Raw genomic sequence first — 57,671 nt, 5'->3', positions numbered from 1 at the left:
AAGGGTTTGACGATGCCCTGGCGGCGGCCCAGCAAACCGCGGGCTCGGTGGCGGAGGTAGCGGCGGCCTGTGATGTCGACCCCGAGCGCCTGGAAACCTTCTATTACTGGTTTGCCAGCCAGCTGCATGTGGTCACGCTTTACTCCCAGGGCGTCAACCAGTCTTCAAGCGGCACCGATAAGTGCAACGCGATTATTAACTGTCATCTAGCGGGTGGCAAAATTGGCTTGCCGGGGGCAGGGCCATTCTCGATTACCGGCCAGCCCAATGCCATGGGAGGGCGCGAAGTAGGTGGGTTGGCCAACCAGCTAGCCGCGCATATGGATTACCACACTCCAGGCGCCCTCGATCTGGTCAGCCGCTTCTGGACTACCGATAGCTTGACGCCGATCCTGCCGCAAGGGCCCGGCTATAAAGCAGTAGAACTATTTGAGGCTATTGAGCGTGGCGAGATAAAAGTGCTGTGGGTGATGGCCACCAATCCTGCTATCAGCCTGCCCGATGCTGCGCGGGTGCGCGCTGCGTTGGAAAAGTGCCCACTGGTGATTGTTTCCGAGTGCGCTGCCCATACCGACCTGCTGCCTTATGCCGACATTGTGCTGCCTGCCTCGGGGTGGTCGGAAAAAGATGGCACCGTGACTAACTCCGAGCGGCGCATTTCTCGCCAGCGGGGCATGCTGCCGCCCCCAGGTGAAGCCCGCCACGACTGGTGGATAATGTGTGAGGTGGCGAAACGGTTGGGGTTTGCCGAGGCGTTTAGCTATGCGCACCCTTGGGAGATTTTCGACGAGCACGCTCGCCTCTCAGGGTTTGAAAACGGTTCGGTGCCTGATAGCCCGCAGCGGTTGTTTGATATCTCAGGCTTAATAGGGCTGGGCCGGGAGGGTTACGACGCCTTAGCACCCATTCAATGGCCGGTCACAAAAGCCGCACCCCATGGCACTGCTCGGCTGTTTGAGGATGGCGAATTTGCCACCGCCAATGGTCGCGCCAAGTTGCTGGCGATTCATCCCCAAGGGCCTGAACAGGCGCTGAGTGCCGCTTATCCGCTGCGTCTGAACACCGGCCGGATTCGTGATCAGTGGCACACCATGACCCGCACTGCACGCTCACCTCGGTTAATGAATCACCGTGCTGAACCCTTTATGGATGTGCATCCAGAGGATGCCCGCACCGCCGGTGTTATGGATCAAGGGCTGGCGGTGTTAACCGCCGCGAAAGGTGAATTTCGTGCTCGGGTGCGGGTCTCCAATGCCCAGCGCCGCGGTGAGGTCTTCGTACCCATCCATTGGACTGACTGCTTTACCCAGCAGGCCAGAAGCAGCGTGCTGATTGACAGCATTACCGATCCGCTCTCTGGGCAGCCGGAATCGAAACACGGCGCCGTAGCGCTGGCGCCGCTTGCTACTGATTGGCAGGCCACCCTATTGGTTGCCGAAGGGGCAGCGCAGTCAACACCTTGGTGCACCAGTGCCTACTGGACACGTATTCCCATGCGCGGCTGCCAGCGCTGGCAGCTTGCCAATACGCAGTCGGTTAGTGACTGGTTGGCGCTGTTGAAAACGTGGCTGCCCGGCGATGTATCGGTCGTCAGCCAAGACCCCACTAACGGGCGACTGCGCGCCGCCTGCGTGGAAAACGGTCAGTTGCGCTGGTGGCTGATGGTCGGCCCGCCCAACGAGTTGCCAGGGTTAGCGTGGCTGGAAGCGCGCTTTAACGAAGCGGCACTGACCGATACCCACCGCCGCCGCCTATTAGCTGGCTGCGACGACGGCGCCACGGATACCGGCCCGGTGGTCTGCAGCTGCCATCAAGTAGGCCAAACCACCATCGTCCATGCCATCCGTGAGGGCGACATCAGCGTAGAAGCGTTGGGCGCTAGGCTTGCCTGCGGCACCCAGTGCGGTAGCTGTATTCCCGAATTGAAATCACTGATTGAAGAGGAGCGGCCCAATGCCCGCACTAAGCAACCCCTTGCTACTGAAGTGGTTTAACGCCGTGATACGGTTGTCACACCGCGTGCTAACGCCGTGGGTTCAGCAGGCTGCGGACAGACGTTTGCCATTGTGTGGGGAGTGCCGCGCCGGGCAGGTTACTTGGGCGGCGCAACATAGGCTTGCTTACCAATCGGCGCTAAGCGAAAATCGTCAGTTACCCGCTTGGGTGGATGAAGTGCCCAACAAGGTTCTGCATCCTAACTCTCACTACCGTTATCTGGCGCTTTCGGCGTTTGTCTTTGAGCTTCGCTCGCCAAGCCCTGGGATACTCAATCGCGCTAGACAGCCTCTACTGAGCGTGAATCATTACTCATCACTGAGAGGAGCGTCCACATGCGTGCGCTAAGCAAACAACTGACCCAGAAATGGCTTGAGGCCTTTATGCGCCTCAGTCAGCGGGTATTAGCGCCCTTTGGTCGCGAGTCAGCCGAGCGCTTACGCCTCCCTCTAAGCGGTGAGTGCCGTTCTGGAACGGTGTATTTAGTCGGTGCAGGAAGCGGCGATATGGAGCTGCTCACTCTGAAAGCGGCGCGACTGTTAATGCAGGCTGATGCGGTGGTCTATGACCGTTTAGTGGGCGATGATGTGCTGGGGCTGATACCGCCAGGTACTGAACGCTATTACGTGGGGAAAGCAAGCGGGCATCACAGCGTGCCTCAGGATGAGATAGGTGCATTGATCGTCTCGCTTGCTCAGGCGGGTAAGTCGGTTGTACGTTTGAAAGGTGGCGACCCAGGCGTATTTGGGCGTATGGGCGAAGAACTGGGGGCGCTAGCGAATGCCTCAATATCTGCTGAAATAGTGCCAGGTATTACCGCTGCCTCGGCGGCCGCTGCGGGGATGGGGATCCCACTAACAGATCGTGGCCATGCCCAGCAGTTGCGCTTTATTACGGCGCAACTGTGCCGGGAAGGCGGTACGCCGGACTGGGCAACCCTTGCCCGTCAGGATGAAACCCTAGTGTTCTATATGGGGCTTTCCAAAGTAGATGCTATCTGCCACGGCCTTCGCCAAGCGGGCCTGCCCGATACGTGGCCCATTATGTTGGTAGCAAACGCTAGCCAGCCTGAACAGCAATCCTTAGTGGGCACGTTGGCGGACATGCCCGCGCGACTCGCTGCTCAACCGTTACCCTCACCGTGCCTGATTATGGTGGGCAGCGTGGTGAGCATGGTGGCGGAAAGTCCTGCCGCGAGCACGTTAACCACCCATAGTGATTAAGCGTCGGCGTAAGCATCTTGGGAACTTGGCCGATCTCACTGGGTCATACAAGCGGCAGGAACCAATAGGACGGCGGCCACAGTGGGACTAGGTAAACTACTGCGCCGCCCGAGGCGCATTTGTTAATGTCTATTTTATAAAGGCTATTTTTAAAACTGTTTTTCAAATACTGTTTTTTCAAAGACTGAGGTGTACACCGTGAAAAAAGGCAAGATACGCGATAACGCATTGAAAGCGCAGCTGCGAACGCCTATGTTCAAAATGCAGCAGCAAACACCGAAAAAAGGTAAGGGTAGTTACTCCCGTAAAAGTAAGGGTGACGGGCGAGGGTATCGCCAAGCCGCTTGAGCAGGCGTTTTGGCGATGCCTTCCCCAGGCATCTTATTGCTCGGCCTGTTTACCGAGCAACTCTCATCAGCTTCGCCGACCTATTGGGTCGGCTTTTTTAATGGGATTTGATGGGCGCGCATTAAAACGCCCCGGCCACTTCCTGTGACCGGGGCGTTGGCTATGTCAGGCTGCTCCCGCAGCGTGGACACGTTTCATAGGCATCGCGGGTTTCGGCCTGGTGGCGTTGGTTGCGCTGACTTGGTTCCTCTACACCGTGAATAGATACCAGTTGGCCCTGCTCCCAACGTAAGCCAATATCTTTTAACAGGTGCGAGTTGTGGAGACGTGGGTCTTCGTAAAGACGCCGCTGGGTACGATAGTGCTTAACAGCGTTGAGTAGTTTGCGGGTAATTGTTGCTACTGCCATGGGGGCGGTCTCCTGGGTTAGGAGGCCGGGCAACATCGCGATCAGGGAGTATCAAAGGTAACGATAAAACACATGGCCGCGACATCTGCCGCGGCCAATTTTCTCACTACATTTCTGGCGCGCGACAACAATAAGCCGATACCGAATTATTAATAACTCGGTGCAGCTTATTCATTCGAGTCGCGGGGATTTGCCAGCGCATGAGAAGGTCTCTGAGAAAGTCTCGTTAATAAAAATAAAGCTACTTTTTAAAAGCAGTCTTTATCTTTTAACCGATGCTTATAGGAGCGTCAACTGTTCAGTTAACGATAACCCTTGGCTTGAAGCCGAAACAGTTTTGCATACCGACCATTATAAGTAAGCAGTTCTTCATGGGTGCCGCGTTCAGTAATACTCCCTTGGTCAATCACAATGATCTGGTCTGCGCTGCGCACTGTCGAAAAACGGTGGGAAATTAAGATCGTCATTTTATCGTGGCTATGCTCGCGAAAGCGGGCGAATACTTCGGCTTCCGCTGCGGCATCCATCGCTGCGGTAGGCTCATCCAATACTAAAATATCGGCATTGTGACGCATATAAGCGCGTGAAAGCGCTACTTTCTGCCACTGACCACCCGAGAGTTCCTGGCCATTTTTAAACCAACGTCCTAGCTGAGTTTGGTAGCCATGTGGCATGCGGTCGATAAAGCTATCCGCCATGCCATCGTGAGCGGCTTGCTGCCAGCGTTGTTGGTCATCAAAGACTTGGGTGTCGCCAACTCCAAGGTTTTCGCCAACAGAGAGTTGGTAACGCACAAAATCCTGGAAAATAACTCCAACCCGCGTCCGTAATGCCTGGGTATCCCAGTGCTTTAGGTCACTACCGTCCAGCAAAATTCGCCCTTTGGTCGGGTGGTAGAGCCGCGTTAATAGCTTAATCAGCGTGGTTTTGCCCGAGCCGTTTTCCCCGACTAATGCAATACTTTTGCCCGGCGCTAAATGTAGCGAAATATTGTGCAGTACGTCGCTGCCACCGGGGTAGGCAAAGCTGACATGTTCGAAGCGTAACCCATCACCTGGCGTTACACCTTTGGTGAGGTGGCCTTCTTCACCTTCGGTGGGTTGCTCGAGGTATTCGTAAAGATTGGAAAGATAGAGGTTGTCTTCGTACATACCGCTAATAGCAGTCAAACTTGCCGAAAGGGCGCTTTGGCCTTGTTTAAATACCATCAAATACATGGTCATTTGGCCAAGGGTAAGTGCTCCCGCGACAGTTTCAATCACTACCCAGGCGTAGGCAGCGTAAAATGTCAGCGTGCCTAACAGGCCAAGGATAAATCCCCAGCCTTCACGACGTAACGTTAGGCGGCGATCTTCGGCAAATAGTTTGGTAAAGATATCCCGGTAACGCTGGAGAAACAGACCTTCTAAGCCAAAGAGCTTTACCTCTTTGATACTGTCTTCCCGAGCAAGAACCGTTTCTAAATAGATCTGCATACGGGTTTGCGGTGAGCGCCAGCGAAATAGCCGAAAGGCATCGCCGGAAAACTTCGCTTCTGAGAGAAACACGGGCAATGCTCCCACCACCAAGATGAGTAACGCCCAGGGGGAGAACTGCACCAGTAGAAACCCAAAACTAGCTAGTGAAATAGCATTTTGTAGCAACCCAAAGGTTTTATTCACCAGCGCGAGCGGGCGCGTAGACGCTTCCCTCCGTGCCCGAGTGAGCTGGTCGTACAATTCTGAATCTTCAAACTGGCTGAGTGACAGCGTGCCCGCTTTCTCTAGAATCATCACATTAACTTTCTGGCCCAGCAGCGCACGCAGTAGCGATTGCTGGGCCGAAAGGCCACGTTGTGCCAGGGCAATAAACGCAATAATCAGCCCTTCCAAGGCGACTAAGCCTAATACAGGCGTTAGTGTTTCCCAGAGGTTGGGCGAACTCGCCGCCTGGTAGCTTTCCATCGCCGCCACGACGCCATCTACAATCAGTTGGCCGACCCAAGCGGCCACGGCAGGTAGAACCCCTGCCACTAAGGTACATAGCGCTAAGCCCAGCATCATCCAGCGTGAGGTTTCCCACACGAGTGCAAGCGCTCGCCGACTATAGCGGAACACACTAAAGAAACCGCTCAGCGGTGAAGTAGAGGCAGTATCGGACGGTAATGGTGGCATAGTGAGACAGGCAAGTACCTAGCAAGAAAAAGAGTGCCATGATGCGACGCTTTGGCGTTGATAGCCAGCCCACTGCTGTGCAGTGCGTAAACTGCACAGCAGTAGGTGGAGATTGGGCAGTCTTGCAAGGTGGATATTGAAAGGTCGTGGTGAACGTTGGGTGAACGAAAATTTAAAGAGGCAGTACCGCGCCATCGGTGCGCGGCTCGGTACCGCCTTGGAGCACACCGCTGTCAGAGTCGCGTAGAATGATTTGACCCCGGCCAAAAGTAATCGAGTCGGCGACTTTAACGATGTGATGCCCGCGGCGGGCTAGGGCAAGTGCTAAGTGGTTGGGGAAATCGGCTTCGACCTCAATTGTTTTGCCGTTGGTCCACTTCCAGCGCGGCATATCCAGTGCTGCCTGTGGGTTTAAGTGATCCTCTAGCATCGCTGTTACTACCTGCACATGACCTTGAGGCTGCATGTAGCCACCCATCACGCCAAAGGGCCCAACAGCTTGGTTATCTTTGGTAATAAAGCCGGGGATGATAGTGTGGTAAGTGCGTTTGCCGGGGGCTAACGCGTTGGGATGTTGTGGATCAAGGGAGAATGACCAACCACGGTTTTGCAGGCTGATACCGGTGCCAGGCACGACCATTCCAGAACCAAAACCTTCAAAATTGCTTTGAATGAATGACACCATATTACCGTCATCATCCGCTGTTGCTAGGTAGACGGTGCCGCCCTTTAGCGGATTGCCATGGGCCGGGTTAATGGCGTCTTGGCCAATAAGGCCTGCGCGTTGCGAGAGGTACTCGCTCGATAGCATTTGCTCAACGCTGGGTTGCATTGCACAGCGTTCAGTAATGTAGCGTAAGCCATCTACGTAACCCAGTTTTGTTGCTTCGATACGGCGGTGAAGGGTTTCCACCGGATCTTTCGATTGGTCATCTAGTGACTCAAGTATCCCCAGCGCTTGGAGCACAATTAACCCGCTGCCGTTGGGGGGGATTTCCCAAATATCATGGCCCCGATACCGGACACTGATGGGTTTGACCCACTCCGGCTTGAATGCTTGTAAATCTTCTTTGCGTAAGAAGCCGCCATGCTGACGTGAAAAGGCATCCATCGCATCTGCTAGGCTTCCTTGATAAAACGCATCTGCATGGCTGTTGGCAATTTCACGCAGCGTTTTTGCCATATCTGGAGAGCGCCAAACATCACCCGCTTTGGGGGCGTGCCCGTTGGACGTAAAGTGCGTAAACCAGGGGGTAAACTCTGCTGCTTGGTATTGACCATAGCGCTTTACGGCGCGTTCCCATAGCTGACTCGCTACTGGAGATATAGCAAAACCTTCTTCGGCTAATTCTATTGCTGGTGCTAACAACTGCTCAAACGGCAGTTTACCAAAACGCTCTGAAAGCGCAGCCCAAGCGCCAGGCGCACCCGGCACGGTGACCGGGACTAATCCATGGGCAGGCATTTCCTCATGGCCCAAGGCCTTAACGGCATCACATGAAATACTCTTAGGAGCAGGGCCGCTAGCATTGAGGCCATGTAGCTCACCTTTTACCCATACCAGAGCAAAGGCATCGCTACCGATACCGTTCGAGGTAGGCTCAACAACGGTTAACGTAGCGGCTGTCGCAATGGCAGCATCAATGGCATTGCCGCCTTTGCGTAAAATATCAACACCTATCTGTGCCGCAAGCGATTGAGATGTCGCAACCATCCCGCGTTTGCCAAAGGTAACCATGCGACGTGAAGCGGAAGGGTAATAGTGTGGATCAGTGTGCATGCCAGTCCTCGCATTTTTTGTTAGCTAATAAAAAGAGCGCCATAAGCTAAAGCACCCATAACCACAAAGGCGGGATGCATGTTGAAGCGTAACAAGGCGATAGCAGCCGCTATGCCGATAATCAGCGTATGGATAGCCCCGCTGGTGTTAAGGCTTTCGAGTAGAAAGCCCAAGGTTAACCACGCCATCATGATGGCGATGACTGGGCGTACCCACTGGCTCATACGCTTGACACGGGGAGAGTCACGGTGACGGTAAAGTAGCCCCAGTGCTCCTAGCATCAACAGTAAAGAGGGAATAACCGTCGCGGAAACAGCTACAAATGCGCCGCCAACGCCTGCGATGTCATAGCCAATATAGCCCGCCATTTTAGTTGCAATAGGGCTGGGGAGGGCGTTGCCCAAGGCGAGTGTTTCGGCGAACTCCTGAGAGGTCATCCAGCCATAACGGCCAACCACCTCGGCTTCAACAAGAGGAATAATCGCGGGGCCACCGCCATAGCCAATAATGTTAGGAATAAAAAACGCTAAGAAAAGCTCCCAATAAATCATGCTGAGCCCTCGACGCGTTTTTTAGCCGTTGGACGCAGTAAGGCTGTTAATAGGATGGCACCAATGACCCAGCCAGGATGCACACCCAGCCAATAAATTAATCCACCTGCAATAACTGCCATTAGTGCGCTTGCAAGCCAGCCAAGAGCTGCTTGAGATTTGTCGAAAAAATCCCAGGTTAATTGCCCCATCATGATCATAACGACAGGGATGACTGCCTGCCCCATGCCGCGTATCCAGGCAACGTCGCGATAGCGACTAAAAATACCGAGCATGACAATCATTGCCACAATCATAGGCACAATCACGGCAATAACCGCCGCAATACAGCCGCTGATGCCGCCAACCCGGTAGCCGATATAGCCAGGCATCTTAGTCGCGATAGGGCCGGGCAGCGTGTTGCCAATGGCAAGTACGTCGGCAAACTCCTCATCGGTTAGCCACTTGTGCCGGGTCACAACTTCAGCACGTACTAGCGGTATCATGGCCGGCCCCCCGCCGAAGCCGAGGAGGCCAACACGCAAGAAAGCCCAAAAGAGTGCCGACTGTTTCATATGCGCTGTGCCATTAGCAGCATCTCAGTTAAAAGCATCCATTCCGCCTCTTAATCGTTTATTTTGTTGAAAATCGATTTTTATGAATAAAATAGAATATAGGCTAGGCTATTGTGAGACGTCAACACCTAGCCCTAGAATCTCCGTTAACAGACGCGTTCGCGAAGATGCGCAAAAGGATCACGGAATGAACAAGCACATCCCTCCTGCTGCTGATACAGCCTCCAGCCCTATTTACGATGCGTTGCGCAGAGATTTAGTCGGTGGCCGCTTTGCGGCGGGAGAAAAATTAGCCATTAATGCGCTGAAAGAGCACTACCAGGTAGGGCTAAGCCCGCTGCGTGAAGCATTAAATAAACTGGCGGCGTACGGTTTATTAATCCAAGAAAACCAACGTGGCTTCAGGGTTCCGAAGCTGTCGAGGGAAGAGCTGGATGATATTGCACGCTTGCGCACTGAACTAGAAGGCATGGCGTTTGAGCGTGCCATTGCCCACGGCGATGCGGTCTGGGAAGCCGATCTTTTGGCGGCGGCTCATCGCTTAAAACGTGCGGATGTATCACTCGATAAAGGGGAGGAGTGGGAGCGTTTACATACTCAGTTCCATCGCACTCTGGTGGCGCCTTGTGGGTCGGTGTGGTTACTGCGATTTATAGAGCAGCTGCACGACCAGTTTGATCGCTATCGCCGCTTGGGGCCCAAAATGCCCTCTATTCGACAAGAGTTGGACGAACAACACCATCAATTGGTGGAGCTGGCGTTAAACAGAGATGGAAAAGCGGCTCGGGCTCTAATGGATGATCATATTCATAAGTCTTATGAAGTGGCGTTGGCACGGTTTCAGGAACACGTCTGAAGCATTTACTGGTTCTTGCAGGTACACTCTTTCTTACCGGTACACGAGCAGGTTCTAACCGTGGTAACAGCCACTCTAATGTAAGGTAGTAGGCGTGATGCAAGAGGCGGATAATCAGATAGCAGAGCAAACGTTAGCGTGGGTACGCAGCTTTATTGTGGCGCACAATATATGCCCGTTTGCTAAGCGCGAGCTTGATGGCGGTAGCGTTCGGGTCGAGGTGGTACGCTCGAAAAAAGTCGACGTGGCATTGGAAGAACTAATAGCCGAAGTAGAGTGGCTGAACGAGCATCCGGAAACGGAAACCACACTGCTGGTATTTCCTACGCTGTTTAAAAGCTTCGATCACTATCTGGATTATGTCGAGCTTGCCGAAAGCTTGCTGGTCGACCTGGGATATGAAGGTGTCTATCAGCTAGCAACCTTCCATCCTGATTACTGTTTTGCCGATGCTGAGCCTGAAGACGCAGCGAATTACACTAACCGCTCGCCCTACGCGATGGTTCATCTATTGCGCGAGGCCAGCGTCGAAAAAGCGATTACTTTTTACGGTGATACGGAACAAATCCCAGAACGCAATATTGCTCACTTAACCGAGTTAGGCAGCGCCGCCGCTGAAGAGCTTCTGCAGCGCTGCCTTAAATAACCCGGTGATCTCTCTATGATGTCCTACCAATAAAGCGTGCCTGGTTATCAAGTGGTCACTACAGCGCTTTATACATCACGTAGCTATCGACTAACCCCTGGGATGCGTGCCGATAGGCGTTAGGAATCGTGCCGACAATTGTGAACCCTAGCCGTTGCCACAGGGCGACGGCCACTTGGTTTGTGGCCACCACGGCATTAAATTGCATCGCTTCAAAGCCATGTTGACGTGCTACCTGCTGCGAGTGTTCGCACACCTGGCGGGCGACACCTTTCCCCCTAGCAGCAGGCGTTACCATATAGCCGCAGTTGCAAATGTGTTGGCCAGGGCCTGCAGCGTTGGCTTTTAGATAGTAAGAACCCAGTAACTCGCCTTGAGTATCTTTTACCGCAAATGACGCTTTGGGCTGCTGGCACCACAATCTATAAGCTGCTGCAAAGGTAATGTCAGGATCTATAGCGTACGTTTCTTGAGCACTAACGATGGACTGAAAAGTAGGCCAGAAGACCGTGAAGTCCTCTTGCGTCATAGGTGTAAAGCTAAGTGTGGTCATAGTTTTGGCGTTTCATTAATAAGTTATCGAGCGACGTCAGCCACGATTTCATAGCTACGCAAGCGGTCGGCGTGATCATAAAAGTCGCTATTGATCATTAACTCGTCAGCGCCAGTACGCGCTTGAAAGGCCTCTAGCTCAGCTTTGACCGTATCGGGCCCGCCAATGATGGCGGCACCTAGGAACTGGCTTACTTGGGAGCGCTCCATCGGCGACCAGTCCATCTGCTCAACCGGGGGCAGCGACTGGGTCGGCTTACCTCGAATAAGGCTAAGAAATTTCTGCTGGGAGGTCGTTGCTAAGTAATGCGCCATGGTATCATTTTCAGCAGCGATAACGGGTAACCCTACCATGGCATGGGGTTTATCTAAGTGCTCCGACGGCCGGAAGTTATCACGATAAAGCCGCAACGCTTCGAATAAGTATCCCGGCGCAAACTGGGCCGCAAACGCAAAGGGGAGCCCGAGTTTTGCGGCTAGTTGCGCACTATAGCCACTAGAACCGAGTAGCCAGATAGGTACGTGGGTGCCTTGTCCAGGGACGGCTTTCACACGCTGCTGAGGGTCTGCATCCGTTAAGTAGCTTTGCAGCTCATTTAGCAGCTGCGGAAAGTCATCGACGCCCGCCTGTGCATTGCGGCGCATCGCCTGCATGGTGGCGCCATCTGAGCCGGGCGCACGGCCCAGTCCTAGATCAATCCGGCCTGGGTAAAGTGTTTCTAAGGTGCCGAACTGCTCGGCAATCACCAAGGGCGGATGGTTAGGTAGCATAATGCCGCCGCTGCCCACGCGTATCGTGGAGGTTTGCCCAGCAACATGACCAATTAATACGGCCGTTGCTGCGCTAGCGATGCCGGCAATGTTGTGGTGTTCAGCCAGCCAGTAACGCGTATAGCCGAGCTGTTCTGTCCGTTGCGCTAGGGACACGCTGTTGCGAAATGTTTCTTCAGCGCTACCACCTTGACGAATCGGTGCTAAGTCGAGCACGGAAAGGGCGGTATTAGCGAGTTGGCTCATGGGGCACCTGCATTAAAAAGCGTATGGGCGGCTAAATTTACGGCGTGATTTATTAGCACGCTAGGTATTCCAGTGTTATGTGGGCAGGTAAGAAGAAATGCAAGGTGCCATTATTGCCCGTTCGTAGCGTCGCTTAATCAGTGGGTGGCGTTGGCCGAATTAAAATCTCGTTCACATCGACGTGTGGTGGTTGAGAAAGTGCATAAATCACGGCGTTGGCAATATCGCGATCTTCAAGCGCATGCTCTGGTGACTTATCAAAGAAAGGTGTATCCACCATGCCCGGTTCAATCAAGGTGACGCGCATGCCCGTTCCGCGTAGCTCTTCACGCAAGTTATAACCTATACCGGTCACTGCCCATTTTGTGGCGCTGTACATCGAGCCTGGAATCGTCGTTCGTCCAGCAGCTGAGCCGGTTAATAGTACATGTCCTTTGCTTCGCTTTAGCGCGGGAAGGCATGCCTGAAGCGTTAGCCCTACACCGTAAATATTGGTCAGGATCATCTCACGCCAAGCGTTGTGATCTGCACCGCTAAAACCGCCGGGAGAACCACCGCGCCCCGCGTTGGCAAAGACTGCATCGATGCGCCCAAATGTTTCAATCGCTTGATCGACCATTGCTTGCTGTTGCGCCATGTCGGTGACATCCAGCGCACACGCCAGCACGTTTTCTGGGCCAAGCTCCTGGGCCAGTGCAGTGAGTTTTTCGGTAGAGCGGGCGGCAAGTATCAGTTTATAACCTTCACGTGAGGCTGCTCGCGCGGTGGCGGCACCAATTCCACTTGAGGCGCCAGTGATCATTAGGACACGGTGCTGCATAGCGTGTGCTCCTAGCTCATTCAGGAAGGGGAGATATTAGAATGGCTAATTGCCCGCAGTGTTGCAAATAGCTGTTTCAGCTTGGGTGCGTGTGTTCGTCTTTGCGTTTGAGCATAGAGGAAAGATCGAGTATCGACTGCGCCATATCGGCCATGCTTTTACTGTGATCCATCGAGGTTTTACGTAAAAAACGGTAAGCCTCTTCTTCGGTCATTTCCTGGTGAGCCATGATAAGACCTTTGGCACGTTCGATGAGCTTACGTTCACGCAGGGCTTTGCGGGTATTTTCCAGCTCATCACTGAGCCCTTGAAGGTGGCTCGACTGGGCATGGGCAAGCTCAATCAGTGAACGTCCTAATGGAGAGGTTAAAGCACTAGCTGTCAGCTCACCTAATGGCTGTGTATCGCTTAAGGCAAGAAGCTGTTCACAGGGAGCAAGAGTAGGCTGGTTAAGAGGTGTTTTAGCTTGTTCTAACGTCGCATGCACTTGAGCAATTTTTTGATGACATAACGCCGTTAATTGGTGGTTTAGGGTGTCTTCAACGGCTTTGATGCTATCAATGCGTAATGTGGTTAGGTCGTACCATGTTTCACTAAGTGTTTTGTTTACGCGGCCTTCTTGATGAGAGTGTTGGCAGGCATGTTGGTAAGCAATATTGCGAAGCTGCTGAATCCCATCGAGTGTTCGCGGCGAAAGAGTCTGCAGCCAAATAAGCTCAGCCTCGGATGAGGCAAACTCTTCAAAGGTATCGAAGCAGCGTTGCTGATCGCGTACTAATTGGTGAATCAATTCGCGATGGGCATCGTCGAAATGCCCATGAGTAAAGCCAAAGGCACCACAGGCACGCTCTTGCCCAGCGAGTTCTTTGCCTTGCATAAGGTGGAAAATAGCCACTAGTGCGCGAGTGATATCCGGGTCTACTGAGGTATCTGCTGCTTCAAATACAATGGCGAGGAGTCCACTAATTAAGTGGTTAAAGGCTTGGGTTGCCGCATCGGGAGAGATCGCAAACGAATGTATGGCTTGTCGTAACGCGTTTAGGTCATCTAGGGCAAGCCACACCGCCGCGATCCGCCTGAGTAAGCGTGCTGCTGCCTGTGGTCGTGCTTCTTCGGCAAGTGCTTCTAGCCGCTGGCGCATAACGGCCTCGGCTTCTTGGCTATGCTGTACAAATTCCTTCCGCCGAGAGGCAAACCGTTTACCTTGCGAGACAAGGTAAATCGTCGAAGCACCTCGTTCACGTTGGAGCGCATGGATAAAACCGCTAATGTCGCCAACGATCTCTGAGGTGGTGGCTAAATGGTGCAGGCTATCGATATCGCACCGAAGGGCGGTTAAGAGTAGTTGTTGGGCTGTAGACATAGTGGTTTCCTTTTACTCCCCGCCTGAGATGAATTCCCCTCTGTTGCGATATGTGCCGCGAAAACATGTCGTAAAACATCATCGCGGATAAAGCATCCAGAGGGGGAAGTGAGTGCTAACGCAGCGAGAGTGCGCCTGCGTTCGTATCGTTGCCAACCGCATCACGATAGGCAGTTGCTTCTTCAGCTTCTGTGGCATCGCTGAAACGTACTACCAGTACACAAGAAGCAAGCACTAATACGGTAATGCCCAGGTAAAAAAGCCCTTGCTGATAACCAAGACTTTCACTCCGGAACAGAAAGGCGGCGGATACGGCACCGACATTTCCACCCGCCCCCACGATACCGGCAACAGCACCGAGTGCTTTTTTATTGATAAAGGGCACCACGCCAAATGTTGCTCCTTCGGCCATTTGAACAAACAGGCTAAAGACCAGCATGATGCCGATTGCGAGGCTTAAGACGTGCATTTGTGAGAAGGCAATGAGCGCTATTCCTTCACATACTAAGGCGATAAACAGCCAGCGGACTCGACCTTTTAAACCACCTTGTTTGGCGAACAGGTCTGAAAAGACGCCGCCAAGGGTACGGGCAAAAATATTCATTAGGCCAAATAAACCAGCGATTAAACCAGCGGTCGCCAGGGTCAGATCAAATTTGTCGAAGAAGTAAATAGCGGCAATATTATTGATGGTTAGTTCGACGCCAAAGCAGAGCCCGTAAACAATAAACAGCGCCCATACGCGAATATCTTTTGCTGCGGTCAGAAAGCTGTGTACAGCGCTATTTTCACCTGTGGCTTCGGGTAGTTCGCCGCGGGCGCGCAGGTCGCTAAAGTTGCCATCGGGAGCATCTTGGGTAAACAGCCAATAGCCAATCCCAGTAAAAAACAGTACGACACCAGGCACCACCATTGCCAAGCGCCACCCTAGCGTTTCACTAACGCCAAGCATTAGTAGACCTGAGAAGATCAACGGCATCAGGATTTGCGTCGTACCGCCGCCCAAGTTTCCCCAGCCAGCACTGGTCGCATTGGCGGTGCCAACGACATTCGGCGCAAACATCATCGTGGTGTGATATTGGGTGATCACAAAGGATGCACCGATGGCGCCGATGGCCAGCCGAGCGAGTAAGAAGGTCTCAAAGCTATTGGCAAAACCTATGCCCATAACGGGCACAGCGCCCAGCATTAACAAACCGGTATAGGTTTTACGAGGCCCAATTTTATCGCACAGTACGCCAATGAGCAGGCGGACAATAACGGTAATAGCAACCGAGGCAATAATGGTATTGCCGATTTGCGTTTGGGTGAGTGATAAGTCTTCACGGACCACCGCCATCAGTGGCGCGATGCCAAACCAACCAAAAAAACAGATATGGAACGCGAACCAGGAGAAGTGGAACGCGCGCATTTGAGGGGTAGAGAAGTTTAATAGCCGAATGCGGTTAGCTTTATTGCGAATGTCCATGGATGGCCTCACAGAGCACGATACGAGTGGGTCAAAACATGGCGCTTGGAAAGGCGCTATGTTGTTAACGAGAACATGCCTTCGCCATTGAAGGGCAGGTTCGACGCACTCGTACCCGTTGGGCCTGGTCCACGCCTACCATCATTCAGTAAGAGTTAAGCAAGTAGTTCGCCATAAGATTGTTTTAATTTTAAAATCAGTTTCTTATGTTTATTTTTTTGATAGGTGGAGCGTTGCGGCAAGCGGGTAATGCACCAAGGTGGCGCATCTGCAGCAAAGGCGTGCGGCACGTCAGTGCTGATTATTCGTGCAAATAAACAGCGTCAATATCCAGTGTTGAGCGTTCACCTATCGACTCAAAGTGAGTTTCTAGCCAGCGCTCGGCGGCATCGCGCCCTTGTTCAAACAGGTAACATAGAAATGCCCACTCTGAGTTCATTTTGCTCGATACCGAGAGGTCCTCTAGCGCCTGTTCGCCACTGATACGGTGGAACAGAGCTTGCTGATAGCAGTTTTCGATACCCTGTTCATCCAGTGTGCGCTTAAGCACTGCAATCATGCGTATTTCTTTAATCAGGGCGGAATTAAAGGTAATTTCGTTTAGTCGATTCATTATGGCTGAGGCAGATGTGGGTATTTCTTCTCTGCTGATGGGGTTAATCTGCACCAATAGAATGTCGCGGGCGCTGCACTCTTCCATTAAAGGGAACAGTGCTGGGTTACCCATATAACCGCCATCCCAGTACGCTTCACCCTCTATCTCAACGGCTTGAAATACAAATGGCAGGCAAGCAGAGGCCATCACCGCATCCACACTCATCTCTTCGCGGCGAAAAACGCGCTGCTTTCCGGTGCGAACGTTAGTGGCGGTCACAAATAGCTTAAGCTGCTCACAACGTCTTACACGTTCGAAATCAATATGTTCAGCGACAATGTCACGCAATGGATTAATATTGAGAGGGTTCAGTTGGTAGGGGGATACCAGGCGGCTTAAAAGGTCCATAGCCACATAGCCCGGTGAATGATCGAGAGACCAGTTTCCGGTAAGCACATCAAGTGGTGAGCGGCGAATTGGGCTCGCCATCCCTGCTCGACTAACCGCTTTCCAAAACTGGTGTAACGCTTGGCGAGCTGTCTCTTTATTACCGCGGGTGAGGGCATCTGCCATGACCACGCCATTCATTGCGCCAGCGCTTGTGCCGCTGATGCCCTCTATGTCGATACGGTCATCTTCAAGTAGGCGATCGATGACTCCCCATGTATAAGCACCGTGGGCTCCACCGCCCTGTAAAGCGAGATCTAGCTTTTTGATCTGCGACATTGCTTTCCCTGCTGAGTGAGTGATTAAAAGCGCAGTAACCCACTCAGCATGGCATAAAAGAGCGTGATATGTGTACGCCTGCTAGGCAGGCGTACAGCACGCTATCAAGGTGAATCTGCTAATGGTGAAGGGCGCCCATTTGAAAGGGGAACCTCATAAACAGCATGTTCCATCAATTTATCAAGCTGGAGCGCTAGCTGGCTGCTGGCTTCTTCCATCATAGCCAGCGCCGCAAGCTGGCCATTGTGATCACCTTGGCGGGCAAACTTAAGAGCTTCTAAACCGCTTTCATGAAAACGCTTATGGGGTGCCGCCAGCGCTTTGTAAGCCTCGGTATGCTTATAGCGATGACCGTCACCCATAAAGTACCAATGCCCAAGCGTGCAGTGCTGGTGATCTTCTAAGCTCTCTTCCAGATGAGCAGAGAGTAGTTGACTATAAAGGCGGCTTTTCCATACCGCATGCTCGAGTTTGGCGGCGTGTAAATAAGCCGTGGTTGTACTGTGGTGTATGACCTTATACATATGGCGTGACTGATCTATCAACTGCTCAATGACCTGTTCTGCTGCTTGGGCAGCGCTGGTGAGTGCCTTTATTTCCTGCTGCTGATAATCTCGGATCTTTGCATCTTCATTGACTTGCAATGCAGTGCGCTCGACCCACTGCGCTAGCTGGTGTGCTAATTGCCGAGAGTGTTCTGATAACTCCTGCAGGTCCTGCACAATCGCTGGCATGCCTGCCGGTTGTTCATGAAAGTGGGCAACTTCCAAAGCCGCAGTAATCGCTAGCGCTTGTGTATGGCCTGCATTGTGTCCTAATTCGACACTCAGCTGGCGTATATCGTGGAAGGCTTGCTCTGTCACTAAAGGGGACGATAAATACGTGTCTGTTTGCTGGCAGCGTTGGCGATGTTGTTGCAATGTTTGTGCGCTTTGCTCGGCTTTATGGAGACGCTCGAAGGTGTCTGTGAGTGTCGATTGCTCGGCAGCAAGGTGCTGAGCATGCACTTCTACGCCCTTGCTCAATGAGCAAAGCATGTCCGCGCCCCTGGCCTGAAGCATGCTGAGTGACTCAACTGGCGTCATCAAGCTGATCGCGCGACAGCTGTGACGCTTTTTTTCAGCATCCAGTTGGGCATTCAATGTTGCCACTTCCTGCTCTAGGCGATGGATAGTTTGATACGGGTGCATAAAAGCAAACATGGCCAGTACCTGCAAAATAGTAAATAGTTTTGTGATGTTTTGTCACAAAGTATTGCAGGTAGTTGCTGTGCTTGCCGGAGTTACCTTATATTAATGATAAAAACCAGCCTCTTGTGTTTTATGAGTCTATGTTTCTTAATGTATTTGGATCAGTCTTAAAGACCAGCCTAAAGGCTGGTCTTACACAGTGAGCAGCTTCGCCGCTCGGCAATTTTGCTAGAAAGATGATCAGCGTTGGGCTAGATGGCGAGCATTGTCGTTTGGGCAGCGCAGAAACTGCGATGTTGCTAACCACTCTTCATCCGGATAGTAGGCAAAGACATACTGGTTCTCTTTTAAACTGTCGATAAGCGGATACGTGATGTCTTCGCGTACGGCAGGGCAGCCGTGGCTACGTCCGAGTCTACCGGTCTGGGCGATAAAGTCGTCGCTAACATAGTCAGCGCCATGAATCACAATTGCTCGCTCAAACGCGAGGTCGTTCACCTCTGGCTCTAAGCCATCCAGGCGCAATGAATAGCCATTACGACCATAATAACTATTCATTGTGCGAAAGAGCCCGATGCTGGATTGATGGCTTTCGGGGGTATTGGAGAAGACCTCTGCCAATGCATCGCCTGAACCCTGCCCATGGGAAACCAGCTCTTCGAACAGCAGCTTATGTCGATGTAGGTCAAAGACCCAAAGCCGTGGCTCGGTAGACGGAAGTGAGTAATCAATGACGGCTAAGCGCTCAGCGGTTGGGTCAGCACAGCTAAGTGACTGAGCGGCGAGCCGCAGTGCCTCTGGCGTTGCCGATGGCGCTAGTTGGAGTAATTGATGATGCAAGGGCGAAATGCCGGGTGGCGCAGTAGAAGCGACCTGAGAAAAAAAGCTGGCGGCTTGTAAGGGAAGGCTCAATAACAGCAGTGGAAGCGAAACAATGACGGTAGAAGCACGTAGGTAAAAAAGCATAGAGTGCAATCCTGCAATAGATATCGACGAAGTAGACAGGTAAACGGCTATGATAAATAGATGTAGCGCAATAATGATGAATCGCAATCATAAATAGCGACGATGAATAGTAACGCAAGGAGGAGCGATGAACGAGACAACGTTAATAAGACGATGGGCGATAGGGATGGCCCTGTGTCTGACGCTGGTCCAAGCGCCTCAGTTGGTTACCAGCGCGCAAGCTGATACAGGCGCTCTTGAGCAGGCACTTGCTCAGCGTTTAGCGACTCAATCTAGTGAGTTACTGCCTGTTGAAGACTTTTATCAGCAGCTAAACCAGCGACTCGTCTGGCAAGATAGCAGTCGTGTTGAAGCACTGGTGCAGGCGTTAAATAGCCTTGAAGATGATGGTCTAACGCCTAGTGATTATGACGCAGATATCCTGCTGACTGCATTTCAGGCTAGCCAGCAAGCAGGTGCGTTGGCCCAAGCTGATTTTGATGTTCAGGCAACGACAGCACTTTTGCTTGCACTTGAGCACCTCTCGCGGGGCAAGGTGAACCCAAACGAGGTCGAGCCTAAATGGGATATCCCTAGGCCAGAGCGCCGCTACTCTTTGCTGCGCATTGTTCATGCGGTGGAAAATGGCGATATTCAGGGCGCGCTTGACTATGTAAGGCCCTCGTCAACGGAGTACGCTCAGCTACGCGATGCGCTACGCCAATACCGTACGCTGGCTGAAAAAGGCAGTGTTCTCTATCTGGCAAGTCGAGATGAGGCGTTACGCCCAGGCGATACTAATGAGGATGTACTGGTATTGCGCCAGCGCTTGGCCTATTGGGGAGAAACCAACTTGCTGGGGGCAGATAGCAGTGCCTACCCAATGATTGAGGCGCAGTCAGCGGTTAGCAACCAGCGTACTTATGATGCTGAGTTAGAAAGAGCCGTTAAGCAATTTCAACGTCGTCATCAGTTGCAAGAAGATGGTGTGGTGGGTCAGCGCACACGGCTTGCATTGAACACGCCGGTCACGTCGCGTATTGATCAGCTTCGTGTCAACTTGGAGCGGGCGCGTTGGCTCAAGCCTACCCAAACCGATGAGCCGCGTGTGTGGGTCGACATTGCGGGGTATCGACTGCACTACACTCGGCCCAATGGTGAGCACTGGGATGCCAGGGTGGTAGTCGGCACACCGCGGCGCGAAACGCCTATTATTCATTCGGCGATTAGCCACTTAACTATCAACCCGTCATGGACGATTCCACCGACCATTATGCGTGAGGATGTTTTACCTCAGGTTAGACGAGATCCAGGCTATTTGGCCCGGCGCAATATCCAAGTGATAAGTCACTCCGGCGAGCGGTTAGACGCTGCTGCTATTGACTGGCAGCGGCCAGGCGCAGTGATGCTGCGTCAAGTGTCAGGTGGCGGTAACCCGTTAGGTCGCGTGGTGGTACGTTTTCCTAACAATGAGATGATCTATCTTCATGATACACCTGCCAGGGGAGTGTTTCAGCGCGATCAGCGAGCGCTCAGTTCTGGCTGTGTGCGCGTTGAAGGCGTAACGGAGTTTGCACAGTTACTGCTTCAAGATAGTGGCAGTCGCTACCAATTGTCTTCGTTGCTTAACAGTGGTGGGAGTGATCGTAATGTTAATCTGCCGCAGCGTATTCCTGTCGCGCTGCACTACTTAACGGCCTGGCCAAATGCGCAAGGAGAAGTGGAGTTTCGCGATGATATTTATCGCCGTGACGCCGATCTATTGGCTGCATTGTCACGAGCGGTATAACGTGATGGGAGGATTGATGGCTAGATATTTTGTAAGGATGGCTTATCGGCAAGGTTGGTAACTCAGGCTTACTTCAAAGCAATAACGCCGCCCTATAAGGGCGGCGTTACTGTTTGATGCAAAGAGAGTCAGAAAGTTACTGCTCTTCTTCTTGACGCTCGTAGTTAGCAACACTGATAGTGCCTGTCTCACCGCTATCCAATGCCGCCATCATGGGCTCAGCCTGGCGCTGGAACGCAATCAAAGTATCGCCACTAAGGCTGGTGTTTTCAGGCAGCTCTACGTTCATCGCGTTGACAGGCGTGTTGTTGACGATGACCTCATAGTGCAGATGAGGCCCCGTACTCCGTCCGGTGTTGCCTGAAAGTGCAATGCGTTCACCCATTTCGATACGCGCACCTTCGCTGACCAGCGGGCGAGAAAGGTGAAGATAACGGGTTTGATAGCCATTATCATGGCGAACCACAATGTAACGCCCTGCAGCATGATGGTTACCCACTTTTTCCACCCGACCATTGGCGGGAGCAATAACAGGTGTGCCAATAGGCATCGCAAAATCGGTGCCATTATGCGGGCTTATGCGGCCAGTTACCGGGTGTTTGCGGCGTGGGTTAAAGTTAGAACTTAGACGGTAATTGCCTTCAAACGGATAGCGCGAGAAAGCAGGATCTAAGCTACTTCCTTCAGGCGTATAAAAGTTGCTATCAATGGCATTACGCAGAAGCGTCAAGTCCATGCGTTCGCCATCGTACTTAACAGCGAGCACGCGAGAGTCAAACGCTTCCCCATCAATCATGTCGGACTCAACTAGCACTTGAAAGCGATCCCCACGACGGCTGTCGCGTCGAAAGTCGAGTTTTTGCTCAAGTAGGTGGGTGAGTTCAGTAACGGCGCTGCTGCTTAGACCCGTTGCCTGGGCCGAGCGTGCAAAACTACCGCTTACGCTGCCCGCGTAGAGACGCTGTACTGCTTCACCCTGACGCTCAATAACCGTGGCGGCAAAGTGTTCTTCATCACGCTCTAGCAAGATACCGTCGCGGGTGTTTTTCATCATACGCAACGACAGCAAACGACCATTTTCATCTAACTTGTAATCAAAACTGTGGCCAGCACGCCAATGCGTAAGCATACGAGGGTCTGGAAGATCCTCTAGCAGCGCCATTACTTCGCTGTAGCCAAGGCCTAGCTTGTTCTGTGCCAGCAATGCGAAGGTCTCACCCGACTCAACAATATGTGTTTTCCATCTAGGAACGTAGGGCTCGTCCGTAGCAAGCTCCAGCTCGAGAAAAGAAATATCACCAAATAGCTCATTGCCATAATCTTCATATGAAGTGGCATCGGCAATTTCCACGGAAGCCGTGTTATCCACATCGCCAGAAGCAGTTTTATCAACTTCGAGCATACCGCTGGAGAGGGTTCCTAGCACCACGGCGATATGGAGCGCGCTGTCATCCAGTTGGGCGCTAATGTGAGGTTGCGTCGTGTCGCTAGCCATTGAGGCTTCGGCGCTAGGAATGACATCCAGATCGACAATTTCTTTAGCAGCAAGGTCGTGCAGCGGAATATTCTCCCGCGTGGCATCAATCGCGCGGGAAGCGCGATCAATGGCTTCAGCAACAGGGGTGCGTTCTTGGCGCAGTGAGGGGACCCCAGGAGCAGAGTCGCTGGGAAGCGGTACAAGCACGCTTTCCAGTGGTGTATGAGCGTGGTTTAAATCGTGGTAGGTCGTAATTAACTTTTGTGTGCCCAGCACAGTGACCATTGTAGCCACGGGTAACAGTAACAATTTATGTGTGCGGGGCAGCGAATGAAGAATTCGCAACATGGGTAAATGGGCCGCCGAGTTCGTGATAAATGAGTAACATGAAAGAAAGTAAACCCAGGAACCATACCCCATGAGGGTAAGAGTGAACAGACTGTATGCCTGTACACTAAATGTACTTCATTGAAATACGGAAGTAATAAGTAAGTAAATCTATTTGTGAACACCGTTCGCTAAAAAAAGTAACTTAACGCAAACCGTCTTAAAGCTAAGCAGGCATATTAATTAACCATAGGGGGGTGACGCTAAGCAATATTTTCCACCAAATTTAGAAGTCAAATTAATTGTGTAATGCTTTCGTATGAGATGTGTACTGGTTTTGTCGAAAATTAAGGCTGCTCGAAAACCAATTACTCATCATGAGGCAGTCTCCAGTATATTTATTAAGAGGACTTAGTGATCGACTGGTGTTAGATGCTGTCTTTTTTGTAAAAAATTGTTTCTTTTGTCGTGTTTGGCAATTTTAGTGTCGATTAGCCGTGATTTAAGGGAAAAAGTGTCAGGTGGCTCCCCTTGGCAGCCTGATACCTAGGAATAATTGTTTGCAAGCAAGTACTCAGCGCTTTTTCCTGGCATTCTATAAGGGTTTTTCGAACATAAAGCGGATTATTTCGCTGTTTAGCGTCGAGGGAATCGAAATGTCTCGAGTAACTCTTGCACAGTGGCAGATGCTGGCAGCCGTTGTTGACCATGGTGGGTTTGCGCGGGCGGCCGAGGCTATTCACAAAAGCCCATCTACGCTTAATCATGCCGTGCACAAGCTAGAAGAGCAATTGGGTGTTCAGGTGCTGGAGCCGGTGGGCAGGCAGGTACGCCTAACTGAGGCGGGCGAACTCTTATTGCGCCGAGCTCGTCAGTTAATTGAGAGTGCCGCCTCTTTAGAAGATGTTGCTACCCGTTTGGCTGCAGGCCTGGAAGCTGAAATCGTGGTCGCTATTGACCAGATTTTTCCAGCTGCTGCTCAAGCGAAAGCGCTTGAACGTTTCTCGGAAACGTATCCTCAGGTCAGAGTGCAGTTGCATGAAAGCGTGCTCAATGGTGGTACGGAAATGCTCCACGATGGTCGTGCGGACCTCGTCGTCTCAGGGATTGCGGCTCAAGGGTATTTAGGTGAACCGCTGGTGAACGTGCGGTTTATAGCCGTTGCACACCCAAGCCACGAGTTACACCAGCTTAGCCGCTCGCTAGACCTTCGGGATCTAACCCAACACCGTCAATTGGTCGTGCGTGATTCAGCGATACGCCAGTCGACGAATTCCGGCTGGTTGAAAGCAGAGCAGCGATGGACGGTGAGTCACTTAAACACGTCATTAGATATGCTGAAGCGTGGGTTAGGGTTTGCCTGGATGCCAGAAACCCGTATTGCTGATGAACTTTCAAGTGGGCAACTCAAACCTTTGCCGCTCAGTGCTGGTGGGATACGAATGGTGCCTATGCAGTTGATATTCAGAGACCGAGATCGCGCTGGCCCTGCAGCTCATGCCATGGCACAGGCATTGAAGCAGGGGGTGAGCGAACTCTGCCCTAAGGATTCGATTTCATCGAATGAATCGCCGTAAAACATCCGCTTGAGCATCGGGGAAGCGGGCGTATGCTAAACGCCATCAACATTATTAATGCGTTTACTACATACGATTATTACAACAGGAGACCGCCCGATGGGACTGCTTGTTAACGGCGAATGGGTTGATCAGTGGTACGACACTAAGAAGCATGGTGGGGAATTTGTTCGCGAGTCTGCCCAGCTGCGCGACTGGGTGGGCGACGATACCATGATGGGGGCACAGTCAGGCGGTGCATCGTCAGGCAAACAGTGGCAAGGGCAGAGCTACCCTGCGCAAGCAGACCGTTATCATCTTTATGTATCTTTAGCCTGCCCTTGGGCGCATCGAGTTCTGATTATGCGCAAATTAAAAGGGCTGGAATCACTCATTGGTGCTTCTCATGTCAGCCCTTTGATGCAGGATAAGGGCTGGACATATGACCAATCTGAGGGCTCCAGCGGGGATCCTGTTAACCACGTCGACTATCATCACCAGCTCTATACGATGAATGACTCTACCTATACGGGACGTGTCACAGTACCGCTGCTTTGGGATAAGCAACGTAGCGCAATAATCAATAATGAGTCAGCTGATTTGATACGCATTTTTAATCACGCGTTTGATGAGTTGACCGGTAACGATTTAGATTTTTACCCTGATGACCTGCGTAGCACGATTAACGACATCAACGACGATGTGTACGAGCATATTAATAACGGTGTCTATAAGTCGGGTTTTGCGACGGATCAGCAGGTGTATGAAAAACATGTGCAGGCGCTATTTGATGCCTTAGATCGAATGGAAAAGCGTTTGAGCGAGCATCGTTATCTAGCGGGGGAGTGGTTAACCGAGGCGGATATTCGGCTTTTCACTACGCTGATCCGTTTTGATGCTGTCTACTACGGTCATTTTAAGTGCAATTTAAAACGTATTGAAGATTACCCAAATCTAGCAAATTACGTTCGCGAGCTGTATCAGTGGCCGGGCATTGCAGAGACTATCAATATGGACCAGATAAAACGCCACTACTACTACAGCCATGAGACGATTAATCCAACGCGCATTGTGCCTACCGGACCGCTATTGGATTTAGAGCGCCCTCATGATCGTGAACGCTTGCCAGGGCAGGGCATCCGTCGTCGAGCTTCATAATTTATAAGTAGAGAGCTTCTCAGAAATTGCATCTCAAACCTCGTTACTAACAAATGGGCCACCCAATTGCTGGGTGGCCCATTTGGCTAGTTAACCGCTAGCTTAAGCGATTTAAGCTGACAGCTTACTCGTTATCATTAACGGCTTCGCGAGTAGACTGCCAGGCACTTTGAGCGCCTTCTTTGGTCGTTTGCCATGCATCGCGGGCACTGTTTTTAGTCTGTTCCCACCAATCACGATCGTAGGTAGGGAAGGATTCAACTTCCTCTTGGGAGGCCTCAAGCATAATACGGTGTCCGGTATCACCATCACTCTCGGTATGGGTTTCCAGGGTAAATTGATCGGTATTAATAACAATTTCACGACCACCCAGGCCAAGCACTGCACCGCTTTCAATGACTAGCGCTGAAATGCGCATTTCTTCATCAAAAAGAATGTCTTCGACTTCACCTATTTCTTCACCAGAACCACCCGCAAAAAACACCTCTGCATCCATGATGTCATCTGCAGAATACATACCTTGGGGTTCAGTTGAGGCCTGAACACCGAAGGCCAAGCTGCCTAAAAGGGCGGTACTGATAGCAGTGGTAAGCATTGTCTTGCGCATAGCATCTCTCCATGTAGCTATTAATGTGCGGTTAATTGGACGACAAACGTTAAAGATCGTTCGCCCATTCATCAGCACGGCGTTCGGCTTCTTCCCGCTCTAAGCCATATTTCTGCTGTAGCTTGCCAACAAGTTGATCCTTCTTGCCGCCAATCTGGGTAAGCTCATCGTCAGTTAATTCACCCCAGCTTGCGCGAGCTTTTCCTTTCATTTCTTTCCAACTGCCTTCAATTTGATCCCAGTTCATAGCATCACTCCTTGAAGTTAGTGAACATTGTTAGGCACTTCTCAGGTTAGACGAACAAGGAGTATGTGCAAGCCAGAGTATTAATAACGGTTAAAGCAAAAAAACTGGTCATGAGCGATTGGTGGTGTTAGGATGCGCCCTCCTCGCATGTGTTGACCCCTCCATCACGACGATAAGCGATTTCCTATGTAGCGTTGACTACGAAGTGAAATGCTTGCTGGAACATCTTGCCAACTGCAGATGTTCATTGCTGTGAAGATGGCGCGCCTCCAGCATTTCACCAAACGGGTGAAATCGGCGCAGAAGGTCGCCACAGCGGTTAGCCCGCTTATGCGGTGTTTGCTAACCGAATGCTAGGTGCGACCGGCGTCTCCGACTCCATTGATGATGATATCCGCCTTGCGGATCCTTGCTTATTAATATGCATTGTCACGCGTATTAACGAGCAGAGTCAGAGACGCTTACGATGTTTTTTGCCGGAAAAACCGGCCTACCAAGGTGTGATTAATGACCTCGACTTCTGTCGCTTCGCCGAGCTTCGGCGATCTTGCTCTGTTGCCTGCCGTTCTCTCTGCTGTTGAAGCACAAGGCTACGAAATTCCCTCGCCGATCCAGGCGCAGACAATTCCTGCGTTGCTGGAAGGCCGCGATATGCTGGGCCAAGCACAAACCGGCACCGGCAAAACTGCTGCATTTGCATTGCCATTGTTATCGCGTTTAGAACTTACCCGTCGCGAGCCTCAAGTACTGGTTATGGCTCCGACCCGTGAACTTGCTCAGCAGGTTGCGGCTTCGTTCAGTAAATATGGCCAAAACCTCAAGGGTCTTGAAGTCGCTATCCTTTGTGGTGGCCAAGAATACCGTGAACAGTTAGGCGCGCTAAAGCGCGGTGCCCAGATTATTGTTGGCACCCCCGGCCGTATTATCGATCACCTTGATCGCGGTAGTCTGAAACTCGACGGTCTTTCGGCACTCGTGCTGGATGAAGCTGACGAAATGCTGCGCATGGGCTTTATCGACGACGTAAAACGCGTGGTTGCCGATACCCCTAAAGATGCTCAGCGTGTGTTCTTCTCGGCAACGCTGCCGACTGAAATTGAGCGCATTGTTAACCGCTATCTGGTTAATCCGGTAAAAGTTGCGATTGAGTCGCGCACGACGACCGGTGAAAACATTGAGCAGCGTATTGTACGCGTCGATGGTGGCGCTAAGCTTGAAGCAGTGGCACGCATCCTTGAAGTTGAGCCGGTTGATGCCGCTATTGTCTTCGTGCGTACTCGTGCTGCTTGTACCACGCTGGTTGAACAGCTGACAGCTCGTGGCGTTAATGCCGCTGGCCTGTCTGGCGATCTAGACCAAAGCCTGCGTGAGCGCACCATTACACGCCTCAAGCGTGGCAAGGTTGATGTGTTGATTGCGACCGACGTCGCTGCTCGTGGTCTTGACGTTCCGCGTATTACGCACGTTATCAACTACGATCTGCCGCAAGACGCAGAAGCCTATACCCACCGTATCGGTCGTACCGGTCGTGCGGGCCGTAGCGGTATCGCGATTACGTTCGCTGGTTTCCGTGAAGGCCGTAAAGTGGGCTGGATGGAGCAGGCTACCGGTCAGAAAATGACTGAAATGCCGCTGCCAGACGAAGCCGCTATTCGCGCTCACCGTGATGACGTATTCCATCATCGCGTTGTGGCAGCCCTGACCAAAGGTGCTGAAGAGCAGCGTGCACTGGTTGAGCGCCTAGTAGAAGAAGGCCATGATGCCGTTGAGCTAGCTTGTGCTTTTGCCGCGATGGCACGTGCTGACGAAGCGCCGATTGGACGCTTGCAAGCCCCGCGTAAAGAGCGTGCTCCGCGTGATAGCGCGCCTGGTGGCAAGCCCGGTGGCCGTCGCGAGCGCCCAAGCGCACCTAGCGAAGGTATGATTCGTTACCGTGTTTCTGTTGGCCATAAAGATGGCGTTAAGCCTGGTCAACTGGTGGGTGCACTGGCGAACGAAGGTGGCATCGAAGGCGCCCGTATCGGTCGTATTGATATCCGCAACGCTTTCTCGGTAGTTGAGCTACCCAGTGGCCTGCCTTCCACTATTCTGGCGAAAATGGCGCGTGCCCGCGTTGCTGGTCGCCCGTTAGAAATTAGTGAAGACAGTGCACCTGAGCGTGCTCCTCGTCGTCGCCGTGATGACGGTGATGCACCAGTTCGTCGCCGCGAACGCGCTTAAGTTAATATATAGCGCCATATAATGGTGCTTTAAAACGACGTTTAACGATCGTTCTATCCCCTTACGCCCAGCGGCTTAAGGGGATTTTTTTTGCCTGTCATTGCAGCTGGGAAGTTGAGCTACGTTAGTATGGTTATGGTTCAGTAAAAGGAGGCTGCATGGACGCACCGCTACATGACTGGAATTTAGCTCCAAAAGAGGCCGTAGCGCTGCAAACAGTGCTGGCGAAACGACTTGAAACCACTGATCGTATCGGTTCTGTGCACCACATTGCTGGGGTCGATATTGGGTTTGAAGCGGGTGGTGATATCACTCGGGCGGCGGTCGTTGTCCTAAAATGGCAGCCTGACACCACGCAACACCTAACGATGGTAGAGCAGGTGGTTCATCGTGAGCCAACGCGGATGCCTTATATTCCCGGGCTGCTCTCTTTTCGCGAGATCCCGGCCGCTCTGGAAGCGTTCGCTAAGCTTGCGATCACACCCGAACTGGTAATGGTCGACGGGCAGGGGATTGCGCATCCTCGGCGGCTTGGTGTCGCTGCCCATCTGGGGCTATGGCTAAATTTACCGACGATCGGCATCGCTAAGTCGCGCTTAACGGGTCAACATGCAGAGGTGGGAAACACGCGGGGGGATTGGGTGCCTCTAACATCAGGTAACGACGTTATAGGTGCCGTGCTCCGCTCGCGGGAGAATGTGAAACCGGTGTTCGTATCGCCTGGGCATCGATTATCCCTTGAAACATCGCTTGACTGGGTGGTGCGCTGTTTAGGACGCACCAAGTTACCAGAACCCACGCGATTAGCAGATCGGCTTGCATCAAGACGCGACCAAAAGCGGCTTACGTAAAGCGTAGGAAATGGCGCAGTAGGCTAGAGGCCGCTTGAGTGTCGGTGATCGCGTCAATGAGGGCGTCAGGATTTTCACCTTGGTCGCGCAATGCGGCTTTCTGGCGCTCGATATAAGCATGCATCACTGGTCGGGTGAATTCTGGGTGAAACTGCACGCTCCATTGGCGGGGGCCATAACGTAATGCTTGATGAGCATCGTGGTTGTTATGCGCTAACACCGTGGCGTTGGGTGGCAACTGCATGACCGACTGGGCGTGGGTCAGGTGAGCCGAGAAGTGTGTGGGCAGCTTGCTAAACAGGGGGTCTTGATGGCCTGCTTGGGTCAGCCTTACCTTGCGCGTTCCTGATTCTCTTCCTGCAGGGTGGTAATCGCTAATGCCACCGAAGGCTGACGCCATCAACTGGTGACCATAGCACACGCCAAGCATAGGGACGTTCTCGGCTAGCGCTTGCTCAAGCCAAGGTTTTAGCGCCTCGCTCCATGGCTCCTGTTCGCTCACCATACTGTGGGAACCCGTGAGCATAATGCCGGCGAATGAGGTAGGAGTAGGTGGAACACCTTGTTTGCGCGCATCCCAAACCCTGAGTGACAGATGTGTCGGCAGTACCGTCGAAAGCTGATTGATAAAGAGTTGCTCGAAATCACCGTATTGGTCGACCACTTCAGGGAAGGCGTCACCGGTTTTGATAATGACTAAAGAGGTCATGGCGTTCTCGTTGTCCTGTCAGAGGCAAGGTTAGTGAAGAAAGGTTAGAGAGGAAAAGTTAGCCCAATCAGGGCATTGCCCTGTAAGGTGGTAGTTCTCACCATACACCTTTTTCGCTTTATATTAGGAGCCTAATATGCAACAGATAACGCGTGCTGGCGAGCCCATGGATGTGGCGGGAACGCTACCTGCTCCAGGCCAAACTGCTCCGCTGATGACGCTCACCAATGCCGATTTGAATGATGTCACCCTTGATACTTATTCGGGCAAGCGCAAAGTACTGAATATTATCCCCAGTGTGGATACGCCCACTTGTGCGGTGTCTACTCGGCGGTTCAATGAATTGGCCTCGCAATTGGATAATACCGTTGTGCTGGTCGTGTCTGCTGATCTACCATTTGCAGCCAAACGCTTTTGCGGCGCAGAAGGGTTGGATAACGTTGAAACCTTGTCTACCTTCCGCCATCGAGAGTTCCAAGAAGCTTGGGGTGTCGCATTGGCTAATAGTGCAATGGAAGGGTTGTGCGCCCGTGCCGTGGTAGTGCTCGATGCAGATAACCGCGTGTTGCACAGTGAGCTGGTAAGCGAGCTGAAAAATGAGCCTGATTATGAGGCCGCGCTGGCAGCCTTAAAAGGCTAGCCAGAGGCGGTACGCAGGTTGCTAGCCTGCACCTTGCGTAGCTGCCGCCACCAGTGCACTAATTAAACGTTGCTGGGGGCGGTTGAAAATAAGCCACTCGGGATGCCACTGCACACCAATCAGAAAATCATGTTTTGTCGACTCAATTCCCTGGACTAGCCCGTCCCGGTCGCGGGCGACAATATTGATACCGTCACCTGCTTGATTGACCGCCTGATGGTGCAGGCTATTCACGCGGCACCACGTGACGCCTAATAGTTGATAAAGCTTACTTCCTCCGACAATATCCACTGTCTTACGCGGTAGCACAGTGCGCCGTCGTTTCAGGCCTTCGTGGGTGGTATAAATATCAGGGTCGAGAGTGCCACCTGAATGGACGTTGATTAGCTGAGCCCCCCGGCAAATTCCCAATACGGGAGTGTTTTGCGGAATAAATCGGCCGAGTAGATTGAGCTCTAGTTCATCGCGGGCTGGGTCTAGCCGCACATCCAGCTGTACTTCGCCGCCGTAAAGATGTGCTTGAATATCATCGCCGCCACCAATAATTAGCCCGTCAAGGTGGGCAGGCAAGGGGCGTGAAGGGGACAAGCGAAGCGGTTTGCCGCCATGTCGCCATACGGCGAACCAGTCAAACCACCACGCTAGGTGGCTTTTTTGATCAGAGGTTGTAATCCCAATAAGTGGTCGAGACATGCTGGCACGTTCTCACTCAGGCAGTGTGTTTAGGATGACTTCAATAGGCCAAGCAGCTTCGTTTTACAGCGTTTCCACCAAGGTTGGCTGTGTTCAGCAATATACTCATCGCAGCGAGCGCGCAGCACGTCACTGTTTGCGGCTAGCTTTTCTACCTCAACCCAGCGATTCCACTCCACAACTGACCCCCAGCCGGGCTGAGAAAGCTGCGCATTGGGTAGCCGATAATGAAACGTCGGGCGTGGTTTAGTGAGCTGGCTATGCAGCAGCTCATGGGGATGGTCAGGACGCAGGTGCGCAAACAGCGGCAGTAGATCTAACTCTCGATTACGCGTTGGGTTGTAGTGCAGATAGTCATCGATAAACGTATCTAAATCAGGCTGATAACCAGAATCCAGGACTTTAAGAGCGTACTCTTTATGAAATGGATTGGCGTGAGGCAGAACTTCACGGGTAATGTCGACTTTGATTTCATCGCGCAGCCAGCTGGCGAGAAGCAGATACGCTTGCATCATGGCTAGAAGGTAAGCAACGTCAAACCGTTCTACTTCAGGGTTTAGATGCAAGCCAAATCCGTAGAGTAAGCTGGCATCCGTGCCTTTCGCGCCTTTGTCGCGTAGGGCACTAAATAGCTGGTCTAGTTCACCTAGTTCATCCCAGGGAATCGGCGGGCAGACAATTTCCGTAGGCACTAGGCCCGTCACCATGTCGCCAATCAGTTCGCGGGTTTTTTGATGGAACTCTATTCGCCGATGGCGCTGCTGGCGTGCCCATTCACTGTCGCTTTCATGGTGTTCTTCCAGTAACGTCTTATCAGGATGAGCATACTGGGTATCCAGCTCAATACCGAATTCGCCCCATCGAGTCGCTTCAACGAGTAGCCGATGGGGACTGACCACGTTAAGCTCACCCCCAAATAGCTCGCGTACCAGCTCAGCGGTATCATGCGGCGGGAGTCCGGCGAATTCGATTTCCACACCGACACGCCTTGTTTTTCCACCACTATTTGTACGGTTAGGAGGAGCGTGCAGCGTCATCTCGGTATCCTTGAGGTGAACGTTTAAGCCAACAGCCTATCATAGTCACGCATTAAGGCTGAGCGTACAAAGTTAAGTAAACGCTAACTAAGTGGCGTGTTATGTCAGTTCATTTTCGGGAGTTAAGCGTGCGACAGCACTGGACAATCAATATCGTGTTAGGCGTTTTTTTGACGCTACTCCTAGGTGTGATGACCTTCGCACAGGCGCAGAGCGTTTCTCTGCCAAGCCTGGGGGGGGGCAATGATGCATCAGAAGAGCAGAGTGTCAGTAGTGAACGCTTCCAAAGCTCGCTGAGCGATGTGATCGCAATGCTGGAGAATGAAGAGCAGCGTAGAGCGCTGCTCGACTCCCTGCGTGAATTGCAGCTTGCCACCGAGGCTGGCGAAGAGGACAAAATCGTTCATCAAGGCCTGCTGGGCGCATTAGCCGATACGCTGACCGATATTGGCGAGCAGGCTCAGGCTGGCGATTCGCCGGTTGATGAATGGTCACGACAATTGGTTCAAGGAGCTGCCGACTTACGCGCATTAAATGATGGTGCTGACCAGGGGGAGGCGCTACGCGCAGTGGCTGAAGGCGCCGTCCTTGGTGTTATTTGGGGGACGCTGCTGGTCGTTATGATTGCGTTTGGGCGTTTGATCGCCACACGACGAGAATGGCCGCTTGATTTGCCTCGTGACCCGAAAGCCTGGTTATTGGCAGTGCACTTTTTACGCCGCATGCTGCCTTGGGCACTGTCATTCGCGATTACCCTAGGGATTGGGCAGATATTACCTTACAGCCCAGGCCGAGCGGTTGTACTGGTTGTGGCTTACGTTTGTGTGTGCGGTCGCGCGTTGTCGGTGGTGATTGAAACGGTCATTGCGTTTTTCAGCCGTGGCCATCGTTTTACAGCGGTACAGGTGCTGCAGCAAAAAGCCTTGCGTGGTCTGTTTGTCATTGGCGCATTAATCGCCTTGGGCGATGCGGTGAACTCTACCCGCTTGGTTGAGTTGCTGGGTAGTGAGCTTTCCAGCTTAGTGTCTGTGCTTGCGAATATGTTGGCTGCGCTGCTTTCAGCACGCTTTATCTTTAAATTTAAACGACCTGTTCGCCATTTGATCTGTAACCGCCCTTACAAGCAGCGCCGTGATGCTAGTGCCGCCGTTGAGATGATCCGTGCGCTGGGCGGCCTCTGGCATATTCCTGCGCTGCTGATGGTGGGTGGCTCATTATTAGCGATCTTTATCACCGTGGGTGATGTGGGTACAGCGCTTGCGCGCTCGATTATCTCGGCAAGCTTATTGGTGTTGACGTTAGTGGTGACGGGCTTGTTAAGACGTCAGTCAGAGCGCTTGGGTAAGCGCCGTCATCGCCGTCGTTACAGCCAATATCGTAAGCGTTTAGAGCGCTTCGGCTTTGTACTTGCCCACCTTTGCGCCTGGATGGTATTCGCCGAACTGTTTATGCAGGTTTGGGGCGGTTCGCTGTTTGGCCTTGGTCAGCAAGCGGTAGCCAGTGCCCGTATTGGTCAAGCCTTAATAAGTCTGGGGTCAACTATTCTGCTGGCTTGGCTGGTCTGGATCTTTGCTGATACGGCTATTCAGCGGGCGCTAACGTCATCCGCGCGCTCTCGCGGAAGGCGAGTGAATCAAGCTCGGGCGCAAACCATTACGCCGATGATTCGTAATGTTATTTTTGTGACGATTTTGATTATCGCGGTGATTGCCGGGCTAGCAAATCTTGGCGTTAACGTCACACCACTACTTGCGGGTGCGGGTGTCATCGGTCTGGCGATTGGTTTTGGTGCCCAAACGTTGGTGCAGGATTTAATCACCGGGATCTTTATTCTGATTGAAGACTCCCTGGCGGTGGATGATTTCGTGCAAATTAATGGCCATATGGGGACCGTTGAGGGCTTAACACTACGTACTGTGAAGCTGCGTGATTTAGATGGGGTTGTCCATATCATTACCTTTAGCCGTATTGAGTCGATTCATAACATGTCGCGCCAATTCGGTATTGCGCTAATGCGTATTCGTATCCCTTATGCGATGAAAATCGATGATGCAATTACGCTGATGCAAGAGACAGCGCAAGAGTTACGCAAAGACCCTATGATGCGTCACTATATTTGGTCTCCTTTAGAAATGCAGGGTGTGCAGGGCTTTGAAGATGGTTGCCCTATTTTGCGCATGCGTTTTCGCACAGCACCCGAAATGCAGTGGGACGTATCGCGTGCCTTTAACTTGCTATTGAAGCAACGCATGGAAGCGCAGGAAATCGATCTGGGCGTACCGCGTCTCAGTGTCAGCATGGAGGCGCGTTCAGAAGATCGCCGGCAAGATCGTATGCCCGATGAGGCTGCGAGAGAAGAGCCTACGGTAAAAGAGCGCACCGGCACGGATTTCACGCTCGATGAGCCGGGTGGTAAGAGCCGGGGAGGGAGTATCAGTGATGAAGACGGCGATAGCCCGCGAAAGCGGCCAGCGCCGCCAAAACCTGCTCCGCGCCCGACAGAAGCTGAAACCCGCCGAGATGAGCGCGAGCGGGCAGAGGCCTCATCCTATGCTAAGCCCAAGGCCCAAGGCGAGTCCAAAGGCGACGCCTATGCTAGCACCAATGGAGAACAGGGCAATGAGTAGCCACAGGCCTTTGAAGCGCCGCCAGCGGTTATAAAGCGATACCGCAAGACTAACGCGATCAATCAGCTCGTCATGGCGCGAAATAGCATGATCGGGTGGCAAGGAAAAGTCGTTGGCCACATCGCCTTGCCAATGAGCAGCGTGGGTGAGTCCAAGCCTTGCCCGCAGTTGTCCTATGTCGCTGACGGTTTTGTGGAGCTTGTTATAAGCGTCGCGATGTTCTGCAACACCAAGTACGGTTTCAGCATCCTGGCGCAACGCACTGTTTGGGCAGCGGGCCACCGCGCTATTGATTTCTTGATCGCTCGCGTCGGGTGTTAGTGTCAGTCGTTGATACAAATCGCGCATAATGTTCGAGTCGATACTCACTGTCGGTTTGGGTGCTCTGCCCTTAATCGTTAACAGTAGGCTGATCAGGTGTTTTGCATCAAATAATCGTAGGCACTTTTGATTCGCTGAAAGCGCGTTGATGCCAGTGCTATTTGATGTTCACTACCTGAATAGAAACGATCAGGGTGGTGCAGCTGCGCCATGCGGCGATAGGCGCGGCGGATATCGGCACGATTAGCCCCTGGTGTTAGTCCTAATACTGCCAGCGCCCGTGTGTGGCGATCGGGTGGTGAAGAGGGGCGCTCCCGCTGTTGGCGACGGGCTTCTTCCTGACGCTTCTGCTCTTGTTGCCAGCGCTGACGCTGTTGCTGTTGGGTCTGTTCCTGTCGTTTGCGGCGCTCTTTTTGTTTGTCCTGTTCCCGCTTGTTCTGTTCTTGCTTGGCCTGCTGCTGTTTTGCCTTCTCGCGGTGTGCTTCTTCCTGTTGGCGTTGTTTATTCTGCTGCTTTTGTTGCTGTTGTTCTTTATTAGCACGCTGGCGCTCTTCGGCCTCTTTTGCTTTCTGTTCAGCCGCGTGTGCATCACGTGCCTTGCGCGCATGATATTCTGGATCATGCACCTGCCAGTATGTATCTCGACTGGGGTCCTCTGCTGATTGCAGTGGTTTGCCCGTTAACTCATGAAAGAGAGTGCTGAATGTGGCAGGTGTGACATTTAGCAAATCAGCGAGAAAGCCCAGAATGTAATGGTTATTCAGAGATAGCTCGCCATCGTCGGTGGCTACCGTGATCGCTTGGTAAAGTATGCTGAGACTGCGCTCGTTGGAGCACTCATTGCGCACAACCTCGGCCGCTAACTGAATGGCTTGAAGGTCTTGACTATGGGCAATACTCATCACTGGCCCAAGTTCGTGCCCGTGACGAAATTGCGCGGTGACTTGAGCCAGGCGCCGCCGCCGCTGGCCTTCAGACACCTGCTGGCGATGTACAAGCACCCAGGCTAACAGTAGTAGTGTTGCCGTATCCACTTGGCTGCGGCTCTTTAGCAGCAACAGCTCAAAGGGTGAAAAACGGGCAATGGACATTCCCTGGCTCCAAGGCAAAGAGGTTAACCGCAGAAGTACTTTAACGGCCATCCTGATAATGATTGGCCATGGTATATCATCGCGTTACGCAATGAAGTAGGAGATTCGTCAGGTGATCAATGTTGAGCGTAAAAATAGCTTCCAGCTGAGGCTCACTCGACGGCTCAAGGAAGAAACGTCGCACACGCTCGATGTTTACCTATTTGTGCCCAAAGAGCTTGGGCTTAGCACCCATGTCATTTCAGAAGAGGCGTTTTATCACGGCGCGATTAGCGTTTCACGCACTTACTACAGTGATGAGTACCATTTACCGTTGGTCCATAGCCGTTTAGCGAGCCGTAATCAGTTAGGCAGTGATTCCTATCGATTAAGCTTAAGTTTGTACGCTTATCAATACGTTGGGGCGTTAGAACGAACGACTCAGGCAATGCTGGTCAGCGCCCGAAAACTACGCCATGCCACTAGTGATCAGCGCCAGGAGAGCGGCGAGCTTCAAGAGCTTGCCGATGCGCTCCGTGATCAACTGTATGAAATGAGCGATTTGAGTGACGGCATTCTTAAACGGCTGCGGCGCAATTCGCCCACCGACGAACGGCTCTATAAATACTTTGCCAACATCGATAATTACCTTTCCTGGTTTACCGAGCAGCAACTGTTGGCATTAGTAGCGCATATGCCTCGTGGCGGCGAGTTTAGTGAGATAAAGCGTCGCTTTATCATCGTCTGCCAGCGTGAGAGCGACTATCGAAAAGAGCAAGAGTATAACGCTGAACGGGTGATGGAAGATCCCACTCGGATGTCGAATAAAATGCGCTTGCTAAGGAGGCTTATTGAGCATCCCATTACGCTCAAGCAGCGTGCTCTAGAGCTTGGGAGCGGCGAGCAGAAGGCAGTAAAAGCGTTGGCGACTGCAGTAGTAATGACCTTTGTATCGCTTGGTGTGCTCCACTTGCGTAGTGTGCTGGGCGATGTCACTGCGTTGTTTGTATTGGCGTTGGCGCTGCTTTATGCGATGCGGGAAGTGTTTAAAGACGACCTGCGTAACACGCTATGGCGCTGGCTGCGGCGTGGAAGGCCAAAGTGGCGGCGGCAATATATCGACCCCACGCGCAATCAATCGGTGGGCCGGCAGTTAGAGTGGTTCGACTATAAGCGCTATGCCGCACTAGATGCTGATATTCAGCAAATGCGCCGTCGCACGGTCGCTCAGCGTGAAGAAGAAGTACTTCATTACCGTTCCAGCTCGCGTATGTCGCCCACCCGCTTTTTAAGCGGTTATGAGCATACCCGTGAAACGCTGCATATCGATCTTTCCATGCTGACGCGCTTAATGAGCAAAGAGAAGCACTTCATTTACCGTCTGAAGGAAGGTCAGGCCGTTAGAGAAAGTGTCGAGAGACGTCACCTGTTTAACTTGGTCATTCGTGAGACCGGTAGTGAGGACACAACCTACCTAGCTCGCTGGAAAGTGGTTGTAAGCCGTTCTGGCATTGTCGATGTCGAGAAAGTCGCTGAGGAAAGTGTAGAGAAAACCAGCAAATAAACTGCGTTGGATCAATAGACTGGCACTGAGGCTGGGTCTGCATAGCGAAATCACCAGTAGCACACTAGTCTCAAAGGTGAGCAATATAATTTGCGACTGCGATCCTGTCGCCTGGAGGATACTGTGCAAGCTATCGACATTATGACACCCAACGTGGTGTGTGTAGGGCCCGACGCAAACGTGCGCGATATAGCGCAGTTGCTACTTGAAAACCGCATCAGTGCCGTACCGGTCGTCGATGATGAGCGTAGAGTGCTGGGTATCGTGAGTGAAGGCGATTTGATGCGTCGAGTGAAAGATGAAGCGGACGATAACCGCTCTTGGTGGCTCTCGCTCTTCAGTGGCGGTAAAGACGCGGGGACATATATTAAATCCCATGGACGTAAGGCACATGAGGTAATGACCTCCAAGCCACTAACTGTCGAAGAAAATGCACCGCTGCATAGCATTGCTCGTTTGCTGGAGAAGCATCACATCAAGCGGGTGCCAGTGGTGCGAGACGGTAAGCTCGTCGGCATTGTCAGTCGCGCAAACTTACTTCAAGGGATTGCTAACGCGGTTGTAGCGCCCACTCAGTCGCCGGAGGATGATCGCTCTATCCGTGAAGCCATTCTCAAAGAGATCGATAATAACACCGGTGTGCGAACCGAAAGCTTCAGTGTGATTGTTGATGGTGGGAACGTAGAGATTTGGGGGCTAGTAGAGTCAGTAGAACAGAAGCAGGCAGTGACCGTAGCGGCTGAAAATACTCAGGGCGTCAAGCATGTTGAAAATCATCTTGGCATGATGCCTCGTGGAGCAGGCTACTTCTAACACGTTGTGTTTCTTAGCTAAACAGCCCGTTGCTTTATGCAGCGGGTTTTTTTATGGGCGCTAATGCGTAATGCCAGTCAGTTAAGGCTGACTGGCATTATCCCCTAGCCCCATATAACAAATCGGCTACCTCCCAAAGCGAGCACCGCACGTCATTCCCGAATCACCGCACGTCATTCCCGAGTGGGGTTATCGGGAATCTACCTTGACCTTGACCTGCAGCAGCCCGAAATCCCAGGTCAACATGGATTCCCGCTAAGGGCCTGCGGGAATGACGAAGTGGCAGGGCCTGCGGGAATGACGGAGTGGCAGGGTCTGCGGGAATGACAGACTGGCAGGGTCTGCGGGAATGACGAGGGCGGCTCGGAGGGCTGGGGTGGAGTCATCGTCAGGCACTTATTAAACAAAAAGACTAGCCGTCATTCCCGAGTCACCGCACGTCATTCCCGAGTCATCGCACCGTCATTCCCGAGTGGGGTTATCGGGAATCTACCTTGACCTTGGCCCGCAGCAGCCCGAAATCCCAGGTCAACATGGATTCCCGCTAAGGGCCTGCGGGAATGACGAAGTGGCAGGGTCTGCGGGAATGACCAGGGTGTCTCGGAGGGCTGGGGTGGAGTCATCGTCAGGCACTTATTGAACAAAAAAACCAGCTCATCGGCGAATTCCCGAGTCATCGCACCGTCATTCCCGAGTCTCGTTATCGGGAATCTACCTTGACCTTGACCTGCAGCAGCCCGAAATCCCAGGTCAACATGGATTCCCGCTAAGGGCCTGCGGGAATGACGAAGTGGCAGGGCCTGCGGGAATGACGAGGGCGGCTCGGAGGGCTGGGGGGGAGTCACCGTCAGGCACTTATTAAACAAAAAAAACAGCCCAATTGTCTGCTTTAAGGCGCTTCACCGCCCATCATCTCAATTAAACGCTCCTCGCTCGGTAAGCCTTGAATCCGGTCGATACGTAAATTGCCACTGTCTGTTTCGCGCTGGAAGGCGCTGGTGGGCGTAGCGTACAGGCCTAGCTCCTCAAAAAGCTGATTGTTGGCATATACCTGTTCTTCAATATCTCTAGGCTGAGCGCTTGCTGAAAGCGAATCGCCGCTGCTGTGGTCATGTAGCGCAGCAGAAGGGTCGTCTGCACCTAGTATCGTGGCCGCCAGAGCGGGACTGTTCGGCGCCAAGATGCCCACCATAATATGGCGCAGCTGCACTTCACCAGCCTCTACCCAGGGGCGGCTTTGTTGCCACAGCTGGCGACAGTAGGGGCAGTTAGCATCGGTAAAGGTATAGATAACCCGCGGCGCGTTTTCATCGCCATCTTGAATCCAGTGGCTCTCTTCCAGTAACGCCCAGGTTTGCGCTTCAAGCGGCACCCGAACATGCTCCTCTATCTGTGCTTCGGTGAGGTCGTTGCCTTGATCATCCATTAGCGTGCCGATAATGGTGTGTTGGCCATCAGGCGTTAAATAAATCGCCAGCTCTTGGCCCTGCACGCTAGCACCGTAACCACGCATGCCCCCTGGCGCCTCAAACTGACCGTGAATCGTTATCCCCTGATTGGTGAGCGCTTGAACCGGCGCCGGCAGTTCTTCGGCATAACTCAACGACACGCTACTCATCGCTACAGTAAGCGCTAAGGTGCGCAATCCCGGCAAAAAAATGTGAGGCATAACACGTCCTTATACATGCGAAAAGTCGGCATCAACGCTATCGCCATTGATGATGATCGCGACAGTATCTCAGTCATCGATTATTTGGCGATTATATTGCCTAATTGCTGAGACATTATGCCGCAATGCACCTTTCACGTGTCTGCCACCATCCATCTTATTGCATAGGGAGGAAGCGCGGTTTCCTCCAGGGCGTTTTGCAGATCCAAAGCACGCCAAGTATGTTGGCTAAGTGCCTGCTCAAGTGCTTCTCCTACATTATCTAATGGCAGTAGCGTATCGGTGACATTAAACAGGGCAAGCAGGCGGCGGCCGTCGCTTAGCGGGCCTCGCTCAATGGCTAACACTTCAGGCGGCGTAGTCAGTACGCGTTGTGTGGCGTTGGGGTGGAAGCAGGGCTCTGTGCGCCGAAGTTCCAGCAAGCGGCTAAGCGCATGAAACACATCGTGGGTCGGCGTTGAGGGGCTTTCGAGTAACAGTGTTAGCTCATCACGCTGCCAGCGGCGTCGATTAATTGAGCGCAATCGGCCGCTGCGCTCCACTCCTTCGACATCGTTAAGCGTGCCGGTCAATGTATGAATATAGAGGGCGGGAATGCCCTGGAGCGTCAGCATAATAGCTTGGCTGCACAGGAAGCGGGCAATTTGCCAGGGGTCTGGTCCTCTACGCGTGCCGCGCATGGCCTCAAACCAAGTAATATTGATTTCGTAGGGTGAGTCACTGCCATCAGGATTGCTCCGCATGCTGACAAAGCCACCAAAGCGATGCATCAGTTCCAGCAGCGCATCTCGCTCATGGTCAGGTAGCACTCCTTCTAAAGGACGCACGCCAATCCCATCATGGCTCGCGGTGAAGTTTAAATAGGTGCAGTGTCTGGGCAGTATCGGCAGGCTGGAAAGCCATGTTTGAAGGGTAGTGGCTTCACCGCGGGTGAGCGTGTGCAATAACAAAGGGGGCAGGGCGAACTGATAGACCATGTGGGCTTCGTCTGGCGCCCCGTTGGCTAACCGTTCTAAGCCAAAGTAACTGATGTTTTCTGCGTGAGGGACATTGGTCTCGGTAATTATCAGCGTGCCCGGGGCTATTTCATCCACAATGGCGCGCAGTAAACGGACCACCGTATGAGTTTCGGGAAGATGGATGCATGGCGTTCCCAGACGCTTCCATAAAAATGCCACTGCATCCAGGCGAATGATACGCACGCCCTGTTGGAGGTAAAACAGTAAGATGCCAACAAACTCAAGCAATACGTCAGGATTTTCAAAGTTTAAATCGATCTGATCTTCTGAAAAGGTTGCCCACACATGGCGCGTGCCTCGGCGCGTGGAAATAGGCACTAGCAACGGGCTGCTACGTGGTCGAACCACGTCAGAAACATCGGTTTCTGGGTCTACTTCTATAAAGTAATCACGACCTGGCAAGCTTCCGGTTAAATAATCCACAAACCACAGAGACTCGCGAGACACGTGGTTTAGCACTAAATCGCCCATCACGTCATAGTGGCTTGCCAGCTCACGGATATGCTGCCAATCGCCTAGCTCTGGATTAACCTCACGGTAATGAATGACTGAAAAGCCATCATCGCTACTCCAGGGAAAAAAAGGCAGGACATGCACGCCGCTAATACGCTCCCCCAAATAGCGCTGAAGGAACTCATTAAGCACGGCAAGAGGCGGTGTTTCCTCTGCCACAATGGAATCACCGTAGCTAATGACCCATTGATCTTTTTCGCTCCATGTTGGTGCATTATCGCCTTCAGCCGCGGTATTTTCTGTTATGGCTGGCGCCTGTGATGCACTGCGAAAGTGTTCAATGTGTTGTCCAAGTCGGCGTTGTACCTCGCTGGCGCGGGGGCCGTAGAGGTGCGAAAGGAAATGGTGGACTGTCTGCTCAAATGGGGTCATAGGGATGTCCTCTTAAACAACCTACGACAAACGCTGCAGCTTGTGTGCCAAATCGTTACAATGCTAGGTTAACGCCGCGTTTAAAGAAGCGACTATTTTTGCTTGCAAGCGCCCTTAAACTGCATGTCGTTGTAGCGCGTGGCTACTCCGCTGCTAATAATAGTTCACAATATGCTTATATGTGCCGTTATCCGCACAGGCTGACACGCTGCACGTACTGACAACAGGTTGACTGCCATGCATTGCCCTTTTTGTGGTGCTAATGATACTCGAGTGACCGACTCGCGGCTGGTAGCCGACGGTGACCAGGTGCGCCGTCGTCGCCAATGCGCTAGCTGCCAAGAACGCTTCACCACGTATGAAACCGCAGAACTGATTATGCCGAGGGTCGTAAAATCCGACGGCTCACGCGAAACCTTTAACGAGAGCAAGCTGCGTGCAGGCATGTTGCGAGCGCTGGAGAAGCGTCCGGTAAGTGCCGAGGCAATAGAAGCCGCCGTGGAGCGTATTCGCCAATCGCTTCGTGCCCGCGGAGACCGCGAAGTTAATGCGCGGGATATCGGTGAAGCCGTCATGAAGGCATTAAGCAACCTGGATCAGGTGGCGTATATCCGCTTTGCATCGGTATATCGTAAGTTTCAGGATTTAGACGAATTTCGCGCCGAGATAGACCGTCTTTCTCAAGATCCAGGCGATCACCCTGCATCAGCCCACAGCGACCCAGATCGCGGAGAGGTTTGATGAACGAGTTGACGGAGAGAGGCTTTACCAGCGCTGATCATCAATTTATGGCGCGTGCTCTGCAATTGGCGGCGAAAGGGCTGTATACAACAGACCCCAACCCCCGGGTAGGCTGTGTTATTGTCCGCTACGATCAACACGCTGAAGGGCAGGTGGTTGGCGAGGGCTTTCACCTCCGTGCTGGCGAACCGCATGCAGAAATTCACGCGCTTAACGCCGCTGGTGCCAGGGCAGAAGGCGCAACGGCTTATGTCACTTTAGAACCTTGTTCCCATACAGGACGCACTGGCCCTTGTGCCGTTGCGTTAGCGGATGCCAACGTTGCCCGTGTGGTCGTCGCAATGGTTGACCCTAACCCTTGCGTGAGTGGACGCGGTATCAAGCGGCTTCGGGAATCAGGAATTCAGGTAGATGTTGGGCTGTTGGAACAGGATGCCCGTGCGTTAAATCCTGGCTTTATTTCCCGTATGCAACACAAGCGTCCCTTTGTACGTTTAAAAATGGCCATGAGCCTGGATGGCCGTACTGCCATGGGCTCTGGAGAGTCACAATGGATTACTGGCCCAGAAGCTCGTAGCCAAGTGCAGCGTCTGCGAGCGCGTTCAAGCGCTATTTTGAGCGGAGTTGAGTCCGTCATTATGGATGATTCACGACTAACCGTGCGCGCAGACCAGTTGGGGCTCGATAACGCGGATACAATTAGTCAGCGGCAGCCACTACGGGTTATTTTGGATTCGCGTCTGCGGTTACCGTTAGCGGCCGCTTGTCTTCGTGAACCCGGCCGCACATTGATTATTACCACTGAACACCACAGTGAAGAAAAACGCCAAAAGCTGGAAACTGCAGGCGCTGACATTAAGGTACTGCCCGCGGCTCAAGAAGGCCGAATCGACCTCGCCGAGATGCTGAGCTGGTTGGCTGAGCATGAGCTGGTAAACGAGCTGCTTGTTGAAACCGGCGCTACGCTGGCAGGCGCGCTGTTAGATGCAAATGCGGTGGATGAACTGCAGTTATTTGTTGCTCCCACGCTTTTGGGAGGCGAGGCTCGACCACTATTTGCGTTGCCCGGGATGACCCGCATGGCCGACCAGAAGCGCTTAACTATTAAAGAAATTCGAGCCGTTGGGAGTGACTGGCGCATCATCGCTAAACCGTGCACTGACTAGCGCGCCGGGCCAGAGCAAGGTACCCTGACGCGCGAAATCGCATGTGTTGCGACCACTTATTTTGGAGATTCCATGGCGCATTCCTCTTCAGAGGGGTTGTCCCCTATCGCTGAGCTGGTGGAAGATATCCGCCAGGGCAAAATGGTGATTCTCATGGATGATGAGGATCGCGAAAACGAAGGTGATATCATTATGGCGGCCGAAAAAGTTCAGGCCGAGCATATCAACTTCATGGCACGTTATGCCTGTGGGCTTATTTGTATGCCCATGACTCGCGAGCGTTGCGAGCAGCTAAACCTACCGCTGATGGTGCGTGATAACGGCTCTGGGTTTGGCACTAAGTTTACGCTCTCCATTGAAGCGACCGAAGGTGTGACCACCGGCATCTCAGCAGCTGATCGTGCGCGTACTGTTCAAGCGGCAGTGGCGGCGAATGCCAAGCCGACGGATATCGTACAGCCAGGGCATATATTTCCGCTGATGGCTGAACCTGGTGGTGTTCTACGTCGTGCTGGGCATACTGAAGCAGCCTGTGATTTAGCCTCTTTAGCAGGCTGCGATCCTAGCGGCGTCATCTGTGAAATCATGAATGATGATGGCAGTATGGCGCGTCGGCCTGAGCTTGAAGAGTTTGCTAAAAAGCATGGTATTAAAATTGGCACGATTGCCGACTTGATTCACTACCGTATCGTCAATGAACAAACGGTTGATGCGGTTGAAATTACCAGTGTGATGACGGCCCATGGGGAACTGGCGCTGCATGTGTTCCGGGACCGTATACAAGGTGCTCATCATTTGGCGTTAGTTAAGGGGCAGCCGACGCCAGAGCAGGCGACAACGGTGCGTGTTCACTTGGCGGATACGCTGCGTGATATCGTAGGGTTAATGAAAGATGAGCAGTGCCGTTGGGATGCCCATCGTGCGCTGGAAGAGATCGCTAATGCGTCTGCGGGGGTCTTTGTGCTGATTGACGATGGTCGTCCTCACCAAGACTTGAAAGATCAACTCGATATTTTTCTGGATCGCGTGCGTCAACCGCGCACCAGCGATTCGGACGGTTCAGGTAACTACTTAACGATTGGTACTGGCTCGCAAATCCTACGCCATTTAGGGGTAGGCAAAATGCGGCTACTCAGCTCACCGTGGAAATTCTCGGCGCTCTCCGGTTTTGATCTCGAAGTTGTCGAGCGTCTAGGACCCAATGACACGGCGTATGAGCCAACTTCTCAGCAGGAATAAATTGATGCAATCCCTTTCGCAAGTTGAAGGCACTTTTGTGGATGTCGATGGCCGTTATGTCATCGTTGTAGGCCGTTTTAACCACCATGTGGTGGATAGCCTGGTGGAAGGCGCTATTGATAGCCTGACACGCCACGGCGTTGATGCGGACAATATTCACCTTGTCCACGTACCTGGTGCTTGGGAACTACCGCTGGCAGTAAAGCGTGTACTTAACGTCATGAAGCCCGACGCTGTTATCGCGCTGGGCGCTGTTATTCGTGGTGGCACGCCGCATTTTGAATATGTAGCTGGCGGCTGCAACACAGCCATCAACCACCTCCAGCTTGAGTTCGATACGCCGGTAGCAAACGGCGTGTTGACCGTTGAGTCTATCGAACAGGCGATTGAGCGGGCGGGTACCAAAGCGGGTAATAAAGGTACGGAAGCCGCAATGGCAGCGATGGAGATGGTCTCATTACTGCGAGCATTGCCGCTAGGAGACAACCAATGAGCGAACGTCGTGAGCGTAAGCCCTCTGCCGCGCAGCTAGGGCGCCACGCCGCGCGTGAGTTAGCGGTTCAGGGGATTTACCAGTGGCAAATGACAGGGAAATCGATCACCACTATCGAAGCTGAGTTTCGTAGTCAGGTGGCAGATGATGACCTGGAAGATTACGAAAACTGGGTGAAAGTAATGGAAATCGCTGATAAGGCGCTTTTCCATGAACTGCTGCATAACACGGTTCGGTTCAAAGCGGAGTTAGATCGTGAAATTGCGCCGCTGCTCGACCGACGCCTCGAAGATCTTGATGCTGTTGAGCTAGCTATCCTGCGCTTGGGTGCCTATGAGCTTTCTCGGCGGATGGAAGTACCCTACCGAGTAGTGATTAACGAAGGCGTTGAGCTGGCCAAATCATTTGGTGCCACCGACGGCCATAAATACGTGAACGGCATTCTCGATAAGTTAGCAAATCGCTTACGAAGTGCTGAGGTCAGCGCTCGCCGTCTGTAAGGCGAGCCTCCTGATAATGCGTTTAAGGGGCCTTTGTGCTTGGCGAATTTGAACTGATTCAGCGCTACTTCATGTCGCCGCAGGAGGCGCACGCGACAGCTGGCATAGCGCTTGAAAATGGCGACGATGCAGCGCTTTTGGTGCCCCGAGCAGGTCAGCAGCTTGTGGTCAGCGTTGATACGTCGGTGAGTAACGTGCATTTTCCTCACGATGCGCCAGCGCACGCGGTAGGACATCGCGCGCTGGCGGTGGCGCTCAGCGACTTAGCAGCCATGGGTGCTAAGTCTCGTTGGTGCCTGATGGCAATGACGCTGGATAAGAGCGTCTTTAATGACCGCGAAGCTGCTGAACACTGGTTAGCAGGATACGCTGAAGGGTTTCACGCGCTTTGTCAGCAGCACGCCACTGCGCTGGTTGGTGGTGATGTCACCTCTGGGGCACTGACCATTGGTGTGACGGTGATGGGCGAAGTGCCAACTGGCCAAGCACTAACTCGCTCAGGTGCGCAGGTCGGCGATGTTATCGCCGTGACCGGTGCCTTGGGTGGTGGTGCCGGTGGCTTAGCACTTTGGCGCCAGGGCGAACGCGAATTGTCGCACCCACTGCTGGCTCGTTATTTGTTGCCGCAACCTCGCTTAGCCGCGGGTGTGGCACTGCGCGGTATTGCAACGGCGGCACTGGACATTTCGGATGGCTTGTTGGCAGATTTGTCGCACGTGCGTAAGGCATCTGGCATAGGCTGCGCACTAGACGTCGACGCGCTACCGTTGGCCGTAGGATTGCAAGAAACGTTAGGCCACGATGAGGCAATTAAAGCCGCGCTATCGGGTGGCGACGACTATGAGCTGCTGGTGACACTCTCACCCAAAAGTCTCGCTATTGCCCAACAGCGGCTCGCCGATCTCGGTCTCTCGCTGACGGTGATAGGTCACTGTACCGAAACGCTAGGTGTCACTGGCGTTGCCGCCAGTGACTACGAAGGGTGGCAGCATTTTAGCGGGGAAGCGCCATGAACCGAGCACCAGCGAGCGTTTGGCGTCGGCCAACCCATTTTTTTGCCTTTGGCCTAGGCAGTGGTGCGGTGCCCTGGGCGCCTGGCACCTTCGGGACGCTAGCAGCAATCCCATTCTACTGGATGATGGCCGACCTCCCTTTGGTCTGGTATCTCAGCATTGTTTTTGTGGCGTTTGTGGTTGGGGTGTGGTTGTGTGACAAAACTTCCCATGACTTAGGCGTGCATGATCACTCCGGTATTGTTTGGGATGAGTTTGTTGGCTACTGGATAACCATGGCGGCAGTGCCCTTCTCGTGGGAGGCCGCTCTCTGGGGATTCATTGTTTTTCGTATTTTCGATGTCTTCAAACCGTGGCCTATCCGGTGGGCAGACCGGCGTGTTGCCGGGGGATTTGGCATTATGATTGATGACGTTATGGCGGGCATCTACGCGTGGAGTACGATGCATTTATGGTTTTGGCTACACTAATAACCTATCTGCACAAACCGGCAGGTGGGTCACCTATATAATAAATGGACTTAGCTAATTACTGGGAACTGATCACGCAATGTCGTTGGCGAATGGCTCCAATCGTGGGGGTGTTCAAGGAGATCGCATGCGCAAGGAACGACTAATCGTGCCTATTCTCGCGGCCTTAGTGGTGGCGTGGGTGGCGGCACAACTGCTATCAAGCATTTTGTTTGAACGCAGCCTTCGTCAAGCATTAGAAGATTTGGAAGCGCGAGGGGAGTGGCGGGTTAGTCGGACGGAGAGCCGCCAAGGGTGGTTGACGTCTCAGGGAAAACTGCTTTTATCGCCCTTATTAGGGCGGCCATGGCGGTTAGAGCTTACTTACCGTGCTCGTCATGGTGCGTTAAGTACTGACGTTGAAGGAACGCTACTGCCCCGCTTAGATAGCGTTTTGCAAAAAGCCGTGGGAGAGGTCTCTGCTCCGTCTATACCGCGCTGGCAAGGACGCTACCATACGCTAAGTGGGCACAGTGAACTGCGTCTGGCACTTGCCCCTTTTGTGATCCAGCAAAATGGTCGTGAGCTATCGGTTCGTGGTGCCCGTATGCGCTTAGAAGGCGTATTTGGTGATTGGCGGTTGCGTGCGCTGCTCGACCAGCTCACGCTAACAGATGGTCCCGCTCAATTAACGATGGGGCCTTCGTCTCTTGAAAGCCGTTATACCTACATTGACGATGCCTATCATTTTGCTCAGCGTGACCATCTGCATGTTGAGTCGTTATCGCTTCACTATCCTGCCTATGATATTCGTGTGTCGCCGCTTGATGTTCACAGCCACATGGTACTCGACGAGCAAGAGCTTCGCTTGAATGGCGAACTGATCATTGGCGAGGTGAGCGTCCCAAGCGAAGCGCCCGATACACCTTTGTTAAGTGGTCGGATTGAGGCCGAGCTTTCACGCTTAAATGCGGATGCTGTTCGCGCAACAATCTTGCGTTTGCGGCAAGAAGCCTCATGGGGCGACGCTAGCCTACCAATGGCAGAAGGGCTGCTGGTGCGTTTAGCCCCTGATTTAAAAGGTGTGTTGAGTGACTCACCTCGTTTAGACATTACAACGATCGCGATTGAAAGCCCGCTGCTAGGTATCAACGTTAACGCAGATGGTGCGCTCTTTTTTGATGCGCGTGGGCTTGATGAACTCATGATGACGAGGCTGGATAAGCCAGAAGAGCGCGCTCGCTGGTTGGATCGTATTGATGGTGATTTTACTTGGTACGATGCGCCAACCGTGGCAGCCCTTTGGCTAGGCCTGCCTCTTGGTACGCGAGAATTAGAGTTTGATGTTGTTCGTGGCGAATTGCGCGTTAATGGACGCCCAATGCCTCAGCTTTGAGCATAAGTGTTTTGAGCATCACTGCTTTCTACTAAACAGCGACGAGCTCTGAAGCTGTTACCACTCTTCGAATACACTGCTACAAATGGTGCCAAGGGTTGAAGTTCACCCCCTGTGCCCACATTCCTTAGACATTGCTAAGCGGATCAATCCGCTAGTCACTGTTATGGGAGGGCGCATGAGCGACCAGGATTACGACCGCGATCACGAACACCCCGATTGGCTGACGGACGATGAGTCCGACGCACCGCAAGACGATACCTCGAACAGTGAAGAGCACCGTTCAGACGGTGAGAAAGTTAATTCATTAGTGCCTGCCAGCGATATGCTCCCAGAGCGTATCTATCTATTGCCGATTCATAATCGACCCTTCTTTCCCGCTCAGGTACAGCCGCTGGTCATCAACCGCGAGCGTTGGCAAGAAACCATACGTCGGGTAGGCAATACGCCTCACCACACCATTGGTGTTGCCTTTGTTGGCGAGCAAGGTGTTGAGTCGTTGGATCACAACGATTTTCCTGAGATTGGCACGGCGGTCAAAGTACATAAACTCCAGAGCGAAGATCAACAGATCCAGTTTATCGCTCAGGGGGTTAGGCGTTTTAAAATTCAGCGCTGGCTGTCTAAAGAGCCGCCTTATCTGGTGGAAGTCAGCTATCCCAAAGAACCAGTCGACGCTGAGAACGAAGAAACCCGCGCTTATGCGATGGCGATTATTAACGGCATCAAAGAGTTGCTGCCGATTAATCCGCTGTATGGTGAAGAGCTAAAACACTATCTCAATCGCTTTAGCCCCCATGAGCCCGGTCCGCTAACTGACTTTGCAGCTGCTATCACATCTGCCAAGGGCCCCGACCTGCAGGATGTACTCGCCACGCTGTCGGTGGCTGAGCGTATGCACAAAGTTCTCCCATTGCTGCGTAAAGAAATCGATGTTGCTCAGTTGCAAAGCGAGATCAGTGAGCAGGTGAATGCTCAAATGCAGGAGCGGCAGCGAGAATTTTTCTTGCGTGAGCAGCTTAAGGTTATTCAGCGTGAACTGGGTATTTCCAAAGACGACCGTGAAAACGACGTCGATACGTTTAGGAACCGCCTAGAGTCACTGGTGGTGCCAGAACGCGTCCAAGCGCGTATTGACGATGAACTCAATAAGCTCAGCGTGCTAGAAACCGGCTCGCCAGAGTACGGCACTACTCGTAACTATCTTGATTGGCTCACCTCGTTGCCTTGGGGCGTTACCAGCCAGGACAAGCTTGACTTGGCTCATGCCAGGGAAGTTCTCAACCGCGATCACGACGGCTTACAAGATGTGAAAGAGCGGATTATTGAGTTTCTTGCCGAAGGTACTTTCAAAGGCGATGTAGGTGGCTCGATTGTGCTGCTGGTCGGCCCTCCCGGGGTCGGTAAAACTTCGATTGGGCGCTCTATTGCTGAAGCACTGGGCCGTGAGTTTTATCGTTTCTCTGTGGGCGGGATGCGCGATGAGGCTGAAATTAAAGGTCATCGTCGTACTTACGTTGGCGCAATGCCCGGCAAACTAGTCCAGGCCTTTAAAGAAGTCGAAGTCGAGAACCCTGTGATTATGCTCGATGAGATTGATAAGCTGGGCCAATCATTCCAGGGCGACCCCGCGTCAGCGCTGCTTGAAGTGTTAGACCCAGAGCAAAACGTCGATTTCCTGGATCACTATCTCGATGTGCGCATGGACCTATCCAAAGTGCTGTTCTTGTGCACCGCGAATACTCTGGACTCTATCCCAGGGCCGTTGCTTGACCGTATGGAGCAGATTCGCCTTTCTGGGTATATCGCGGAAGAGAAGCTACAGATCGCTAAGCACCACCTATGGCCGAAGCTGTTGAAACGCGACAACCTGCCTAAGAAGCGTATCAACTTAACGGATGCCGCGCTCAAGCAGGTTATTGACGGCTATGCCCGTGAGGCAGGTGTTCGTCAGCTTGAAAAACAGCTGCATCGTATTGTTCGCAAGGCAGCCGTAAAGCTACTGGAAGAGCAGCTGGAAACGGTAAAAATATCGGTTAAAAACCTGGAAGAGTTCCTGGGAGCACCGCTATTCCGCAAAGAGAAAGTGCTGAAAGGCGAAGGCGTTGTTACCGGGCTTGCCTGGACCTCCATGGGGGGCGCAACTCTGCCTATTGAGGCGGGCAAAGTTCATGCTCTGGATCGCGGTTTTAAACTCACCGGCAAGCTTGGCGATGTGATGAAGGAGTCTGCCAATATTGCTTACAGCTACACGCTGGGCCACTTGCAAGAGTATGGTGCCGATGCCGACTTCTTTGATTCAGCGTTTGTGCATCTGCACGTGCCTGAAGGGGCGACACCCAAAGACGGCCCGTCGGCAGGGGTCACAATGACTACGGCGTTGCTTTCGCTGGCCAAGCATCAGGCGATTAACCGCCCCTTGGCAATGACCGGCGAATTGACCTTAACCGGGCAAGTCTTACCGGTAGGGGGAATTCGAGAGAAAATTATTGCCGCACGCCGCAGCGATATTTTTGAGGTGATACTACCAGAAGCTAATAAGCGTGATTACGAAGAGCTTCCCGATTACTTGAAAGAGGGAATGACGGTGCATTTTGCAAACCGCTATCGTGATGTGGCCAATGTGGTCTTCACGTAGGCGCTTCAATCGATCGTTAAACAACCGTTTAGTTAAGCCGCCGCACCAAAGAGTGCGGCGTTTTTTTAGGGTTATTCAGAGGTTAAATTCCCTTGCAGCAAGTGATAATAGAGGCAAATCAAAATTAAAAGTCCCCTAGGGAGCCTCTGCATGCGCAACAACCAACCCGTCACTCAGCGTGAGTACACGCTTGACGATGAGACTGTGCTGATTTCACGTTCCGATTTGAAGGGCAATGTGACCTACGCTAACGCAGCGTTTGTCGAGGTCAGCGGCTATACCCGTGATGAATTGATGGGAAGCCCTCACAACCTAATTCGCCACCCGGATATGCCGGAAGCAGCTTATGCAGATTTCTGGAAGACGATTAAGTCAGGTGCGAGCTGGCAGGGTACGGTCAAAAATCGTCGTAAAAATGGTGATCATTATTGGGTCACTGCTAGCGTAGCACCGCTCAGGGATGGCGATCGCATCGTAGGGTATACCTCGTTGCGGCGCAAAGCCCCAGCTCAAAGTATTGCGCTGGCAGAAACCGTCTATAAAGAAATACGCGAAAAAGGTAAATCTCGCCGCTACACGCTGGCGCAAGGGGCGCTAAGGCGCCGTGGTGTGGGAGGCTTTTTTGCTCGCTTTCAGTTTAATAGCCTAAAAGCTAAGTTAACGGGTATGGTCGTAGCCTCCATTATTCTAATGGGATTGGCAGGCGGCCTAGGGATGTACGGCTTAATGGTTTCTGGTGAGCGTCTCGATACGTTAAATCGCTCAGGGCTAGAAGCCGTCGCCAATCTTCAGCGAATAGACCGCCAAATCGGACAGGTTGTAACTCAGTTGGAACCTGCTGTTCGTAACCCTCGGCGGGTTGATGTTGATGCAGTTGCCGCATCAATTAGCGAATATTCTCAATCAATACAAACGCTTTGGAACGAGTATCTTACTGACAGCAATGCCGATTCTGAGCGTCTGCAAGCCTTTAGTGTTGGATTAGCGACCTGGGGAAACAGTGTCGATACCACGTTGACGGCGATCAGTGACGCAAATGGCTTTGCTGCTTTCGAAGCTTTTAACGACGGCGTACAACCTACTACAGAGCAGCTAAGAGAGGGCAGTAGCCAGTTAGTAAGCGATGAGCGAGCAAGTGCGGAAGCGCTAGTGAGTCAGGCACAGCAGGGGCGTCAGCAAATGTTGATTGCTCAAGTGGTGTTGATGGTCATTGGTTTGCTGTTGATGGTAGGTCTCAGTACCGTGATTTTAAGGTCAGTGTTGCGCAGCGTAGAAGGGGCGCGACATATTACTTTTCAAATTGCAGCAGGTAATTTGGCTGCTCGCGAACGTCGTGAAACGAAAGACGAGCTGGGCGAGCTGCTCTATTCGTTGGATACCATGCGCTTTAGCTTGGCGAGTATTGTCGGTGATGTAGAACATCGAGTGTCGGTTGTCACGCCTGCTGTTCAGCAAATTGCCGCTGAAAATGAAGAGCTTGCTTCTCGCACCGAGCAGCAGGCGTCATCACTGCAGCAAACGGCCTCTAGTATGGAAGAAATGACGTCCACGGTGCAGCAAAATACTGAGAATGCTCGCCAAGCGACGGAGCTGGCGGTGCAGAATGCCTCAAGCACCCGCGATACCCGAGAGCAAATGCAGCAGTTGGTCGCAAGAATGCAGCGTATTGCCCAAAGTGCTGAAAAAATGGCGGAGATGATTGGCGTCATTGACGGAATCGCTTTCCAAACGAATATCCTGGCACTCAATGCATCGGTCGAAGCTGCACGTGCTGGAGAGCATGGTCGAGGCTTTGCGGTAGTAGCTAGTGAAGTGCGTAACTTGGCGAGCCGTAGTGCTGATGCGGCCCAAGAAATTCGCAAGATGATTGAAAGTACGACGCAAGAGGTCAGTGGCGGCCGTGGCGCGGTCGAGCAAGCTGAGCGAGCCATCGATAATGTGATGCAGCAGGTCAGCCGTGTCAGTGAGCTGATGGAGTCGATTAGCACCGCCTCAAGCGAGCAAAGCAGCGGTATTGGCCAAATTAATTCCGCGATTGCTGAAATGGATAATGTGACTCAGCAAAACGCCACCAAAGTACAAACCATCGCGGCCTCTGCGGATAATTTAGCGCTAGAGACGTTTGAGCTAGCGAATGTAGTGGATGCCTTCCGTCTGGAAGGCGCCCAGGAAGAAAATATTCACTCTGCCCGGGAAAAGCTACAGCAGGTTAATCAAGCGCAGCGTAAAGCATCACTGAAACTGCCTTCAGGCGCTGCGGCAAGAGAAGTGGCTAGTCAAGATCACTCTGCACAGTGGGAGACGTTTTAACTCTGACAAATTGGCAAGGGAGGTTGCTCTCACCATCTAGTCTCCACGGTGCGCTCATGCCACAATCTAAGGCCGCTGGATTCACTTGCCTGTCGCCAAGAATGCGGTAGGCCACGATAAAGATGTAGAAGAGGACACCATGCCCGAGTATCGCTCCCGTACGACCACCGCCGGCCGTAATATGGCCGGCGCCCGCGCCCTTTGGCGCGCTACAGGTATGAAAGACGACGACTTCCATAAGCCTATTATTGCGGTTGCGAACTCGTTTACCCAGTTTGTACCGGGCCATGTTCACTTAAAAGACATGGGCCAATTGGTCGCCCGTGAAATTGAAAAAGCCGGCGGTGTGGCTAAAGAGTTCAACACCATAGCGGTAGATGATGGCATCGCTATGGGGCACGACGGCATGCTCTATTCGCTGCCCAGCCGCGATATTATCGCTGATAGCGTTGAGTACATGTGTAATGCCCACTGTGCCGACGCGCTAGTGTGTATTTCCAACTGCGACAAAATTACCCCTGGGATGTTGATGGCTGCTATGCGCCTCAATATTCCGGTCATTTTTGTTTCGGGTGGGCCCATGGAAGCGGGCAAAACCAAGCTGCTAGATCACGGCCTAGATCTGGTCGACGCCATGGTTATGGCGGCTGACGATAGCGTTGATGATGAAACTCTGGCTGAAGTCGAGCGCAGTGCTTGCCCCACCTGCGGCAGTTGCTCGGGTATGTTTACCGCTAACTCGATGAACTGTCTAATGGAAGCATTAGGCTTAGCGCTACCTGGTAATGGTACCGTGCTGGCGACCCATTCAGACCGTCGGCGCCTGTTTGAAACCGCTGGCCATCGCATTGTAGAGCTGGCCAAGCGCTACTATGAAGGCGAAGAAGCCCACCTGCTGCCCCGTGCGATTGGTAACAAAGCAGCGTTCAAAAATGCCATGACGTTAGATATCGCCATGGGCGGATCTACGAATACAATTTTGCATTTGCTGGCGGCGGCCCAAGAAGCGGAAGTCGACTTCTCCATGGCGGATATTGATCGGCTCTCTCGGGAAGTGCCGCAGCTATGTAAGGTGGCACCCAATACCCAGAAATACCATATCGAAGATGTTCACCGTGCGGGTGGCATTATGGCTATTCTGGGCGAACTGGATCGTGCGGGAGTGCTGGACACGTCAGTGCCAACTGTTTACGGCGATAGCCTAAAAGCGGCGCTGGAAGAGTGGGATATTATGCGCTCGCCAAACGCTGAGGTGGTCGAGTTCTTTAAAGCAGGCCCTGGTGGTATTCCAACCCAAACCGCTTTCTCACAAAGCGCCCGCTGGCCAAGCCTAGATGGCGATCGTGCTACCGGTTGTATTCGCGACCTAGCGCATGCGTTCTCAACAGAAGGCGGTTTGGCTGTGCTTTACGGCAACATCGCCCTCGATGGTTGCGTGGTTAAAACGGCAGGCGTTGACGATTCGATTCTCGTGTTCGAAGGCAAAGCCCACGTCGTTGAGTCCCAAGATCAAGCAGTGGCCAATGTATTGGACGGTAAGGTCAAAGAGGGCGATGTAGTGGTCATTCGCTACGAAGGCCCTAAAGGCGGTCCTGGCATGCAGGAAATGCTCTATCCGACCTCGTACTTAAAATCCAAAGGGCTGGGTAAGGCCTGTGCATTGTTGACGGATGGCCGCTTCTCTGGCGGGACTTCTGGGCTTTCCATTGGCCATGTTTCCCCCGAAGCGGCGGCAGGTGGCGCGATTGGTTTGGTTGAGCAGGGCGATACCATTCTGATTGATATTCCCAACCGTACGATTAACGTGCAACTACCTGATTCAGTATTAGCGAAGCGTCGCGAGGCGATGGAAGCTAAAGGCAAAGACGCCTGGAAGCCCGTCGAGCAGCGGCCTCGTAAGGTAACTCCCGCACTGAAAGCCTACGCATTGCTGGCCACGTCAGCAGACAAAGGTGCGGTTCGCGACCTTTCCAAGCTCGACTAGGTGTAGGTACTATGTAAAACAGCCCGTGCAAAGCGGGCTGTTTTATGTGGATTGCTTTATGTGAGCTGCTTTATGCCCAATGCAAACCGTCAAAACGACTAAGGAATGTAATGAAGGCGATTATCAACGTTGGCCTCGTTGGCTATGGATTTGCGAGTAAAACGTTTCATGCGCCACTCATTCAGGCAACGGAAGGCCTGGATTTAGTCGCAGTATCCTCTAGCGATGCCGCCAAAGTGCATGCTGACTTGGATGTTGAGGTTGAGCGCCAAGCACTGGCGTTATGTCAGCGCAGCGATATTGACCTCATCGTTATCCCGACACCTAATGACACGCATTTTCCACTCGCCAAAGCAGCGTTGATGGCGGGTAAACACGTAGTCGTCGATAAGCCGTTTACCGTCACACTTTCAGAAGCCAAGCAGCTAAAAGCGCTGGCGATTGATAAAGAGCGTTTGGTGTCGGTATTTCATAACCGCCGTTGGGATAGTGACTTCCTTACTATTAAAGCGCTGCTTGAAGCCGGCACGTTAGGCCGTGTCACTGGGCTTGAGTCGCGTTTTGATCGTTTTCGTCCTGAAGTTCGTGACCGCTGGCGCGAAAAAGCCACACCAGGTGGGGGAATTTGGTATGACCTAGGCCCTCACTTGCTTGACCAAGCCTGTGAGCTGTTTGGGATGCCAAATGCCATCATGCTAGATCTGGGTGTGCGCAGAGATGACGCTAAAGCCGATGATGACTTTTTAGCGCTGCTGGAGTACGACGGCTGTCGCGTTAGCCTCAGCGCTGGCACGCTGGTTGCCGAATCAACACCGCGCTTCCGCATTAATGGAACGAAAGGTAGCTACCTTAAATACGGTCTAGACCCTCAAGAGGATCGCTTAAAAGCGGGAGAGGTGCCAACGCCTGCCTGGGGTGCTGACGCCCCTGGTACGCTGACCCTTCGCGAGGGCGACGGAGAAGAGGCACCGCTAGTGCGTCATGAGCATGCTACCCAGGCGGGTGACTACCTGGCTTACTATCAAGGCGTGGCCGTCGCGATCCGCGATAAAACGCCGCTGCCTGTTGATATTGACGATGCGCTACGGAGCATGACGCTCTTGGAAGCTGGTCTAGACAGCCACCGCCAACGCCGCTGGATACCGCTAAAACACCATTTGTAAGCAGTTGGGACGGCTGCCTCTGGGCGTCGTTCCGCTACCTTCCGCGGGTGCCTCATTCGCTCGTTCCTCGCGAGATTCGTTACCCAATGGGATGGACTCCTCCTCACCC

General features: G+C 52.7%; 50 protein-coding genes (1 of these 50 running past the window's edge). 27 read left to right on the top strand and 23 right to left on the bottom strand.

The features are described from left to right. The 4 genes from INT19_RS15495 to arfA form a co-directional block, all read left to right on the top strand. Positions 1-1,994: the 3' portion of a nitrate reductase gene (locus INT19_RS15495; RefSeq protein WP_193061423.1), read on the top strand. Its footprint begins 760 nt before the window's first position; only the last 1,994 of its 2,754 coding nucleotides appear in the window; its start codon lies off the left edge, out of view; its stop codon occupies positions 1,992-1,994. Continuing rightward, entirely contained in the window at positions 1,954-2,343 is a 390-nt protein-coding gene (locus tag INT19_RS19545) for a hypothetical protein (RefSeq protein WP_226916776.1), read from the top strand. Before INT19_RS15495 ends, INT19_RS19545 begins: the two co-directional genes overlap by 41 nt. Then, positions 2,331-3,218 carry a uroporphyrinogen-III C-methyltransferase gene (gene cobA / locus INT19_RS15480; protein ID WP_193061422.1) on the top strand — a complete coding sequence of 296 codons (888 nt, stop codon included), beginning with the start codon at positions 2,331-2,333 and terminating at the stop codon, positions 3,216-3,218. The genes INT19_RS19545 and cobA overlap by 13 nt, the downstream gene beginning before the upstream one ends. A 198-nt stretch (positions 3,219-3,416) precedes the next feature. After that, positions 3,417-3,566 carry an alternative ribosome rescue factor ArfA gene (gene arfA / locus INT19_RS15475; RefSeq protein WP_193061421.1) on the top strand — a complete coding sequence of 50 codons (150 nt, stop codon included), beginning with the start codon at positions 3,417-3,419 and terminating at the stop codon, positions 3,564-3,566. A gap of 160 nt (positions 3,567-3,726) precedes the next feature. Here the strand turns inward: arfA and INT19_RS15470 are convergent, their stop codons facing one another. The 5 genes from INT19_RS15470 to INT19_RS15450 all read right to left on the bottom strand — a co-directional run bounded on the left by INT19_RS15470 (position 3,727) and on the right by INT19_RS15450 (position 9,013). Then, on the bottom strand, positions 3,727-3,975 hold the full coding sequence (locus tag INT19_RS15470) for a hypothetical protein (protein ID WP_193061420.1): 249 nt from the start codon (positions 3,973-3,975) through the stop codon (positions 3,727-3,729). A 302-nt stretch (positions 3,976-4,277) separates the two neighbouring features. Continuing rightward, positions 4,278-6,128, bottom strand: a complete 1,851-nt coding sequence (locus INT19_RS15465) for an ABC transporter ATP-binding protein (protein ID WP_193061419.1) — start codon at positions 6,126-6,128, stop codon at positions 4,278-4,280. Positions 6,129-6,300: 172 nt separating this feature from the next. Continuing rightward, the gene (locus INT19_RS15460; protein WP_193061418.1) at positions 6,301-7,908 is read right to left on the bottom strand and encodes a gamma-glutamyltransferase family protein; all 1,608 of its coding nucleotides are present in this window, start codon (positions 7,906-7,908) and stop codon (positions 6,301-6,303) included. A 20-nt stretch (positions 7,909-7,928) separates the two neighbouring features. Next, entirely contained in the window at positions 7,929-8,459 is a 531-nt protein-coding gene (locus INT19_RS15455) for a chromate transporter (RefSeq protein WP_193061417.1), read from the bottom strand. Next, on the bottom strand, positions 8,456-9,013 hold the full coding sequence (locus tag INT19_RS15450) for a chromate transporter (RefSeq protein ID WP_146942799.1): 558 nt from the start codon (positions 9,011-9,013) through the stop codon (positions 8,456-8,458). Before INT19_RS15450 ends, INT19_RS15455 begins: the two co-directional genes overlap by 4 nt. Positions 9,014-9,200: 187 nt before the next feature. Between INT19_RS15450 and INT19_RS15445 the strand changes: the two genes are divergently transcribed. Both INT19_RS15445 and INT19_RS15440 read left to right on the top strand, forming a co-directional pair. Next, positions 9,201-9,869 carry a GntR family transcriptional regulator gene (locus INT19_RS15445; protein ID WP_125746075.1) on the top strand — a complete coding sequence of 223 codons (669 nt, stop codon included), beginning with the start codon at positions 9,201-9,203 and terminating at the stop codon, positions 9,867-9,869. A 97-nt stretch (positions 9,870-9,966) separates the two neighbouring features. Then, entirely contained in the window at positions 9,967-10,515 is a 549-nt protein-coding gene (locus tag INT19_RS15440) for a DUF1415 domain-containing protein (protein ID WP_193061416.1), read from the top strand. Between the two features lie 58 nt (positions 10,516-10,573). Here the strand turns inward: INT19_RS15440 and INT19_RS15435 are convergent, their stop codons facing one another. The 8 genes from INT19_RS15435 to INT19_RS15400 all read right to left on the bottom strand — a co-directional run bounded on the left by INT19_RS15435 (position 10,574) and on the right by INT19_RS15400 (position 19,212). Further along, positions 10,574-11,068, bottom strand: coding sequence for a GNAT family N-acetyltransferase (locus INT19_RS15435; protein WP_193061415.1), 495 nt, complete (start codon positions 11,066-11,068; stop codon positions 10,574-10,576). A gap of 23 nt (positions 11,069-11,091) precedes the next feature. After that, on the bottom strand, positions 11,092-12,084 hold the full coding sequence (locus INT19_RS15430) for an LLM class flavin-dependent oxidoreductase (protein ID WP_193061414.1): 993 nt from the start codon (positions 12,082-12,084) through the stop codon (positions 11,092-11,094). Positions 12,085-12,217: 133 nt separating this feature from the next. After that, a complete protein-coding gene (locus tag INT19_RS15425) occupies positions 12,218-12,904 on the bottom strand; it encodes an SDR family oxidoreductase (RefSeq protein ID WP_125746083.1) in 687 nt (228 codons plus the stop codon). Between the two features lie 76 nt (positions 12,905-12,980). After that, positions 12,981-14,267, bottom strand: coding sequence for a nitrate- and nitrite sensing domain-containing protein (locus INT19_RS15420; protein WP_193061413.1), 1,287 nt, complete (start codon positions 14,265-14,267; stop codon positions 12,981-12,983). A 115-nt stretch (positions 14,268-14,382) separates the two neighbouring features. Continuing rightward, positions 14,383-15,735 (bottom strand): NarK family nitrate/nitrite MFS transporter, encoded by a 1,353-nt coding sequence (locus tag INT19_RS15415; protein ID WP_125746087.1) that lies wholly within the window; start codon positions 15,733-15,735, stop codon positions 14,383-14,385. Positions 15,736-16,036: 301 nt separating this feature from the next. Next, complete coding sequence (locus INT19_RS15410) at positions 16,037-17,056, bottom strand: patatin-like phospholipase family protein (RefSeq protein WP_193061412.1); 1,020 nt, start codon at positions 17,054-17,056, stop codon at positions 16,037-16,039. A 104-nt stretch (positions 17,057-17,160) separates the two neighbouring features. Beyond that, positions 17,161-18,258, bottom strand: a complete 1,098-nt coding sequence (locus INT19_RS15405; RefSeq protein ID WP_125746091.1) for a CZB domain-containing protein — start codon at positions 18,256-18,258, stop codon at positions 17,161-17,163. 228 nt (positions 18,259-18,486) lie between these two features. Further along, positions 18,487-19,212, bottom strand: coding sequence for a murein L,D-transpeptidase catalytic domain family protein (locus INT19_RS15400; RefSeq protein WP_125746093.1), 726 nt, complete (start codon positions 19,210-19,212; stop codon positions 18,487-18,489). Positions 19,213-19,339: 127 nt separating this feature from the next. Here INT19_RS15400 and INT19_RS15395 point away from each other — a divergent pair, with 127 nt between their 5' ends. Next, a complete protein-coding gene (locus tag INT19_RS15395; protein ID WP_193061411.1) occupies positions 19,340-20,980 on the top strand; it encodes a L,D-transpeptidase family protein in 1,641 nt (546 codons plus the stop codon). A 136-nt stretch (positions 20,981-21,116) separates the two neighbouring features. On the opposite strand, the gene INT19_RS15390 is transcribed toward INT19_RS15395, so the two are convergent. Next, on the bottom strand, positions 21,117-22,805 hold the full coding sequence (locus tag INT19_RS15390; protein ID WP_193061410.1) for a peptidoglycan DD-metalloendopeptidase family protein: 1,689 nt from the start codon (positions 22,803-22,805) through the stop codon (positions 21,117-21,119). A 635-nt stretch (positions 22,806-23,440) separates the two neighbouring features. Here INT19_RS15390 and INT19_RS15385 point away from each other — a divergent pair. Together INT19_RS15385 and INT19_RS15380 are read left to right on the top strand one after the other, a co-directional pair. Then, on the top strand, positions 23,441-24,361 hold the full coding sequence (locus INT19_RS15385) for a LysR family transcriptional regulator (RefSeq protein ID WP_089040900.1): 921 nt from the start codon (positions 23,441-23,443) through the stop codon (positions 24,359-24,361). Positions 24,362-24,460: 99 nt separating this feature from the next. Continuing rightward, a complete protein-coding gene (locus INT19_RS15380) occupies positions 24,461-25,498 on the top strand; it encodes a glutathione S-transferase family protein (RefSeq protein ID WP_193061409.1) in 1,038 nt (345 codons plus the stop codon). Positions 25,499-25,622: 124 nt separating this feature from the next. On the opposite strand, the gene INT19_RS15375 is transcribed toward INT19_RS15380, so the two are convergent. After that, positions 25,623-26,105 carry a PRC-barrel domain-containing protein gene (locus INT19_RS15375; RefSeq protein ID WP_193061408.1) on the bottom strand — a complete coding sequence of 161 codons (483 nt, stop codon included), beginning with the start codon at positions 26,103-26,105 and terminating at the stop codon, positions 25,623-25,625. Positions 26,106-26,154: 49 nt separating this feature from the next. Beyond that, the gene (locus tag INT19_RS15370) at positions 26,155-26,352 is read right to left on the bottom strand and encodes a CsbD family protein (RefSeq protein ID WP_038482059.1); all 198 of its coding nucleotides are present in this window, start codon (positions 26,350-26,352) and stop codon (positions 26,155-26,157) included. A 507-nt stretch (positions 26,353-26,859) separates the two neighbouring features. On the opposite strand from INT19_RS15370, the gene INT19_RS15365 reads away from it, so the two are divergent. Together INT19_RS15365 and nfi are read left to right on the top strand one after the other, a co-directional pair. Beyond that, positions 26,860-28,572, top strand: coding sequence for a DEAD/DEAH box helicase (locus tag INT19_RS15365; RefSeq protein WP_193061407.1), 1,713 nt, complete (start codon positions 26,860-26,862; stop codon positions 28,570-28,572). A gap of 158 nt (positions 28,573-28,730) precedes the next feature. Next, positions 28,731-29,423, top strand: coding sequence for a deoxyribonuclease V (nfi, locus tag INT19_RS15360; protein ID WP_193061406.1), 693 nt, complete (start codon positions 28,731-28,733; stop codon positions 29,421-29,423). Here the strand turns inward: nfi and INT19_RS15355 are convergent. Beyond that, complete coding sequence (locus INT19_RS15355) at positions 29,416-30,132, bottom strand: glutamine amidotransferase (RefSeq protein ID WP_193061405.1); 717 nt, start codon at positions 30,130-30,132, stop codon at positions 29,416-29,418. The two genes, nfi and INT19_RS15355, sit on opposite strands and share 8 nt — an antisense overlap. A gap of 136 nt (positions 30,133-30,268) precedes the next feature. On the opposite strand from INT19_RS15355, the gene tpx reads away from it, so the two are divergent. Further along, positions 30,269-30,772, top strand: coding sequence for a thiol peroxidase (tpx, locus tag INT19_RS15350; protein ID WP_089038888.1), 504 nt, complete (start codon positions 30,269-30,271; stop codon positions 30,770-30,772). Positions 30,773-30,793: 21 nt separating this feature from the next. Here the strand turns inward: tpx and INT19_RS15345 are convergent, their stop codons facing one another. After that, positions 30,794-31,465: a gamma-glutamyl-gamma-aminobutyrate hydrolase family protein gene (locus INT19_RS15345; protein ID WP_193061404.1), complete on the bottom strand. Its 672-nt coding sequence runs from the start codon at positions 31,463-31,465 to the stop codon at positions 30,794-30,796. 29 nt (positions 31,466-31,494) lie between these two features. Continuing rightward, on the bottom strand, positions 31,495-32,502 hold the full coding sequence (locus INT19_RS15340) for an amidoligase family protein (protein WP_193061403.1): 1,008 nt from the start codon (positions 32,500-32,502) through the stop codon (positions 31,495-31,497). Positions 32,503-32,630: 128 nt separating this feature from the next. On the opposite strand from INT19_RS15340, the gene INT19_RS15335 reads away from it, so the two are divergent. Further along, positions 32,631-35,129, top strand: coding sequence for a mechanosensitive ion channel domain-containing protein (locus tag INT19_RS15335; protein WP_193061437.1), 2,499 nt, complete (start codon positions 32,631-32,633; stop codon positions 35,127-35,129). Here INT19_RS15335 and INT19_RS15330 read toward each other — a convergent pair. Together INT19_RS15330 and INT19_RS15325 are read right to left on the bottom strand one after the other, a co-directional pair. Continuing rightward, the gene (locus INT19_RS15330) at positions 35,046-35,477 is read right to left on the bottom strand and encodes a hypothetical protein (RefSeq protein ID WP_193061402.1); all 432 of its coding nucleotides are present in this window, start codon (positions 35,475-35,477) and stop codon (positions 35,046-35,048) included. The two genes, INT19_RS15335 and INT19_RS15330, sit on opposite strands and share 84 nt — an antisense overlap. A 65-nt stretch (positions 35,478-35,542) precedes the next feature. Next, positions 35,543-36,541 (bottom strand): J domain-containing protein, encoded by a 999-nt coding sequence (locus tag INT19_RS15325; protein ID WP_193061401.1) that lies wholly within the window; start codon positions 36,539-36,541, stop codon positions 35,543-35,545. A gap of 112 nt (positions 36,542-36,653) precedes the next feature. On the opposite strand from INT19_RS15325, the gene INT19_RS15320 reads away from it, so the two are divergent. Together INT19_RS15320 and INT19_RS15315 are read left to right on the top strand one after the other, a co-directional pair. Next, positions 36,654-38,084 carry a hypothetical protein gene (locus tag INT19_RS15320; RefSeq protein ID WP_089038882.1) on the top strand — a complete coding sequence of 477 codons (1,431 nt, stop codon included), beginning with the start codon at positions 36,654-36,656 and terminating at the stop codon, positions 38,082-38,084. A 123-nt stretch (positions 38,085-38,207) separates the two neighbouring features. Next, a complete protein-coding gene (locus INT19_RS15315) occupies positions 38,208-38,897 on the top strand; it encodes a CBS domain-containing protein (RefSeq protein ID WP_193061400.1) in 690 nt (229 codons plus the stop codon). Between the two features lie 889 nt (positions 38,898-39,786). Here the strand turns inward: INT19_RS15315 and dsbG are convergent. Both dsbG and INT19_RS15305 read right to left on the bottom strand, forming a co-directional pair. Further along, the gene (dsbG, locus tag INT19_RS15310; protein WP_193061399.1) at positions 39,787-40,566 is read right to left on the bottom strand and encodes a thiol:disulfide interchange protein DsbG; all 780 of its coding nucleotides are present in this window, start codon (positions 40,564-40,566) and stop codon (positions 39,787-39,789) included. 134 nt (positions 40,567-40,700) lie between these two features. Then, entirely contained in the window at positions 40,701-42,470 is a 1,770-nt protein-coding gene (locus INT19_RS15305; protein WP_193061398.1) for a sugar phosphorylase, read from the bottom strand. A 237-nt stretch (positions 42,471-42,707) separates the two neighbouring features. Here INT19_RS15305 and nrdR point away from each other — a divergent pair, with 237 nt between their 5' ends. From nrdR to INT19_RS15245, 12 genes are all read left to right on the top strand, one after another. Then, positions 42,708-43,211, top strand: coding sequence for a transcriptional regulator NrdR (gene nrdR / locus INT19_RS15300; protein WP_089037417.1), 504 nt, complete (start codon positions 42,708-42,710; stop codon positions 43,209-43,211). Next, positions 43,211-44,377, top strand: a complete 1,167-nt coding sequence (ribD, locus tag INT19_RS15295; RefSeq protein WP_193061397.1) for a bifunctional diaminohydroxyphosphoribosylaminopyrimidine deaminase/5-amino-6-(5-phosphoribosylamino)uracil reductase RibD — start codon at positions 43,211-43,213, stop codon at positions 44,375-44,377. Before nrdR ends, ribD begins: the two co-directional genes overlap by 1 nt. Positions 44,378-44,449: 72 nt before the next feature. Next, positions 44,450-45,616 carry a bifunctional 3,4-dihydroxy-2-butanone-4-phosphate synthase/GTP cyclohydrolase II gene (gene ribBA / locus INT19_RS15290; RefSeq protein ID WP_193061396.1) on the top strand — a complete coding sequence of 389 codons (1,167 nt, stop codon included), beginning with the start codon at positions 44,450-44,452 and terminating at the stop codon, positions 45,614-45,616. Between the two features lie 4 nt (positions 45,617-45,620). Further along, positions 45,621-46,109: a 6,7-dimethyl-8-ribityllumazine synthase gene (ribH, locus tag INT19_RS15285; protein WP_009721753.1), complete on the top strand. Its 489-nt coding sequence runs from the start codon at positions 45,621-45,623 to the stop codon at positions 46,107-46,109. Further along, entirely contained in the window at positions 46,106-46,609 is a 504-nt protein-coding gene (gene nusB, locus INT19_RS15280) for a transcription antitermination factor NusB (RefSeq protein WP_009721754.1), read from the top strand. The genes ribH and nusB overlap by 4 nt, the downstream gene beginning before the upstream one ends. Before the next feature lie 35 nt (positions 46,610-46,644). After that, positions 46,645-47,622: a thiamine-phosphate kinase gene (gene thiL, locus INT19_RS15275; protein ID WP_193061395.1), complete on the top strand. Its 978-nt coding sequence runs from the start codon at positions 46,645-46,647 to the stop codon at positions 47,620-47,622. After that, the gene (locus INT19_RS15270) at positions 47,619-48,092 is read left to right on the top strand and encodes a phosphatidylglycerophosphatase A family protein (protein WP_038486072.1); all 474 of its coding nucleotides are present in this window, start codon (positions 47,619-47,621) and stop codon (positions 48,090-48,092) included. The genes thiL and INT19_RS15270 overlap by 4 nt, the downstream gene beginning before the upstream one ends. A gap of 127 nt (positions 48,093-48,219) precedes the next feature. Next, positions 48,220-49,467 (top strand): DUF945 family protein, encoded by a 1,248-nt coding sequence (locus tag INT19_RS15265; protein WP_193061394.1) that lies wholly within the window; start codon positions 48,220-48,222, stop codon positions 49,465-49,467. A 178-nt stretch (positions 49,468-49,645) separates the two neighbouring features. Continuing rightward, positions 49,646-52,105: an endopeptidase La gene (lon, locus tag INT19_RS15260; RefSeq protein ID WP_193061393.1), complete on the top strand. Its 2,460-nt coding sequence runs from the start codon at positions 49,646-49,648 to the stop codon at positions 52,103-52,105. A gap of 150 nt (positions 52,106-52,255) precedes the next feature. Continuing rightward, entirely contained in the window at positions 52,256-54,415 is a 2,160-nt protein-coding gene (locus tag INT19_RS15255; RefSeq protein WP_193061392.1) for a methyl-accepting chemotaxis protein, read from the top strand. A 139-nt stretch (positions 54,416-54,554) separates the two neighbouring features. Continuing rightward, the gene (gene ilvD, locus INT19_RS15250; RefSeq protein WP_038486064.1) at positions 54,555-56,399 is read left to right on the top strand and encodes a dihydroxy-acid dehydratase; all 1,845 of its coding nucleotides are present in this window, start codon (positions 54,555-54,557) and stop codon (positions 56,397-56,399) included. Between the two features lie 110 nt (positions 56,400-56,509). Further along, positions 56,510-57,562 (top strand): oxidoreductase, encoded by a 1,053-nt coding sequence (locus tag INT19_RS15245; protein WP_095604554.1) that lies wholly within the window; start codon positions 56,510-56,512, stop codon positions 57,560-57,562. Positions 57,563-57,671 lie beyond the last annotated feature (109 nt).

Source organism: Halomonas sp. 3A7M, from assembly GCF_014897875.1.
GTDB lineage: Bacteria > Pseudomonadota > Gammaproteobacteria > Pseudomonadales > Halomonadaceae > Vreelandella.
Note: the sequence above shows the minus strand (reverse complement) of the source record. Positions and strands in the feature narration are given on the sequence as shown.

Coding starts and splice junctions, on each gene's coding strand:
- INT19_RS19545 (WP_226916776.1), top strand. CDS start 1,954: ATGCCCGCACTAAGCAACCCCTTGCTACTGAAGTGGTTTAACGCCGTG.
- cobA (WP_193061422.1), top strand. CDS start 2,331: ATGCGTGCGCTAAGCAAACAACTGACCCAGAAATGGCTTGAGGCCTTT.
- INT19_RS15470 (WP_193061420.1), bottom strand. CDS start 3,975: ATGGCAGTAGCAACAATTACCCGCAAACTACTCAACGCTGTTAAGCAC.
- INT19_RS15465 (WP_193061419.1), bottom strand. CDS start 6,128: ATGCCACCATTACCGTCCGATACTGCCTCTACTTCACCGCTGAGCGGT.
- INT19_RS15460 (WP_193061418.1), bottom strand. CDS start 7,908: ATGCACACTGATCCACACTATTACCCTTCCGCTTCACGTCGCATGGTT.
- INT19_RS15455 (WP_193061417.1), bottom strand. CDS start 8,459: ATGATTTATTGGGAGCTTTTCTTAGCGTTTTTTATTCCTAACATTATT.
- INT19_RS15450 (WP_146942799.1), bottom strand. CDS start 9,013: ATGAAACAGTCGGCACTCTTTTGGGCTTTCTTGCGTGTTGGCCTCCTC.
- INT19_RS15445 (WP_125746075.1), top strand. CDS start 9,201: ATGAACAAGCACATCCCTCCTGCTGCTGATACAGCCTCCAGCCCTATT.
- INT19_RS15440 (WP_193061416.1), top strand. CDS start 9,967: ATGCAAGAGGCGGATAATCAGATAGCAGAGCAAACGTTAGCGTGGGTA.
- INT19_RS15435 (WP_193061415.1), bottom strand. CDS start 11,068: ATGACCACACTTAGCTTTACACCTATGACGCAAGAGGACTTCACGGTC.
- INT19_RS15430 (WP_193061414.1), bottom strand. CDS start 12,084: ATGAGCCAACTCGCTAATACCGCCCTTTCCGTGCTCGACTTAGCACCG.
- INT19_RS15425 (WP_125746083.1), bottom strand. CDS start 12,904: ATGCAGCACCGTGTCCTAATGATCACTGGCGCCTCAAGTGGAATTGGT.
- INT19_RS15420 (WP_193061413.1), bottom strand. CDS start 14,267: ATGTCTACAGCCCAACAACTACTCTTAACCGCCCTTCGGTGCGATATC.
- INT19_RS15415 (WP_125746087.1), bottom strand. CDS start 15,735: ATGGACATTCGCAATAAAGCTAACCGCATTCGGCTATTAAACTTCTCT.
- INT19_RS15410 (WP_193061412.1), bottom strand. CDS start 17,056: ATGTCGCAGATCAAAAAGCTAGATCTCGCTTTACAGGGCGGTGGAGCC.
- INT19_RS15405 (WP_125746091.1), bottom strand. CDS start 18,258: ATGTTTGCTTTTATGCACCCGTATCAAACTATCCATCGCCTAGAGCAG.
- INT19_RS15400 (WP_125746093.1), bottom strand. CDS start 19,212: ATGCTTTTTTACCTACGTGCTTCTACCGTCATTGTTTCGCTTCCACTG.
- INT19_RS15395 (WP_193061411.1), top strand. CDS start 19,340: ATGAACGAGACAACGTTAATAAGACGATGGGCGATAGGGATGGCCCTG.
- INT19_RS15390 (WP_193061410.1), bottom strand. CDS start 22,805: ATGTTGCGAATTCTTCATTCGCTGCCCCGCACACATAAATTGTTACTG.
- INT19_RS15385 (WP_089040900.1), top strand. CDS start 23,441: ATGTCTCGAGTAACTCTTGCACAGTGGCAGATGCTGGCAGCCGTTGTT.
- INT19_RS15380 (WP_193061409.1), top strand. CDS start 24,461: ATGGGACTGCTTGTTAACGGCGAATGGGTTGATCAGTGGTACGACACT.
- INT19_RS15375 (WP_193061408.1), bottom strand. CDS start 26,105: ATGCGCAAGACAATGCTTACCACTGCTATCAGTACCGCCCTTTTAGGC.
- INT19_RS15370 (WP_038482059.1), bottom strand. CDS start 26,352: ATGAACTGGGATCAAATTGAAGGCAGTTGGAAAGAAATGAAAGGAAAA.
- INT19_RS15365 (WP_193061407.1), top strand. CDS start 26,860: ATGACCTCGACTTCTGTCGCTTCGCCGAGCTTCGGCGATCTTGCTCTG.
- nfi (WP_193061406.1), top strand. CDS start 28,731: ATGGACGCACCGCTACATGACTGGAATTTAGCTCCAAAAGAGGCCGTA.
- INT19_RS15355 (WP_193061405.1), bottom strand. CDS start 30,132: ATGACCTCTTTAGTCATTATCAAAACCGGTGACGCCTTCCCTGAAGTG.
- tpx (WP_089038888.1), top strand. CDS start 30,269: ATGCAACAGATAACGCGTGCTGGCGAGCCCATGGATGTGGCGGGAACG.
- INT19_RS15345 (WP_193061404.1), bottom strand. CDS start 31,465: ATGTCTCGACCACTTATTGGGATTACAACCTCTGATCAAAAAAGCCAC.
- INT19_RS15340 (WP_193061403.1), bottom strand. CDS start 32,502: ATGACGCTGCACGCTCCTCCTAACCGTACAAATAGTGGTGGAAAAACA.
- INT19_RS15330 (WP_193061402.1), bottom strand. CDS start 35,477: ATGCGCGATTTGTATCAACGACTGACACTAACACCCGACGCGAGCGAT.
- INT19_RS15325 (WP_193061401.1), bottom strand. CDS start 36,541: ATGTCCATTGCCCGTTTTTCACCCTTTGAGCTGTTGCTGCTAAAGAGC.
- dsbG (WP_193061399.1), bottom strand. CDS start 40,566: ATGCCTCACATTTTTTTGCCGGGATTGCGCACCTTAGCGCTTACTGTA.
- INT19_RS15305 (WP_193061398.1), bottom strand. CDS start 42,470: ATGACCCCATTTGAGCAGACAGTCCACCATTTCCTTTCGCACCTCTAC.
- nrdR (WP_089037417.1), top strand. CDS start 42,708: ATGCATTGCCCTTTTTGTGGTGCTAATGATACTCGAGTGACCGACTCG.
- ribD (WP_193061397.1), top strand. CDS start 43,211: ATGAACGAGTTGACGGAGAGAGGCTTTACCAGCGCTGATCATCAATTT.
- ribBA (WP_193061396.1), top strand. CDS start 44,450: ATGGCGCATTCCTCTTCAGAGGGGTTGTCCCCTATCGCTGAGCTGGTG.
- ribH (WP_009721753.1), top strand. CDS start 45,621: ATGCAATCCCTTTCGCAAGTTGAAGGCACTTTTGTGGATGTCGATGGC.
- nusB (WP_009721754.1), top strand. CDS start 46,106: ATGAGCGAACGTCGTGAGCGTAAGCCCTCTGCCGCGCAGCTAGGGCGC.
- INT19_RS15270 (WP_038486072.1), top strand. CDS start 47,619: ATGAACCGAGCACCAGCGAGCGTTTGGCGTCGGCCAACCCATTTTTTT.
- INT19_RS15265 (WP_193061394.1), top strand. CDS start 48,220: ATGCGCAAGGAACGACTAATCGTGCCTATTCTCGCGGCCTTAGTGGTG.
- lon (WP_193061393.1), top strand. CDS start 49,646: ATGAGCGACCAGGATTACGACCGCGATCACGAACACCCCGATTGGCTG.
- INT19_RS15255 (WP_193061392.1), top strand. CDS start 52,256: ATGCGCAACAACCAACCCGTCACTCAGCGTGAGTACACGCTTGACGAT.
- ilvD (WP_038486064.1), top strand. CDS start 54,555: ATGCCCGAGTATCGCTCCCGTACGACCACCGCCGGCCGTAATATGGCC.
- INT19_RS15245 (WP_095604554.1), top strand. CDS start 56,510: ATGAAGGCGATTATCAACGTTGGCCTCGTTGGCTATGGATTTGCGAGT.